Genomic DNA, 44,353 nt, shown 5'->3' on the forward strand with positions numbered 1-44,353 from the left:
CTGTATTCATATCTGACTTTGTAATTGCCTCTGTTAATTCGTCGAAATCTAAGCTAATCTTAAGTTGGGTCATATCATTTTCTCCTGTTCAATTTTTGTGTCTGCGAAACCACATTGATTGTATCATGGAAATGATATGATCTTTCTTTTTACACAATTATAAGGGCACAACTGATACTTAGGTCCAAAAAAAATAACACCAAATTTTTCAAAAATTTGGTGTTATCCCGTCGGGTCAGGGAACATATTGTCCCAGCCCCGCTATCCATTATTTATTTGCGATCATCGTATCCGAGTGGATGAGTTGAGTGCCATTTCCAAGCCGTTGCGATGATTTTTTCGATATCATCATATTGCGGCTTCCAGCCCAAGACTGAACGTGCTTTGTCGGAAGCTGCGATCAAAGTATCCGGATCCCCGCCACGACGCGGTGCCTTTTCTGCCGGGATCTCTTTGCCAGTCACTTTGCGGGCTGCTTGCAAGATCTCCAAATTGGAAAAGCCGGTTGATGAGCCCAAGTTAAAGGCATCTGAATCATTGCCTTCCAGTAGGTATTTGACCGCCAAAATGTGGGCATCAGCCAGGTCAGTCGGGTGAACATAATCCCGGACATTGGTGCCATCCGGAGTATTGTAATCATCGCCGAATATCATCAGTTTATCGCGCTTGCCCATCGCCACTTGCAGCACGATCGGCAACAGATGACTTTCTGGATGATGATCTTCACCGATCGAACCATCATCTTTAGCCCCGGCCACATTGAAGTAACGCAACGCTACGAACTTGATGCCGTATGCTTCATCAGACCAACGCATGATTTTTTCCATCATCAGCTTGCTTTCGCCGTACGGATTGATCGGCTTTTGCGGATCAGTTTCCTTGATTGGCATCGTTTCTGGGATCCCATAGGTGGCCGCTGTTGAAGAGAAGACGATCTTGTTGACGCCAACTTCGTGCATCACTTCGAGCAGCTTAACCATGCCGGCCGTATTATTATCAAAGTACTTTAACGGATCCTTCATCGATTCAGCCACCAATGAGAAGGCAGCGAAATGGATCACAGCTTTGATCTCTGGGTTTTCAGCAAAAACTTTGCGCATAAAGTCCTGATCAGACAAGTCTCCTTGGTAAAACTTGGCCTGTGAATTGACCGCAGCACGATGACCAGTCACTAAACTGTCAACGACCACGACGTCTTCGCCTTTTTGGATCAAACGATCAACGGTGTGTGAGCCGATATAGCCCGCTCCGCCTAAAACTAAATATGACATGAAATAATCCCTCCTACATCAATTCTATGTGGATCAAGATTTGGCTTTTGTTAGCACTACCAACTTTGATTTTACCAGTTTTTCTGCCAAATGAACAAATTAGTTTGCATTTTATCTTTTTTTAAAAACATTTGCTTACTTTTAGTAAGCGTGCTATAGTAAATTTAAAGAAAACAAGTTGGAGGTACGCAATGGAATATTTATATCGCTTAAATTACCCGGCTGAATGGAAGCAAAATACCCCCATCACCATCGCCTTGCATGGGATGGGGACTGACTATCATGACCTCCAGCCGGTTTTAGATCAGATTGCACCGGATGCGATCCAGCTTTCCTTGCAAGGAGACTTGCCCTTCCAAACCGGCTATGAATTTTTCGCGCCGGATTTTGAACGCGGCAGTCAGCAAGAAGAAGCCGTGATCGGCAAAGTTATTGATCATGTGTACGACTTTATTTCGCATCTTTTAGATGACAAACAGCTGACTGGCCATCCGCTCCATTACCTTGGTTTCAGTCAAGGAGCGATCATCGGCAGCGGGCTGGTCATCGCGCACCCCGAGCTGTTTACCCAAGTCGAGTTATTTAGCGGGCGCTTGCCGGCATTTGTCGAGATGAAAAGCAAGCAGCTGCCTAAAAAACTGGAGCTGCCCCAGATCTTTATTTCTCAAGGCGCGCTGGACCCGCTTTTTGAACCAGCGCTCGGCAAGCATTTGGCAGCTGTTTTCCAAGAACATTTCACTAACGTACATTATCACGAATATCAGGTCGGTCACGGCATTGTTGCGCAGACCCTCAAGGATGTTTTGCACGAAAATCAACCACATTAATAGGAGGGATCTCAGATGACAAACGCAATTATTCCAGAATTTCAATTAAGCGCCCAGACTCACGCGGGCAACGTAGCTTTAAAAGTCCTCGATTTGCCCAAAATGGTCCAGTTCTACACCCAAGTTATTGGTTTAGAGCTCTTAGTCAACGATGAGACTACAGCAGCTTTAGGGACCGGCACTACCCCGCTGCTTTATCTCTACCAGATCAATGGCGCGCGGGCTTTGGGACAACGGACCGGCCTCTACCACACCGCATTTCTGCTGCCCAGCAGAAAAGACCTTGGCAATGCCTTGTTCCACTACATCACAACGAATGCGCCATTAAGCGGCGCGGCCGACCATATCTACAGCGAGGCTTTGTATTTAACAGATCCGGAAGGCAACGGGATCGAAGTTTACCGCGATAAACCACGCTCCGAATGGATCATTAAAGAAGACGGTGAGATCGTTAGCGACACCCTAGAGATCGATGCCGAGGGTGTTTTACAGACCGCAGATCAGCAGTGGTCCGGTTTTCCGGCCGGCACGCAGGTGGGGCATATCCATTTAAGTGTCGCCGATACCAGCGCGACCCAAGATTTCTACACTCAGATACTTGGTCTCTCGCTCAAGACCAGCTTTGGCCCGGCAGCGCGCTTCTTTGCGACAGGCGGTTACCACCATCACATTGGAGCCAACACTTGGGAAAGCCTCAATGCCAAGGCCTTAGCGGACAACGAAAGCGGTCTGAAGTACTACTCGTATTATGTTCCTGACCAAAACGAATTAGACCGGATCGCCCAGCACATGGATCAGGTCAAATTAAACTACCGCCAAACAGAAGACAGTAAGTTGTGGTTCATTGATCCAAGCGGGATCGTTGGTCGCTTTGAGCTCCAACCCTGAGCAGCAATTTAACTGCGGAGGTCCGACAAGTTTATCTTGTTCGACCTCCGTTTTTGATGAGACAGTTGTAAGAGGATTTACTCCAATGTCTCTTCAACCTAAAATTCCGACTAGCCTAAGCAAATACTTGTTCAAAGCGCGACCTTGTGGTTAACTAGAATTTAGAGAAGCTTCAACTTGTAAGTTGGGGCAGCTACTGATTCATTTGAAGGAGATAATTATGGCCGAACTTGTATACCAACAGATCATCGCTGATTTAAAGAAAAAAATTTTTGCAGGAGAGTTTTCCAACATGCGTCTGCCTGACGAACGTTCGCTCGCGGAAAGTTATGCCGTTAGCCGCAGCTCGATCAAGCGTGCGCTAACACGGATGGCTAGCGACGGGATCATCTTTAAAAAGCGCGGTTCAGGCACCTTTGTCAATCCTTTGTACCTGAAAAACGAATCCGTTTTTAACTATGAAGAAAGCTCTAATCTCGGTGTTTCTGACAACTTCCAAATGAATGGCGAAAAGCCGCAGATCAAGGTTTTGAACTTTGAGGTGATCCGCCCGACCGCGGAGATCCAGCGAGACTTATTCCTGAAAGCTGATGATTTCGTCTATAAGATCGACCGGCTGCGTTCATTTGACGACAAACCCTTCATGATCGAAACCGGCTATATTCCGATCAAGATCTTGCCGAGCCTCTCGCTCAAGAAAATCGAGAGTTCGATCTTTACTTACGTTGAACAAGCTTTCGGGCAGACCGTCTCCAAATCATTCCTGTCGATTTTTGCCGAGCCCTCGACTAAAAATGACCAGGATCTGCTCAAATTAAAGCCCAATGAACCTGTGGGGGTCATGGAAGGGATCTTCTTTTTAAATAACGGCACCCCCTTCGAGTTCTCCCGGATGCGGCTCCATTATCAATATATGAAGTACAACACCTTCGTTTCAACCAACAGCTAAAGCTTGATATAACAACGTTTATCAAAGAATCTACTAACAAAATAATCTGCTGGCTGGCAAGTGAGCGCTATTCTTAATTGGATAGCGTTTTTTGTAGGCTAGATTTTCGGATAAAGTAGGCATTGATCGTGTCGCTCAGCAATCAGAAAGAGGCTGCTTACAAAAATTTTCTGCTGTATCAAAAAAGACACCAGCTGTCAAAAGCCAGTGCCTTAATTATGTAGGTCCCCTATCAGATAAGCTGATAGAGAACGCGAACAAACGCAGCAGAGCGGTCAACTCCGCAACAAATGAACATCAATATCAAGTTTACATGGTGGGGGTTCTTATTAGTCTTAGTGCTAATCTATCTCTTACTTAAATAAACGGAGAAACAGCCTTGAAATAGCGGCGACAAGCAGCCCAACTATCAACGGGCTTTTTCTTGACCTTCATCCTAGCATAATTGGAAAAATAAGCAAATTGTCAGCATATGACAATTAAAACCCAGATTGATAAATCCATGAAGTCCACCACTTTCTTTTCAACGAATGGCAAAAAAAGACAGGACCAGCAATTTTTCAACAGCTGCTCCTGTCTTTTTATTATTTAAGCTTGTTTCTGGTCTGCATCGTAGATATACTGGCGCGTCATCGGGGTACCAGTGCCGCTTGTCCCGTTGACTAACAGATACTGGACGACATCGATATTTCCGGCTTCAAATGAAGCTGCACACGCCTGCAAATATAAGTCCCACATGCGAGCGAATCTTTGTCCGTAGCGTCCTTGAACTAAGGAGTAGTTGTGTCCAAAGTTGGCTTGCCAGGTTTCCAACGTTTTTTGGTAATGCCGCCGTAACGGTTCTAAGTCAGTCAGCTGCAAATCTGCGTCCATGATATGCTGCATATTTTCCACCAAATTAGGAATGTAGCCGCCTGGGAAAATATATTTGATAATGAACGGATCAACGCCGGCACCTTGATGCTGGCCAGTGATCCCATGAATCAAGGCACGACCGTCTTTTTTAAGCAGCCTGGCAACCGTTTGGAAGTATTCTCCCAAGTTCTCCTTGCCAACGTGCTCGAACATCCCGACCGAAGTGACATAATCGTACTGACCTTCAACGTCCCGGTAGTCTTTCAAGTAAACTTCAACTTGGTCTTCTAAGTGACGCTCCTTGATCTGCTGCTTCGTGTAATTATACTGTTCTTGACTCAAGGTGATCCCGGTCGCATGAACGCCGTATTCTTCAGCCGCACAGTATAGGACCGTGCCCCAACCGGACCCGATATCCAGTAAACTGCCGCCTTCTGCTAAATTCAATTTGTTCAAAATATGATGAACCTTGTTGATCTGTGCTTGTTCCAAGGTATCGTCTTCGTGTTCAAAATAAGCACACGAGTAAGTCATAGTCTTGTCGAGCCACATGCCATAAAAGTCATTGCCCAAGTCATAGTGACTTTGAATGTCCGCTTTGGAATCTTCCTTTGAGTGCGAGATCTTCGGGAAATGTTTCAAGAAAGAATTTTTCTTCATGAAGCTGCCCGATTGCCTGAAAGCAGAGGCAACCAGTCTTTGAATTGCATGGTCTCCTTCAATTTCTAAGTCCTGGTTCATGTAGGCTTCCCCCAAGACCAGAGTCGGATTAGCAGTCAATTCCTTTAAAGGGAATGCCTGGTGCAGTGTGACCTTGATCTCCGGTTCACCTGGGCCGTAATCCTCTGTTCGCCCGTCCCAGTAAGTCACTGAAACCGGAATATCAAATGCATTACTCAAAAGTTTGCGGTAAATTGTCTTCTCTAACATGTAAAAATTTCCTCCAAGTCTTTAACTCTTAATGACTATGGTTGAGTCTGTCTATTCTTTCATATTTGAGACTTGAACCATAAGGACGCCCGAAAGCTGCTTCATCTCCAGCAAAAAACGATTCCTGTCGAGTCGGTTGCTGACCAGTGCGTCTGATTCCAATACGATCATCTTATCATCAATTTCCATTAAATTAAATGTTACATCATCGATCTCATTGGCGGTAAAAAAATCCTTGAGCTCTTTGACCGCATCTGAGTTAGGCAGCAGTTCGATTTGAAGCCTCAGCCGGACACTGCGCATCAATGAATTGATCAAACTATCATCATGAAAATACTTCTGGACCAAAACGATCAGGAGGGTCGCGATGATCCCGATCAGATACATGCCTGCACCTTCGGCCATCCCGATCGCCGCGGTCGCCCAGACCCCAGCGGCAGTAGTCAAACCGCTGATCTGCGAGCGTCGGACTAAAATCGTCCCGGCGCCAATAAAACTGATCCCGCTGACGATCTGAGCAGCGATCCGCGAAGGATCAAGGACCACATTGTGCATCGATAATACATCATAAAAGCCATATTTTGACACCAACATGATCAACGTGGCAGCGACCGCCACAACCATATGCGTTCTGATCCCGGCGCTTTTTTTCAACTTCGAACGTTCAAAACCGATCAAAGCACCACAGAGTGCCGCCACCAGCAACCGCATCGTCCAATCAACACTTTGCCACATTGGATTTAACTTCACCCTCTTTTTAGCTCGATACAAAAAAAGCTATTTCACCGCCCAAAGACGGTGAAATTATTAAATTATCCTACCAAACTCCCATTTGCTTACGTTCACGCAGCATTTCCAGCAACCGGACCCATTGTTCAACGATCCGCTCTCCGCTAAATTCAGCGGAACGTTCTAACGCTGTTTTCCCCCAGAACCTGCGCTGCTCAACGTCTGCCATTAATGGTTCTAACGCTTGGTAAACAGACTCTGCTTCGAACTTCGCTAATTTGCCAAAGCGGCTTTCCTGCAAGTATTCTTCGGTTCCTGTGTTAAAAGTTGCCACGATCGGCAAACCAAAGGTCATCGCTTCGCCGACCACCAACGGCAGGCCTTCCCAACGCGAGGTCAACATAAAGATGGATGATTGGCGGTAATGTTCTCGAAGCTGTGTATCATCTAATGCTCCTCGCAAGATCACCTTGTTTTCCAAGCCTTTGTCAGCGATCAGCTGCTTAACTTTCTCCTCGTCCGGCCCAGTGCCGGCAACTCTGATCTGCCATGGGTCAGGCAAGAGCGCGCCAACATCGGTCATGAGGTCAAGGCCCTTATGCGCGATATCTAAGCGGCACACCATCGAGATCACCGGTTCTGCCAAAACCGATTGTTTTTCCGCCTCCAAAGTCAGCGGATTATATAAACGAACGGTATTGGCATTGTAGCGGACAAACTGATCGGCGTCGGATTGGGTCAAAGCAATGATCGTGTCGACCGCACGCAAGCCAGCTTGAAACTCATGCTGCATGCCTTTGTAATACTGATTCATATAAGTCTTGAAGTTGTTATGCATCCAAGCGATTTGTACTACGTTAGGACACTCTTGTCTGATAAAGGGTGCAAAACTGGTCAGTGTTCCCGCCGTCAAGACGACAGCGTCAAAGCGGTCCTCTTTTAAGACCTGGATCAGATCCTCGATCTGAACCTCAAAATCAGTCCAAGGCTGGTCATCTCGGTAACTTTTACCGGTATCATACGGATGAGCAGCCGTGATCAGTGGTGCCTCTAAGTCAAAATATGATTTGATCGTTGAGAGTGAATAAAAGGAAACATCATAAATATGCGATAAATAGTTTCCGACAACGATCGTTGCGCGGTGCGCGCCATCCATTTTCAAATTCTCCAAACAAAATAAGATCTTCATGCGGCCACCTCCGTTTGAATCAACACTCGATCAGGGCGTTTTCACCTTGATCTAGCTGTTTTACATTCCAACTACACATAGTGCCAAAGCAAGAATTTTTGGCTCAACAGAGCAGCTCTGGGCGACTTGCAGCCATACTGGCACAGCACATTATTGTTCTGCCTTAGAACACACGCTAATTTTGATCAGCAAAAAATTTTTGAAAAAAGAGGCGCGCTTCCGCTTGCCCCTAGCCTTCCAAATATATCCGCTGCAAATCTGTCTTTTGCTGCTTAGTTACCCCTAATTCTGTCTCAATGTAATGCTCAAGTGTGCCATATTCACGTTGCATCGTTCCTAGTGCACAATCCAGATACTCGGTTGAAACAGAGCTTAATGCTTTCATGTTTTCCAAATAAGTGGCTGTCTGTAATTTGGCAGGCAGACGATCAGAAAAAGGTTTAAATTCGCGCCGCTGTTCCAAGAAAACATTGGAAGCTAAATAATCTGACCGAATCGTTTCTTGATCGACCCCTAAGATCGTCAAAGCGTAAACCGCACCCATACCAGTGCGATCCTTACCGGCAGAACAGTGAAAGATCACTGATTCATCGGTGCCGGAATTGGCTAACATCAAGTCGATAAACTTCCGATAGGCCTTTTTGGCGTTGTCCGATAAAACAATATCATTATAAGCGTTGAGCATCTGTTTAAAACCAGCATTCGGCTGCTTCAAAAACATTTCATTTTCAGCACGATCGGCATCTTGGCTCTTGGTTTCATCCACAGTGAAGACCGGTGCAAAATGATAGGCTGCCTGGGCAGGCAGACGATCGGGCTGTCTTTTCTGTTCTTCCGGCGAGCGAAAATCGATATCGTACCGCAGTCCATACTCATCTAGATATTGGAGATCCTTTTCTGATAGATTATTTAAAGCAGCTGAACGGAGCAGCTTGTGTTTTTTGATCCGTTTGCCCGTGGTTGTCTGATAACCGCCGAGCTCCCTAAAATTAAAACCATTTTCAATCTGTAATAATTCTGGCAACATGGTTGTGTAACTCCCCTTCGATCATGTCTTGCTCTGGTACTTGACCCCTATTTTTAAAGCTAGCAAACGCAAAAATTAATTGCATGTTTCTTATTAATCTAACAGAATTTTTAAAAAATAGCTAGTTGAACGCCTTCAAAGAGTGTTTCAATCTCGCTTAATTTGATCAGATCCACTTGAAGCTGCGGCTGCTTAGTTCTACTATTGTAGAAGAATCTGTTCTGAAAGGAATTACAAGATGACTACATTTATCATTGTCCGCCATGGGCAGAGTCAGGCTAATGCCGCGCGGATCCTCCAAGGTGCCAAGATCAACACACCCTTAACTGCGCTGGGTGTTAAACAGGCTCAGAAAACCGCCAGCAAATTAAGTGCAGACGAATTTGAACACGTCTTTGCCAGTCCCCTAAAAAGAGCAGCCCAAACCGCGGCCATAATTGCTCCTGAGCAAGCGACGACTTTTGATAGCCGACTGCGCGAATTTGACTATGGCAGCTGGGACGGCCAGCCGTTGACTGAAATTTGGGAAAAGTACCCGCAATTTTTTACCGCGACGCATAACCTTCTCCCCGGTTCACAGAACATTTCTCACGGCGAAACCCACACCCAGGCCAAGCAGCGGCTAGCAGCCTTTTTTGCGGAGGTCAGCCAAAAATTTCCGATGACGACTGTTTTAGTGGTCAGTCACGGTTACACCATCAAACTGATGGCCGACCTGGCCTTAGGTATCAGTGATCTCGCCGCCCTCTCGGAGCCGGAGAATGCGGGTGTTACTATTATGGAAGGAACAGCTCACAGCCTGAACTTATTAGCTTATGGGGGCTAGCGTTGAACCACTTTCTCTTGTTTCTGACTGAGTACTATTTTGCTTTAGTGAGCCTAGGTAGAGATAGTCCTCGACTAGGTTGAGATGGACGGCTCGGACATTACTTTGAGAAACTTATGGCCGACCTCGCCAGCTCGGACATTACTTTGGCGAACTTACGGCCGACCTCGCCAGCTCGGACGTTACTTTGAAAAACTTACGTCAGAGCCAGCCTCAAGAACGCAAAAAATCCAAAAGCAGCTATTTAACTAGCCTACTTTTGGATTTTTTAGCATTCTGTTTAAGTCACGCGAACAAATTAGTTGTTCATGCCTTCGTCGTAGATCTTCATCTTACCTTTGACGATACTTTCAACCAGCTCGCCGTACGGCACACCGTCATTTTCTGCTTCTTGCGGCAGCAAGGATAGCGGTGTCATGCCTGGCAAGTTGTTACCCTCAATGACCCAGACACCCTGCTCATTGGTAAAGAAGTCGATCCGACCGTAGTTTTGCAAGCCCATCGCGTTCATCGATTGAACTGCCACCCGCCGCATTTCTTCGTGGACTGCTGGATCCAAGTCTTCTGGCGGAGTAATGAAGTCGGTATAACCTTCTTGGAATTTATGTTCAAAATCATACCAGCCGTCATGGACCTTGATTTCAACTGCTGGAAAGGCGTAACCATTAACTACACCCAGAGAAAATTCACGACCGCCGATAAATTCTTCGATGATCGCACTGTTATCAAAGCGGAAAACATCTTCCAGACTGCTTTCCAGTTCAGCATCATCATGAACAATATGCGTCCCGACGGAAGAACCGCCAGAAGTTGGTTTGACCACAACTGGATAGTCAAATGGCAATGTATGCCCCTTTGGCCCTTGGTCGCGCTTGATCTCAACAAATGCAGCAGTTTGAATGTTGTTATACAACAAAAGTTCCTTGCTGTAGACTTTGTTCATGCAAATGCCGCTGGCAGTAGACCCACTGCCTGTGTAGCGCACATTATTAAGATCGAGTACAGCTTGCACCTTACCATTTTCTCCATCGCCGCCATGCAATGCCAAGAAAACAATATCTGCAGCTTTACAGATCTCTAAAACATTTGGCCCGAATAACTCAGTTGAACCGTCTGTACGCAGGGCATTAATGTCGTCATCAGTGAGGATTGCGTCTGAGATCTCCAGGTCCTTGCTCGTATTGGCATCCTCAAAAACTGATTCGGCACTCGCGCCTGCTGGCAGTTCATAACCAAGAAACAGGTCGATAAAAGTTGATTGGTAGCCCCGCTCACGCAAAGCATTTGTAATGCGGTAACCACTTGAAATTGAAACGTTCCGTTCGGTACTTCGTCCACCGGCTAAAACGGCAATTTTCATAGGTGTCACACCTCCAGGTTTATTTAGAATCTTAAGTATAGCACATTTGACTACTAAATGGCCACAATTTTTTGTATCCGTTTTCAAAATTTAGAATATCGATCCCTTTAATCGGCCAAAAGCCTAGCAGTTCGCGATGACTGCAGGCTTGGGGGAACAAAATTTTCTGAAGGGCTATCCAATGAAATTCTCTTCACCTCAATGTGGTCCTTCCTCGATTTGTAAGTAAACTACAGTTTGGACATCGATTCTCGGGCCCCTTCTTCTTTAAACTTGGGGCTCGACTTCTAATCTCAGGCCCCTTCTTCTCTAAACTTGGGGCTCGACTTCTGTTCTTGAGCCCCTTCTAAAAAAATAGTGTTGACGATTTTACTCATCAACACTAGCATATTCATTTTATAAATCATTGGCCGCTAAAAAATCAAAGAGTGCTTCATTGAAAGCGCGCGGCTGTTCAGCCATCACGATATGGCCGCTGTTTTTAATGACCTGAAAACTGCCGTGCCGCGCCGAATTGGCCATTTTGGGAGCGAAGTCGTGATCGAAATACGGTGATTTTTCACCCGCAATGATCAAAAACGGGCATTCCAGCGTGGTGATCACGCCACGCCAATCTTTAAGAGCATGATCAAATAAAAACGGCTGGTTTAGTGCGGCATCATAAGGATGCTCTTTGAGCGCTGCCTTATTTGCCAGATAAGTCTCGTCTGCCAAACGCTGGTAGGTTGCCCGTCCCAACGGCTGCTCAAGTACCGTATGAAAGTTTTCCCAAGTCAATTGCTGATATCCATAAGACCAGTCAGCATCATTGATCATCTTTGGGCTTTGGTCGACGTCGATCAGTGCCCCGATCTGGCGGGAACCATAGAGGGAAACGTAGGAAAACATTGTCGCGGCTCCCATGGAATTGCCCAACAAGATCGGTGATTCGAGCTTAAATTTAGCGATGAACTCCGCCAGATCCAAGGCATGGCGCGCGATGCTGCGGCCTTTAGTCGTGTGCTGGGAAGCACCCTGATTGCGCGCGTCAATATTTAAAACGCGGTAACCTGCTGTAGTCAGCGCTTTGACCTGATCCAGCCAGATTGCGCGGCTTCCGCCCAAACCAGTCAGGATCACCACCGGCCGCCCAGTTCCAACATCATCGTACTCTAACCTCACACCATCGCTCGTAATAAAATCCAACTGCTTATCCTCCTCATTTTCTGGCAAGATCGGCTGCGGGGTTATTTGACCAGCTCAAAAACCTCACAGACACACTTTGATTCTGGGGTGAATGTCATCTTGTTTTCAGCGTATTCCTTGGTGAAAAAGTCCACGTGGACCTTGTGCCAGTATTCATAGGAGCGGTCGCCTTCTCCTTCATGGTAAGCGTGCTCAGCCGAGATATACTTGAACGGCACGACTTCCACGACCTTGGTCTGTGTCACACAGACTGGCTGGTCCTTAGCATCTAAAATGATGTTGTATTCTCCGACACGCGGAACAGGTTCGTCGTCAAAGACATATGATTCATAGCCCGACGTCGTGGCGGTCTTGATCCCTTTTTGGACCAAATCAGCTAAGCCGTCCGGATCTCCCCCGAAGGCCCACGCCGGCGGGACCGGTTTTTCTGCCAAATCATGTGCCTCAGCAAATTCTTGCCAAAACTTTTCAATTTTACTTTCCATTTCAATCTCCTTGTACCAGGGCAGAAAGCCCTTACCTAATTATTATACTGGATTCACAGCCATAAAAACACCACAAAATGGATCCCAAGTTTTGAGCTGCTTGAGATCCATCTCTTTATGCCAAAGGCTGCTCGTTTCTTTGCCCTGTCTGCAAGACATGCTCCTGGCAAAGCGTCACGACAGTCTCAGCCACCACCTGCATACCTTCAACCGTCACATATTCATATTTACCGTGAAAGTTGCTGCCGGCATTAAACAAGTTTGGCGCAGGTATTCCCTTAGCTGTCAAAAAGTTGCCGTCCGTACCGCCCCGAAACGGCGTGATATTCGGCGTTAAGCCCAGTTTGCGGTAAGTATCCAAGGCTAAGTTGACAATATAAGGGTTCTGCTTGATCGCAGTCCCGATATTGGCATACTGCTCTTTCAAGGTCAGTTTGACCCGCGGCTGGTCGAACCTGGCGTTAAATTTGGCGGTTAAATCAGTCAAGAACTGCTTTTTCTGGGCAAAAAGCTGCTCGTCAAAATCACGGATGATGAATTGTAATTCGGCCTGGTCAACTGTCCCTGACTGTTTGACCAGCATGATAAAGCCTTCTTTACCCTGGCTTTTTTCCGGGACTTCATCTCTAGGCAAGGCAGCTGCGAATTCATTGGCTAAGCTGGCAGCGTTGACCATCAAACCATAGGCATCGCCGGGATGGACCGCGGTGCCCGTAAACTCAACGACAGCCTGCGCGGCGTTGAAAGTCTCATATTCGATATCCCCCGGCTGGCCGTTGTCCAAGGTGTAGGCGAACTCGACCGGAAACTCGCCGGCATCAAAGCGCTTGGCCCCCTGCCCGATCTCTTCGTCCGGTCCAAAAGCAACGTAGATCGGACCATGTTTGAGCTCAGGCTGGTCAACCAATGCTTTCAGCGCGCCGAACAAGCCAGCGACACCGGCTTTGTCGTCTGCCCCCAACAAAGTCGTCCCATCCGTTGTGATCAGCCTTTGCCCCTGCAGTTTGCGCAGTTCAGGAAATTCGGCGGTCCGTAAGACGATCTCTTTTGCAGCGTTCAAAACTACGTCTTGCCCGTCATAATCTGGGTGGACCTGGGGCGCAACACCTTCAGCCGGATAATCTGCCGTATCCAAATGCGCAAAAAAACCAATGGCAGACACGTCTGCAGAGCTATTGCCCGCTAAAAAGCCTAAGGCATAGCCGTTTGCAGCGTTATACCAGGACTTAAGGCCCAGCTTTGCCAAGTCTTGAACAACTTGTTTAGCTAATTTGACCTGCCCGGGTGTGGACGGAACTTCCTGACTGCTAGCGTCAGAGCGGGTATTATACCTGCAATATTCAATAAATTTGGTTTCAATAAAATCAGGATCGATCTCAGTCATCTGCTTGCCCCCGTCTTATTTGTCAGCACTGATGTATGCTTCTTTCCAGTCGTAAGGAACTCCGGCAGGATTGTAGATCACGTTCTTGACGTTTGGCCGCAAGAGCTGTGATTTAGCCACCTGATAGAGCGGGATCGTTCCTTGGTCGTTCATCAAGATCTTCTCGGCTTGCACTAAGTTTTGCCAACGTTTTGCCGGCTGATTGCCGTATTGGTTTTCGGACTGGTCGAGTAATTTGTCAAATTCAGTGTTTTTGTAGCCGGCAGTATTGTAGCTGGAATCTGCTTCGTAGACATCTAAGAAGTTGATCGGATCAGCGAAGACCGACTGCCAAGTCTTGATGGTCATGTCATAGTCGGATTTGGTCTGCCGTGCAAGCATCTGGACAAACGGGATCGTAGAGACGGTCACACGCACGCCAGGGAGGCTTTCCAACTTGCTTTGCAGGAATTCAGCTGTCTGCTTGCTGCTGTCGGTATCAGAAGTCAATAAGTTAACGTGCAAGGAATTAATTCCTTCCTCGCTATAGCCTTCCTTCAGTAATGTCTTGGCTTTTTTGACGTTGGCGGTCACAGCACTTTTAACGTAGGCTTCTTTTTCAAAAGCTTCGCCAGTCTTAGGGTTTTGGCCCATTTGGCTTGGCACAAAGCCCTTCAATGGTTCCGAACCGTCTTGCAAAACTTTGTCGGTCAGCTGCTTGCGGTCGATTGCCAGTGAGATAGCCTGCCGGATCTTCTTATTCTTGAAAGCAGGGACCTTTTTCTGGTTTAACTCTAAGCGCGTGGTAGCTGTCGGCAAGCGTTTGACGAAGGCTGCACTGTTCTTGTTCGCCTTGACCTGCTGGCCGTTGAGCAGCGTTTCGTCCACCTTTTTAGCACTGTACATGTTGTAGCTGGTCGTCGTGCTTTCGGTCACTAATTCGCTGATCTTATCCAAATGAACGTGTTTTTGATCCCAGTAAGTCTTGTTTTTGGCCAGAGTCCAGGATTTGCCGGTGCCATCCCACTTGGTCAGCTTGAAGGCGCCATTTGAGACCAGATACTTAGACTGGGTCCCGTACTTAGAGCCGTACTTTTCGACCACCTTCTGGTTGAGCGGGTAAAAGAGCGGCCAGGCAAGCAATTGGTCAAAATAACTGACCGGCTTGGCTAACTCAACGCGCAGGTGATGGTCATCGACAGCTTTGATCCCCAGCGTTTGCGGTGCTTGTTTGCCATTGTAGATCGCGGTCGCGTTTTTAACACCGTCAAAGTAAAAGGCATCCTGCGAGGCGGTCTTCGGGTCGACGGTTCGCCGCCAGGAATAAACGAAGTCTTTGGCTGTGACCGGATCGCCGTTAGACCACTTGGCATTTTTGCGCAGGGTGAAGTCATAGGTCTTGACGCCGTTAGACTTCTTGGTTTTGACGGCTAAGGCCGGCTGGGGCTTGCCGTTTTTGTCCAAACGGTACAAGCCTTCCTGCGTGTTCATTAATGTGTTAAAGCTCAATGTATCGGTTGCTTTAGACAGGTCCGCCGTTGCCAGCGTGCTAGCTTCGGTCCAGCGCAGTTCCTGCTTAGCGGCATATTTGCCAGAGTGACCAGGATCCTGACTGTTCTTTTGGTTGCCGCAGCCTGCTAAAAGCAAGGCGGCACCCGCCGCGAATGTATACCAAATTTTTTTACCCATGATACCCTCCAAAATATGCAGTTAAATGAGAAAAGTTTAACAAATGAAAAACGCCCCTTCAGAAAAAATTCTGAAAGGACGCTGCCGCGCGGTACCACCTTTATTCAACTGGGATCTCCCAGTTGTCTCTAAGCTTCTGCTTGCTGCCAAAAGCCGCAGGTCGTAACGGTCCTGTTCCGGGGGCGTTGCTTGCACAACGCTCCAACTCTGAGCTCATCTTCACCCAAACTTCCAACGCGTGCTCCCACCTTTTCACGCTCTCTGTCAGCTGGTCACTTAGGCTACTCTTCTCTTCTGCGTTTTTTAATAATGATTTAATCATAACAGTATTTGCTTTAATGTCAATGTAATTTTTCAACAAATCGGGCAGTGATCTCCTGCGGCCGGGTGATGGCGCCTCCGACCACCAGTGCTGTCACGCCCATCTGCTGGATCTTGCGTGCCTGGGCGGGCGTGTGGATCTTGCCTTCCGCGATGACATCCAGCCCGTTTAGACACAGCTCCTTGATCAGCTGGTAGTCAGGATGATCCAAATGGCGGCTGTAATCGGTGTAACCGGCCAGAGTCGTCCCGACAAAATCAATCCCCAAGCGGCGGGCTGCCAGTCCTTCAGCTAAGTTGGAAATATCTGCCATCAACAGCTGCTTGGGATATTTTTCTTTGACCTGCCCGATAAATTCTGCCAAGGTCAGCCCATCGTGGCGTTGGCGCGCCGTGCAGTCCAGGGCAATCACCTCCGGCTTAACAGCCGCCAGCTCATCGATTTCCTGCATCGTGGGCGTGATATAGGGCGCTTCAGGCGGATAATCCCGTTTGATCAGGCCGATCACCGGCAGGTCCACGGCAGCTTTGATCTGGGCAATATCTCGCGCGGAATTCGCCCGGATCCCCACAGCACCGCCCTGCTTGGCGGCAAGCGCCAGCAAGGGCATAACTTGGCCTTGCTCCTGGTAAAGCGGCTCGCCTGGCAAAGCCTGACATGAAACGATCAAACCGCCTTGGACTTGGCGGATAAATTCATCTTTTTGCATGAAAAACGTCCTCCCATTTTCTGGTCCTTGACTCAGTAGTTATCATCTTGGTTAATATCGGTTGGAATCCCGGCATCTTTTTGCGCCAAAGCCAGTGACTGCGAGCGATAATAATGCATCTGGACCCAGATTCCAGCACCGCCAGCTTCAGTCAAGACGGGCATTTGCTGGCCGTTGACTTGGACTTGCGTCACGTAGTAAGAGGTTCCAGCGCCGGCGCTTTGATACCAACCTAGCAGATTGATAACTTGGACTGGTGCACCATCCTGGCTGATCGGCTTTTCGGTCAACGAAGAACCTGACAAAGCAACCCACTTGTCTTGTTTTTCTTGGTCCATCTTTTGACTTGGATCATTCAAAGCTGCCTGATCTTCAGAAGTCCGGACCGAGCCGTCGTAAGCATATTTAACTTCACCGTCCAGAGTAAATTTGTTGCCGGAAAAACTGATCGTCTTCAGCTTATTTTCATACTGATCCCAGCCATACCAAGTGCCCTGCATTTTTTGCGGAAACGGACTCTGTTTAAAGCCGCGATCGTCGCTGCCAGACTTATTAGCGCTGGAACTGGAGCTGGAACTGGAGCTGGAACTGGAACTGGAGCTGCTCGCCGAACTTGCGGCTTTGGCAGTTTTTTTGCTGGCAGAAGCGGCTTTTTTGGCAGAGTGAGGCTGCTCAGCTTTCTTTTGCTCCTGCCCCTGTTGCGAGCTGCAGCCAAATAATAGGACTGCCAAGCCCAAGATTCCCAGCGATCGAACCCAATTTTTCTTCATGAATGAACTCCCCCAAGTCACAATTTTGTTAACGTTTTAATCATAGTAATTAGACTAGTATCATGTCAAATTAACTAAATCTAGAATACTCTCTGAGCGGCTGAATGTTTGCCAAAACACCGGCAAATTCTCTGGTCTAAAGCGAACCTTTTTATGAGGTCAAGGCTGCTTTCAGCTTAGCTTTCAAATCAAAAAGGGCCAGCCATCGTTTGCCGATCGCCAGACCCTTTCAATTATTTATTTTTTCGTTTTCTTATGCAGCTGCATGTGCGGGTGCAAGTTCTTGCCGGTCGGCTGATCATCATCTGCGCCAAACAGGCTGTCCAAGAGGAACAAAAGATGCTTGTCCTCTTCTTCCAACTCCCCTTGCTGCTCTAAAATGTGCATTTCAGCGCGGGTCTGTTTCATATCTTCGAGTTCTTCAGGCGAGGCCCCTTCCAAAAATTCTTGTGCCGCGCCGCCTTCAGTCATTTTTTCGATTTTTTTGTCACTCCAAGCGTCAGGATTCAGTTGGCTGTCAACCAAATACAGATTAGCTTCAAATGCCCCTTTAATCAACGCTGCACTATTAGAGATCTGATTTTTCTCATGGTCAAGGAACGTGAAATAGTTAACCAAGATCGGGACGATCTGCCCCAAGAGAACATCATCCATGACAATATAAGCTGGGAAATAGCCCGCCAAAATATTTCGTGTCATTTCCCTCGTCCAGCGTTTAGGCATTCGGCCTTCTGCGACATATGCTCCGTTGACAAATGAGGAGATCACATACCCGATTTCTTCCAATTCAACTGTTTTTGCAAAAGGCAAGCCCAATTCAGATTCTGTGAAGTCTACGATATTCTTACTTGTTTCTTCCAACAAACGCTGCGCTGTTTTTTCGTTTGGCTGTTTCAACGATCCACACTTCCTTTAATTTCTTCTACTCTTAGAATAGCAGAATTATCACAGAGTTAATAGGTCTATTTTACTGAAAGATCGGCAACGTAGAGAGACCCTTTCTGAGCCGCAGCGCGTCCCAAGGCATGTGCTCGGCAATCGTCAGACCGACCAGATCGCTAAACCTGGAAACGTCCTCCAGTAATGCCAAGACCTGACTTAATTTCAAAGAGCCAATCGCTGCACCGAATTTAGCTATGTTCAACCCAGGCTCAGCGGGCAGGATCGCCCGGAAATCAGCTGGATCCAAGACATCCAAGTCAAAATGAACCGCGATATGTTTAAAACCGCTTTGCCTGATCCATTCCTTGACTGCGTTTCTATCCTCTTGCAGCTGTTTGGGTGTCAGATACTTTAAGTCCAACTCGCCGACCGCGGCATCCATTGGCCTCAATTGATCAGCACGCAATCCCGCTAAGAGTACCTCTGATGGCTTGAACGGATTTTCTATAGTCTGATTGAATTCAGGGGCCCCATGCTGCAACAGATTAGCCAAGACCATCTCATGCACATGATGCGAGTTGGCGGGCGCAGAAACATCTGGGTGGGCGTCCAGCCAGATCAAGCCCAGATCTTTTGGATATTTGCCATGCAAATAATCAAACGGGACCTCAGAAACTGAGCAGTCGCCACCCAGGGTGATGATCCGGGCAGGATCTTTAGCCGTTAAAACAGCTTTCGTTGCCGCAAACTGTTCTAAAAGCGTTTCTTGCGCGTCGACCTGACCATTGGAATGCGCTTCTTCGCTGATCGGGACGAAGATCGTCTCTGTGTCGGCCGAATAGCTCGGCGGAACGATGTGCGATAACAAACGTGCCCCAAAGCTGTAATCTTTATTCATGCCGCCTTGCCACTGCTGATTTACTATCCGGATCGTCTTTTCAGTCATAATCTTCCTCCATACTAACGGTTCTGTTTTATTTATATTAATGCGAAACGCTGCCACTGACAAGGATTTAACCACTGCCACTCAATAACAATAACTAAATTGTTATTGCAAAATAGTATAAATACTATTTCACAAAGAGTCGGCAACCCTTTATAATCAATTATGTTCAAAGATTCACAACTGATTTACGCGTATATCAGACCCTAGATAGTTTATTTGACGCAATTTAAATTTTTTAACTGTCGTAAACAAACTTGATAAATAACAATTATATTATTAAATTCACAGCTCTTAAACTGGAGGAATTATTTATGTTGCCTAAAAATTCATTTGCCTTTTTTGTCGATCAAGTGATCATCAATTTTCTCGTTTCTCTCAATATTTCAATGGCGATCAACATCTTACATGATGCCCCGTAGAACTTTGAGACACTCTTTAAGCCGACATTATACGGCTGGCTGATTGCCTTAGCGATGGCCTACATCTTGCCTTTGCCCAAAGCAGGGACCGCGCTGGCTAATTTTCTGCTGGGGAAGGACACCGCTTACGGAACCATGGTTGGGATCGTCACCATCAATGTTGTCACGATCGTTTTCATTTTGACGATGGTTTTCGGCGGCGTTTCACTGGCCTCCGTCATGGGCTGGCTTTCAGCACTGCCATTCACACTTTTGACCGGCATCGTAGTGGTCGGTTTGCTCAGCGGTCCAGTAACGCGTTTTGCATCAATTTTCAGACCAGCAGGTTCAGCCAAGCTTGACTGATCCATTAAAAAAGCCAGAAGAAATTTTTCTTCTGGCTTTTTTTGTTGAGTTTTAATCGACAAAAACTGCTTTTTCGCTGATAGTAATTTTTGGATCCAGCGACTGAACGACTGGACAATTTCGGTTGATCAGCCGCAGACAGCTCGTGGCCTTTTTTTGAAGGTCAGCTGGAACTTGCAAGTAAAAAGTCAGCTCGATCTCCTTTAACGGGTGTGCTTTGTTGTCAACTTCATCCCTGGTATATGCGACTTCAGCCTTCTTCATTTCAAAGGGGACCTTGGAATTTTCAAGGACCTCCTGGTAAACATATCCACCGCACGCAGCTGCCGCTGACGCCAACATTTGGACGGGCGAGTACCCTTGGTCCGCGCGTAAGGTCCAGTTAGCCGTTTCCTGCTGCAGTTCAAAATTACCGTCGTTAGCTGTTAAGGTGATAGTTTTTACATTCTCTGTCATAGTTCTTTACTCCTTACAAATCAAGCTCTAGGTAGATCGGGGTGTGATCTTGTCTAGTGCCGGAATCAACCATCTCAGACTTCACGACCTGATCTTTGATCCGTTCACTGACTAAATAATAGTCGATCCTCCAGCCTGAATTGTTGATCTTGCTGGTTTTGACCCGCTGGGCCCACCAAGAATAAGCTCCTTTGACGTCGCCGTGGATCAAACGGAAGCTGTCGCTAAAACCGCTAGCCAATAGTTTGGTAAAATCAGCCCGTTCTTCGTCAGTAAAACCTGCAGAGTGGTGGTTAGTTGCCGGATGCTTCAGGTCGATTTCAGTATGAGCGACATTAAAATCCCCCGAAGAAATGACTGGCTTCTTTTGGTCCAAAGACAGCAGGTATTCTTGGTACTTCTGATCCCAGATCTGCCGGTCGGATAACCGGACAAGCTCGTTCCCGGAATTAGGTGTGTAGACCTCGGTGACATAGCAGTTATCAAATTCCAAGGTCAAGATCCTGCCTTCTTGATCCATCGGAGCAGGAGCACCGATCTCAGGTGCAGTCACAACTGGCGTCAGCTCTTTTTTGTACAAAAACATGGTGCCGGCATACGATTTGCGCGCTGGTTCCTCTGAAGAACGCCACGCCAGCGCGTATTCCGGAAACAGCTCGTCCAGTGCAGCCAGGTGCTTCTTAGTCGGACCCTTGGCAGATAACTTTGTTTCTTGGATCGCGATCACGTCGGGCTCATAAGAATGAATGGTCTTAAGTACCTCCCGCGTCAGCTGCGCGCGGGCAGAATCGCTCGTTAAAGCGGCGTTTACAGAATCAATATTCCACGAAATTAATTTCACAGTCCTTCTCCTCTATCCAATAATTATTTTACTGCTTCAACTATACCATGAATTAACTGGAATGGACCTGGTTCCAGTCTCAAAAACTACAACGCCAGTTGCTTGCTTTGGCTGCTTCTGGCTAGCTGTGTCAAAGACCAGTTTTTTGTATCAAAGTTCGGTGGCGCTACCTTGGATTCTACTCTTCCATTTCTTGGTCCAAGAAGTACTGCCTTGGACCTTACTCTTCCATTTCTTGGTCCAAGAAGCACTGCCTTGGACCTTACTTTTTCATTTCTTGGTCCAAGAAGCACTGCCTTGGACCCTCGCCGAGATAGAAGCAGAGCTATCTAAGCGCACCAGTACCTCTTTTTTAAAACAACTGTAAGACTTGTCTTGAGCCCCACATCTACCAAAGTTGGGGCGCGAGTTGGAATCTCAAGCCCCACATCTGCCAAAGTTGGGGCTCGAGTTGAGATCTTGAGCCCCACATCTGCCAAAGTTGGGGCTCGAGTTGAGATCTTGAGCCCCACATCTGCCAAAGATGGGGCGCGAGTTGGAATCTTGAGCCCCACATCTGCCGAAGTTAGGGCTCGAGATTAGAAATAGGAAAAACAAAAGAACTGGGATATGTCGTTCACAGTTTGTCCATAGCATTTTTTCCAAACCATGTATGAGCGCACGATAGTTGCTTTCACTACTATAACCAACGTCAGCCGCGACTTCTTTACGATAAACAGGTTAGAGGCACTGTGCTGCATAAAAAAATGGATGCAGATATCAATCATCAATCTTCTGCATCCATTTTTTATGAAGACTATTTCGTCCCAGTCCCCTATTTTTTATTTGACGATCAGGACATCTGAATCCGAACGCCGGATCACGTAACTACTGTGTGAGCCGACCATGATATCCCGCAAGCCATTTAAACCTGTATTTCCGAGGATGATCAAGTCAATTTTGTGCTCTAGCGGATAATCCTTAGCCAGCACCGTTTTCGCGTTGCCAACCGGAGCTGCAGCTTCAACTTCGAGACCTAACTCCTTAGCCTGCGCAACATAATCTTGCAGCTGCTTAGCAGCCGTCTGTGCCATATCATTATAAAAATCCTGATTGACACCAAAACTTGAATCCATGCCGGCATCACGGTTAACCACGGAAACTAGATACAGTTTCGCGCTCAATGCCTTAGCCAGCTGCGAACCGATCTCAAAGGCTCTTTTTGAAGGGGATGACCCATCGATTCCGACCATGATCTTCTGATAGACACTCATCTGCTCAACCTCCCTTTACGCTTTGTTCATGACCGAATGTTTTCTACTATAACCAAAGTATACGCACAAGCCTAGCACCAGCCAAATGGCAAATCTGACCCAAGTCTCCCAATTGAGCCCAGCAATCAAAACTAGGCAGAAGACAATCGACAAAAGCGGGGTAAACGGAACGCCAGGTGCTTTAAAGCCGCGGTGCAAGTCCGGCTGTGTATGTCTCATCCACATTATACCAGCCGAAACTAATGTAAAGGCAGTTAAAGTCCCAATGTTGACCAGCTCGGACAAAATGTTCAAGTTGATCAAGCCGCCGGCGATCGCGGTGATAATCCCAAAGAACCAAGTTCCTTTATAGGGTGTTTGATATTTAGGATTGACTTCACCGAAGAATTTTGGAAACAAACCGTCACGCGACATCGAATAACTGATCCGCGACTGACCGTAAAGCTGCACCAAGATCACGGTGGTCATCCCCAGGATAGCCCCGACACTGACGATGATCGACAGCCATGTCTGGCCGGTTGCGTGCAAAATAGCTTGAATTGGCGCATTTAAGTATTTGTTAAAGACGGGATACTTGACAACACCGGTCATGATCAAAGTCATGCCAATGTAGAGCACTGTTGAAATCAGCAGTGAATATAAGATCCCCTTAGGCAAAGTCTTGCTTGGGTTGATCGTTTCTTCGGCACTGGACGAAACGGAATCAAAACCGATAAAGGAGAAGAACACGATCGAAGCTGCTGGAATGATCCCTGTGGCAGAACCATTGTGATGTGAATACCAGCCAAACGGTGAAAATGGGGTCCAGTTAGACTTATTAACGAACCAGACCGTGCAGACGATAAATAAAATAACAACGCCGAGCTTGACGATCACCATTGTATCATTCACACGCTTCGTCTGATTGATACCGACCGAGATCAGCCAAGTGATCAATAAGACGATCAAAAATGCCGGCAAATTAAAGACGGTCGAGACACCCGGAGTCGTTCCGGCAGCAGCTGTCAACGCCGTCGGAATATGGAGTCCAACACTGTTCAAGAGATCAACTAAGTAGCCTGACCACCCTACAGAAACCGTTGCGGCCGCCAATGCATATTCAAGGATCAAGTCCCAGCCAATGATAAAGGCGATCAATTCTCCAAATGCGATATACGAATATGTATAAGCTGATCCGGCAACAGGTGCCATTGAAGCAAATTCAGCGTAACATAAACCGGCAAACCCGCAACAGATCGCTGCGATCAGAAACGAGACCGACAAGGCGGGACCCGCTGTTAGGGCGCCTTTACCTGTTAAAACGAAGATCCCGGTCCCGATGATCGCGCCGATCCCCAAGAAAGTCAGATCCCAAGTTTTCAGAGTTCGTTTCAAGGGAGTGGCATTTTCAGTCAGCTTATTAATATCCTTTTTTCTAAATAAATCCATCTCTTTCACCTCACACCTTAGTATGAAATCAGATGTTAAAACAATTTTAACTAAATGTAAAGGAAAAACCATGGCTAAATTTCACCAATTTTTAATTCATCTATAATCAAGCCCTATTAAATCGGGCTTCAGCCCATGTAAAATAAAATAACATGTTTTTCAAAAAATCAACATTTGACAGGTTATTTACAACACCAGACATTATTTTCACTGGCTGGCTGCAAAAAAGCATTTTTTAGTGTCACTTTACTTAACACTAGTTGAATTTTAGCAAGAAAAAAACTGTCCTCCCAAAAAGAAAGAACAGTCAGTAAACTAGACCAATATCATTATTTGATATTTTTCGTCCACGGCAAATTGGCAGTCCCGCCAGTTGTCGCCCCGATCATCTGGAGAAATGTCGGCGTGATCCCCAGCTCATCTAATTCAGCTGAGGAAACATGGTAACGCAGTGCGCTTTCCTCACCCGCTTCGACCTTTTGGACCCATTTTGGCTCCCAGAGCAGCTCGTGTCCGAGTGCGACCAGATCATAACTCTCTGCCGCCTGCTGGGCTTGCTGCGGTGTCTTGATCCCGCCAACTACGATCTGCGGCAAAGCACCATTCAATTCATCTTTGATCTGCTCATTGATGAATTCAGCTTTTTGAGGCTCTCTCTGGGATTTTTGCCAGACATCGCCTTGTGAGACATGAAGGTAATCCAACTTAGTTTGTTTTAGTTCATGTACCAAAGCCAAGGTATCAGCAACCGTGATCCCCGGCTCTTCCAGTTCCTCCGGTGAGATCCGGTAGCCTAACAAGAATGGGTGCTTGCTGTATTTTTCGATCGTCTGAGCCGCTTCGTTGACCACGGCTAACGGAAATTTCATCCGTTTTTGCAGCGAACCGCCCCATTCATCATCGCGCCGGTTAGAATGTGGGGAAAAGAACTGCTGGATCAGGTAGGTATTTGCCCCATGGAGCTCGACACCATCGAAACCAGCGGCGATCGCGCGCCGTGTTGCAGCTCCGAAGTCTTTGATCGTCTGTAAAATCTCTTCAGCACTCAAAGCCCTGGGCGTTTCATAGCCTGGACGTGGGGCTGCCACCGTGCTGGCATTGACCGGCTGGCGTCCGCGCAAGATTTTAGAATTGGTCATCCTTCCTGCACTAAAGATCTGCAAAATCGCCTTAGTCCCGCCTTGTTTCATGGCGGCAGCCAATTTCTCCAGCTGCGGCAGGCACTTGTCATCTGCAACACTCAGCTCGCCTTCAAAGCCCTTGCCCAGAGCATTGACGTTAGCGACACCGGTGATAAACATGCCGACCCCGCCGGCACGCTTGGCGTAATAGGCGATCTCGTCGCTGGTAACGACCCCGTCTTCAAAGGACATCCGCTCTGTCATTGGCGGGATCACGACCCGATTCTTGAGAGTGACAGCTTTATTTGCAAAAGTAAAAGGTTCTAAAAATTTGTAGTTAGGCAATTGAATAGCGCTCCTTTTTAGTAGTTAAATTGGCTTCACGGTACGACTGAATATCCGCTTTGTCAAACATAACAATCGCGCCTGATCTGAAAGAAGCTGCTAGACCAATTAAAAAAAGCCGTTCCATTCAGTCTCAATAATGACTGCTGTAACGACTTTCTTGCCTATGACAAAAACGGCAAAGGTCATTTCTTGCTTATGCATTTTCCATCTTGTCTTTGACCGTCAATCCCAGATAAATGAATTCATAGATCATCTCACCTTTTCTGGAAATGGCAGTTTGACCATCTTGATATTCCATCTGCCCAAGCGCAAAGTTGCGTGTGGTCGACGGATGAAGGCCCTTCAATTTCAGAAATAAGCTAATGAGCTTAGGAACACCAGCTGCGGCATCCCGAGCTTCCAGTTCATTTTGTTGACTGAGAGTGTACTTCAGCTGCTTATCTCCCTGGCTAAACTCATATTCGATCACTTTCGGGTAAATCTTGCCCGACAATTTTTCTTGGTATTCTTGGATGAAGCGGCACTTCGGCGCGTGCAGATCTTCCATCAGTAATTTGCCGGTGTTATCCTGCAAGAACATCATCGGCAGCCGCTGGTAACCGAATTTTTTTGCGCGCCAATATCGAAGATCACCAGCGTATAATCGCCAAAATCCTGCCGTCCCCACAACCAGTGATCCCAAGATGTATTATGAGCCATGTTGCCCCACTGATGATCATGATAGCCGGCGCCGGTCACACTGTGCTCCTCTCCAGCATAAAACAAAGTACCCGTCACTTTGCCGCGCGGGACTGCACAGAGCCAAGTAAAATAACCAGCCTCGTCAGCGCCAAATGTGAAGCCGCCCGCACCCGGCCGCCACGGCTGCGAAGTACTGGTCAAGGTCAAGTCTGCTCCAACATTAGAAGCTGACCCACTTCCGCCAGCACCGTCTGATCCATTAACCCCGCCGGTCGGCGCCACGTGGATCTGATATTCTTTCAGATTGCCCTCGACAAAATGCGGTCCGAAGTGGACATCACAGCGGTCAGACCCAAAGCGTGCGTCTGCTTTGGTCAAGATCACATTATCCTTGTAAGTTTGCCCGTCCGGTGCGGTAATTTTGATCACGACCGAGGGAATGGTCCCATCCTTGCTGATCGTCCGGTTATCTTTGGTATTAAAATGGATCACGGCTTTACTCCCATCATCCAAAATCATATCAAAGTACCACCATTCATACACACCAGCACGATCATCATCGCGCTTGCCATCTTCCCAGGCTGAAATTTTCCCTTTAGTCGTCCCCATTCTAGTGTAATCTTTAGGCTGATCCATGACCCGCGCCGGAATTGTTTTTGCCATCACTCTCACTCCGCTTCCAAGTTTTACCCCTATTTTATCTGCCGGTCGCTTGTGATACAATATGTTTCACTGAAACAAAAAAGGCACATTCGTTGCACTAGGAGGTTGCCCATGAATCACGGACAGTTAGAAAATAAAAGGGTCAAAGAACAAATCATCACAGCCTACTTTGACTTGCTCGCACAAAAATCACCAGGATCGATCACTGTGACTGAGATCATCAAGAAAGCCGGGGTCGCGCGCACATCATACTACCGTAATTTTTATCAGCAAGACGACATCGTCGAATACTATCTCAAATTGCTGACAGAACGTTTGCCGCAACCGACCGATGATATCATGACCTATCAAAACGCACTGCAAGGCTTTACCAACACGCTGCATGCCGTCCGCAGCGAGAAAAAACAATTTCTGCTGCTCTATCAGACCGGATATTCCCAGCTGCTGCAAGCTTTCCTCTTGGATAATATTTTTGCCATTGCTGGAGATATGACAGTCGCTGATCCAGAGATCTACCGGCTTTATTTTGTCACTGGCGCTGTCTATAACCTGTTAATTGCCTGGCTGGAACGCGACACCCGTGAAACTCCGGAAAAACTGGCAGCCATCGCTGCGGATTACCTGACCAACGGAGTTTTGGAAAAATAAGTAAACTTGCAAATTTTAGAAATTCAAAACTAAAAACCCCTTATAATTAAGAACGAGTTTTGATTAATATGCTTAAATGTTTAATAATACTCTGACTAGGCTAAGAGAGTATAAATGTCCCTTTTTTTCAAATTGCATTGAGAACCTCAAGCAAAATATGTTTCAAGTAGCGCAATTCAATCCTATAAAGAAAAGCGCCAGTTTCAAAAATTCCGAAACTAACGCTCTCGACGTTGGAACATCTCTATACCTTAAGTGAATTCAACTTTGAGTTTTTTCCCAAGTGCAAAGGCAATCTTACTCATGGTATCGAAACTAGTATTCTGGCCGTTTTCAATCCGTGCAATTGTTGACTGTGGAACATTTGCCCGCTCTGCCAGGTCACGTTGTGTCAAACCAGCGCGTTCACGCTCGTTCATCAGCGCAACCGCACTCTCAAGTTTGGCAGATTCAGCATTAAAGCCTGCCTTGAATTCAGGGTCTTTAAGTTGCTCAGTGAGATAATTGTCAAAAGGAATGTTTTTTGCCATCTTACTTACCTCCCAAATTATCGTAGTATTCTGTCCTGAGTGCTTTAGCATGATTAAGCTCAGACACCGGTGTCTTCTGGGTCTTCTTCGTAAAACCATGCGTGATCACATAATGCGGACCATCAACATGAAAATACAAACCGCGTTGGATATTCGAGCCTGTTGTTCGGAGCTCAAAAATACCATCTGAGATTTTTTTGACCCACATTTGGCGTATCGCCACTTGCAACCCAAACTTCTGCGTCTTAGCGATCACAGCAACCATTCTCTGCTTCTCCACCAGCTTCAAACTGTCTAAAAATTCTTGGAATTCATTGTGTCCGCTTGGACGTGTATAAAACTCGAACTTAGGATTTTCCATAAAGTAAGTATACACCTAGTTAGCCAAAATATCAATATATGCTATCAAGATGCCTAAAAATCGTGTAATTACATTTCAGAACTGAAAGACATACTACTTTGCAGTAACACCCCCCTTTGTTACCACTTTTTACTTTGCATGATCACCTAGACGAGAATAGAACAACTCCGGCGGGCAGCCTTGTAGCCCTGAAACCTGACCATCCCCGATCTCCATAATAGTCAGTGTACCATCGACCAGCCTGGCAAAATCAATAGTAATAAATGGAGAATCTATGCCACCTGCTTGTTGCGCAATAAACTCCTGGTCAACATCAGACAATAAAACTGGGTCATCCGTCCAGTAGTTATAAATCGAAAAAAGCTTGTTTCGCCAATAATAGACGCGGTATTCTTCATAAATTGGTTCAGAATGAAAATACCCAATTTTCTTAAACTGAACAAAATCACGTAAGACAACGCCTCCAACTAAAAAGTCACCCTGACGCTCAATAAAGTTATGGATCACTGCTAGTGCCTTTTCTTGGTCACGCGTATCGGGGATAAAGAAAGCGGAATCCCATTCATTTTTCCTGCTCTTCACAAAATCCTTGACAGTGACCGGACCATTAAATTTGCCTAACAAATTCAACAATGATTTATCGTCCAGCTTTGTAGTCCAGCGGGCTGTGAGAGTATGTGGATGATCTGCCCAATTTGGCAACAGGTGTGCCGCGGTATATGCAGCAAAGTCAGTAATCATAGCTCCGCCTCTGGCCCCGATACCATCAGCCAAGCATTTATACTGCTCTGGTCGCAACATCCAGCCTCGATATATGACTTGACCTAATTTACCCAGAAAATCAGTTATGGTGACCTTACCTTTTTCAATTAAAGTATCCAAATCAATAATAGCAGTTTGAAAATACGCTTTGGCAGCCCGCCGCTCAGCTGCGTAATCAGGATCAACTCGCTGCCGATCAAGCGGATCCGCTGGAAACAATATTGTGACAGACATTTAAGACCCCCCTATTCGTATCATCGGATATTGACCCGATTTTTTACACAGAAAAACCCGCGAATAACTAGACTTCACGTCCAATTATCGGCGGGATTTTTGGCGAGAAGCAACATATCTTCTCGCAAACCATATTCCATTGTATCTTCCGAACATGCTGTCAAATCAGTGTTGCTGTTTTAACTTGCTATTCCCACTCGAGCGTATCTTCAGCGGCGCTATCCCGCGTCATCACTAGGTTTCTATGCCTCAGCCACTGTTTTGGCGGGGAGTTTGGCGGGGCTTAGTTGATCGTACTTTACCGCCTGATTCCCCACGAACCGCACCTGATTCTGACCCGCCGTCTTGATCGTGATGTTACCCGAAATCTGTTCGGCGATATCTGCATCCAGTCCGCCCCATAAGTGCGAATAGTGCTTCAGCGTGATCTCAGGTGACGAATGGCCTAAGCGCTTGGACAACACCAGTACGGAGACGTTGAACTCATTGATGAGATACGACGCATGACTGTGGCGCAGCCCTTTGCCTTCGACTGGGTGCACCTGCGCCAACTTGGCGTAGCGGTGGATAATCCTCGAGATCGTGGACTTGGTCATCGGCAAGCCATCGTAGGTCATGATGAAGTCATCAACCCCGCCCAGCCCGAAACTCTTCTGCACCTCGCGCCAGCGCCGTAGAATTGCCACGGTGTCATCATCAAGCGTCAAGATGCGCTTGCCGCTGTCTGTCTTCGTGTAGTCGTGGCGCTCCCAGTCATGCCGGTTCTTCATCACCAGCATGTGGTCAACGTGCAGCTGCTTCTTGGCGAGATCAACATCTCGCCACCACAGCGCCGTGCCTTCGTTGACGCGCACGCCAGTCAGGAAGTACAGCCACAACATCACGAAGTTCAGGTGACCGTAAATGTCATCAATGCAGATTTGCGCGATGACTTGTTCAAACTCAGCTTTCGTCCAAAACGGCACGCTGCTTTTGGCCTTAGGGATCGCCTTGACCCGCTTCGACACATTGCTGGACAGGTACTGCATCTGCACCGCATGGTCAAGGGACTTGCGGAAGCAGCCGAACACCAAACCAGCATAGCCTTGCGAGTAGCCCGCACCGCCGTCTTTTTCATCCGTGAGCAGCCACGTGCGGAAGTTCTGCACGTCGGTGATATCGATATCGCGCAACAGCTGGTCGCCAAAGCGGGCGATACAGATATCAAAGCTGCGATTACGGACAGCGAAGGTGCTTTCCTCCACGTCGGTTTTGTACGCTGGGATATACGCGTCTTTCATGAACTGGCGGTAGGTCATGCGAAAGTTCGTAAACCCATGCGCCTCATGATATTCACGCTTCACCCGCGTAAGTTCCTTGTTCGCCGCAAACGCAGTGTTGAATGGCATTCCTTGACTGTCCTTCCGCCCTTTCTTGCGGACGCGCTTGCCACTCATCTTATCGGTGCCCAACTCGGTTTCATAGTAGAAGTTACCTTTGGCGTCTATGAATACGCCTGGATATTTGGTTTTACTCATTCTCAACAGCTCCATTCATCGGTGACCCGAGAATGGACTCAACGACAGAACGCGGCACGCGCCCTAAGTTTCGGTTGAGATACAAGGGATAACCTTTTTGTACCATCCTTTGCTTCGCTTGTCTAATAATATTGCGCGCGGTGTGCTGCTTAAAACCTAATGCCATCAGATCTTGATAGCAGACAAAACTCTTATCCAATTACGTCACTTCCTTCTCATTGATTGAAGTGAGATAATCAAACCAGATAGGACCCAAATCTTATCTGTGAAGGGTGACTACTTGCTTTGGTCGGCATAGTCGCTCTTTTTTGATGTCTCACTCGGTTCTGAATCCGTCAAAACGCCGTTGCGGTGATGCTGATAGTGGTGAATCAAGTCCCAGTGGCGTTGCGTCAACTTGCCGCCGTCAATAATCGCCTTCAGCTCAGTAGTGCCATTGTACTGATCAATCAGCTGCAACATCTTCAGCGACGGCGCGACCTGCTTCTTGAGCCAACGGGTAATGTGCGCGTAACTCAATGGTTCAGGATTGGTAGAAAGTCGCAGCTTGTCGCGATAATTGCCGATGAAAGCATCCCAGCGCGGATCTGTCGCCCACTGACTCTTCGCTTTGTGACTCGGCGTCAAAAAACGCAGGTAGCGATTGATGATGCCGAACACAACTTTCTCTGGATCATGCTCTGCCAACAAATTCTTAATTGCCGCAGCGGCGCGTTTGCGACGTAACCGGACTTCAAAGCGTGTCCGTATCGGCTGATCTTCAATCGCAATCTCAGGGTGCTTCTGGTGTTGCTCAAAAGCCTTGTCGTAAATACAGAAGTACACTTCACTTTGCGGCGACCCCAGATACAAGGTTCTGCCCGATACCTTCCACTGCTTGGTGCGATTATCTCGGAAACCATGAAAACGTGAGGTGAATTCATCACGGTCACACTTCTCAATCAAGGTTGGTACGTCAAGCAAGCCATTGCGATCATTGATGGCGAGGTCAACTCGGGTGAAATGACCGTCAAGCGCAATGCACGTCTCTAGGAAGTCGTACCAGGTGCGATTCTGCTGGCGCAAATACGATTCAACATAGCGGCAGCCTTGGCCCTTCAGTTCAATCATTGTGCCACTGTCTTCGCTTGGATCATAACCGTCTGCATTCACATCTTGATATGGCGACAGCAACACATCGATTTCACCACATTTGAAGGTCGCCGCGTACCCGTATCGCGCCCCTTCTTTGAGATTAAAGTGATTCAGGTTAATCTGGAACAGTTCGGTCACCAGTTCTTCATAGTCGTGCGACTTGAAGGTAACGCCCAAGTAATCAATACAGACGTCAACGTTGTTCTGGCCGGTCAACGACCGCAGTGCCAACGTCAATCGCAACCGCGCTTGTTGGTTAATCGGCTTGTTTCCCGTCAGCAGCTGGTTCAAATGCGATCGACTGTAATCAGCCGTCTTCGCTAATTGGCCCTGAGTGATCTTGTGCGTGCGCATCTCATTATGAAACTGGTTTAGCCAGTCGGTATTCGTCATCCCGCCGACTAAGTTCAAATCTTTCAGCATGTTAGCTCCTTTCGAAGCGACCTGACAGCAAAGCCTTCTTTCTGCTTACGCAAAGTGGCTTGCCACCGGCGCTTTCGTCCTACTTACGTGTATTTTGTCTCTAATATTTGCCCCCCTATTAGAGACCGGGGGCTTGTGGCGGCCGGCTAACGCCGACCGCCGCCGCTCGCGCTAGCGGCTTTCGCGCTGCACGCCGCGCACGGCGGCGATGCATTGCCAGACACTTCCGGAAGGTCTGTGAGAACTTTTGCTCTCAACATATACAGACGGTTTGTAGGACGCGATTTGAAACTGAAAGTTAAACTGTAACACGATCTTAATGTTAACAATCGATTGGAAATCAAAAAATCACAATTTCACACACTGTCAGCCACATAATTCGAACTATTGCTCCAGAAATTTCCGAGACTAAACAAAAACCGTATCGTCGACAAGAGCTGTCGTGATACGGAGTTGTTTAGCTACACGTTTAATTTTCTGCCCATCTGAATAAAAAATCGCAGTAGCACGGCACGCTAGCAACAAAGTCAGCAGAATCCGATGAACACAATGACAAATTTGCATACAAAAGGAAGCAACAATATGCTAACAAGGAAAAAACGGGCCCCTTCAATAATCAGTGTTATTCAATCCAAGCCACGACTACAAGAATCATTCTGTTAGGATTATATTAAATTGGTTTGTTGTCCAAAATAATCCCCAAACTTGGCCTGTAACTGGCGAAGAAACTGACCATGCTCCGCCGTGTTGATATAGATTGCCAAGTTGCTTTTCGCCCGGGTAATTCCAACATAGAACAGATATGACATAATATCTGAATTCACATTGCGAGTATCTCGTTCATTATGTTCAAATTGAATATAGTTCCAGTTTCGGTCTCGATACAGACCATAATCAATGTTGAGAATAACATCATCAAACTCCAAACCCTTCGAAGCAAAAATAGTCATACTTTGACTGTTAATTGTGCTAAGCGAATTGTAAAACTCAACGACTTGTTGCAATCGATCGAAGTCTATCTCATCCAGCCAAGTCCGAATTCCGAAGATTTCTTTAGAGAATTCTAATCCGGCGTCCAAAAACGCTTGAGTATCAGCCACTCGGCTATTCTTCAGATTTTTCAGTAACTCTTGAATCGACACCATGCTGACTGACTGAATAGAATTCAAGGTGAAAATTTGGAAGAGTGCTTGCACTGAACAATAGTTGCTGCCAAAATACAGATTTCCGTATTTAATCAATAAGCTGACGTATGGGTTTAATTGATCGGTTCTTAAAACTTCTGACCAGTCAATACCTGGTCGAGTATTTCTCGAGGCCCAGCTTCGTATCTGCTTAGCAAGCCGCCCAAATCCTGCTGCGGTCATCCTCACTGCATTAGTTAAAGAAAGTACGATTGAACCTTCGACCTTCAGCTTTGAGTTGATGATGTTCACAAGATCAGGTGTAAGGCTTCCTTTGTGCAAAAATATTTTTGGTTTAATGACTCCGGCATATACAGCTTCTTGCTGTAAATCATCATAGTTACAACGCGACTTGTTGAAGAACGCAACCAACTCAGACTGTGAGCGATAGTTATTGGGTAAATAGTATGTCTGAATATCATAGGTTTCGCGCTCAACAATCGACTGAAACGATTGCGAATTTAGGTAGATTGATTGAAAAGGATCGCCGTATAAACCAATGGTTACGTAATCCGCCACTTGGTGAAGAAGTGCTTTCAAGAACGGGCCATTTGTATCCTGATATTCATCAATAAGAATATAATCATAAGCACTGGATAGAAGTTTGGTAAACCCAGGGACGACATTTAGCGCTTGAACGAATAGTGAGATGACGTCATCGTGAGACAGCCAAAGCAGTCCACTTTCGCATTCAAATTGCGGTATGCCCAGTTCTCCGTATCGTACCGCTTTGACATCGTTTAGCGAATATTCACTGTTAAGCAAAGCTTTTGGCTCAAAGTCGGTGAGTAATTCTGTATATTCCAATATTCGTCTTGATATGCTACCAAGCACTTTCCAGCAAAAAGAATGAATCGTTGCAAGAGTTACCGGCAAACTGCCCAGCCTAGATCTGAGTTCATCAACCGCAGCATTAGAAAAACTAATTGTAGCCACGTTCCTGTGTTCTTTTACAATTGTGCGAATATCCTCGGCCAGTTGATAAGTCTTGCCAGCGCCAGCAGCGCCTCGGATCTCATAAACACCATTACCCATAGATAAATATCGATTGTCAGTCCATTTCTGCAAGCCAATTCAGTCCTTTCGAGATATATTCTGGCACTGTAAATTTGTCACTAGCAATCAAGTCTAAACTTTCAAGTGCAAAGTCGGCCTTCCCAGTCCTAAGTAACTTTCCTGGAATATCATTGACGTCGAATGGATTATTGGTGACGGTATTGTCAACGTTAGCTTGAAGCAGTCCAGCTGTTTTGTATAAATTAAAGTTCTCACGGCTGGCAAAAACCAATGCACTCTCCAACGTTCTCGGCCAAAAATGAAATTCTCCATTATATCCCTGAGTGACAATCATAAAATTCTCAAAACCTTTTTCCGGAAATCCCGATGTTGTGCTAACAAGTGGGTACCTGTTGGTGATTGAACTATTTTTCTGTTCTACACTCTCTGAAAAGTTAATATCTTTAACATGGCTCGTAGGTGCTTCAGATAGATAACGAAGATTCCCATTGGTCGTAGTCAGATCACTGCCAGCTAACAAATCATTCGATCCTGGACTTCGCTGATAATCGAGATCAGTGATGAGCAATATTTTTTCAAACCGAAGATCGCTAAGTGCGTCTCTCAATCCTGAAAATGCTGTCCCAACAGGAATAAAAGCAATTTTTTCAGCTAGTAATGACGGTGCCTGCTTACGCATAAGTGCAGTAAGTATTAAGCGTTCAGCATTGCCTTCATATGCAATTAGCTTGTCAGCAAAAAGTAACTCAGCATTATAATTTAAAAGTATTTTTTTCAACTTATCACGAGAATTACTATTTGATCCACCAATCGAGTCCCAATTGATAAAGTAGCTTGTATCTCCTTGGCGGCGACCGATAACAATTTCAAAATTCGATTCAAATGCTGAGACAGCAACCTCGGAAGAATGAGATATTATCAATAACTGACATGAAACACCTAATTTGTTTGCCTCATCCTTGATGAAATCACGAATCTGTTGCACAAAAATATGTTGAAGCTGGGGGTGAGTGAACGCTTCCGGTTCCTCAATCACAAAGAAAACTGGATTTGTTAATCCCAGTCTATTCATTTTTGCAAATTGTGCGGATATTCGTGCCAAAATATTATATATATTTTGGTATCCCAGCCCCTGCGCACTCAGGGGTAACTCGAAGCCCGCGAGCTCTCCAAAACTTTGCGCAATACGAACCTTAGGACTTGATAACCACTCATCAATAGTGAGAATTGCCCGTAAGGGATTTTTGGGGTCACGTGGATAAGCGAACGCTTTTAATCGTTGCTGAAAAGGCTCTAATTTATCGGCAACAACTGCATCAATATCATCCTGCGTTTTCATGAAGGTTTCTTTTACATCAACACTATCGTCAAGAATCTTAGCAACACTTTCAGAAAACTGATTTGCAGTAGCTTCTTCACTACCCGTTCTTCCAGAGTTAAGATAACGAAATGCAGCAATCGGACAAAGCAAAATATCTCCTGGTCTTAAGTTATCCAGACCGTGCGTCAGTGGTAAATACTTTTGTAATCGTACCATTGATGGTAATGCCGTCTGCCGCCCCTTGGTAAAATCCTCAGGCGACCCAATCCAAACCTCACGAATCAATAAATCCGGTAGTTCCTTAACGCTCTTAACCGACTGATATTTGGGGTAATTAGCATCCGGGATTGAATATCTAACAACAATTCTCGTACATCCGTTATCTGAAATATCTGAGAGCAAGGACCAGTAGTCACTGTTTAGATCACTCCATTGATACGTCACAGACATTTCAATAGAGTCTGACTCCGAAAGATTAGCCGGCGTGTCGCGATTCTTCATCATCTTAATCAACAATTGCATGTTGATGTCAGAGAGTTTCAATCCTCTGTCAAAAACCTCGAATGCCTCAAATAGACTACTTTTTCCTATGTTGTTCTTACCGAGCAAGATTGTCCATTTTCCAAGGCAGATACTACTACTCTTAATTGAACGAAAATTTTTAATCTTCAATTCTGAAATTTCAAGTTCCATCATTTAACCCCGATTGAAGAATCCTACGAACATTCCTATCGCTGGTGCTGATACGCGTGTTATTAGTATTCCTGCTTTCCAAAGCTAGTGTTTACTCCGCTAATTTCCCACAACAGCTTGAACACTTCACATTATTTTGAGATGATTCTCAATCGATTTACAAAAGTATTTGCAAACTAAATCATCAACGTTTCCGTCGTAAGTAAACGATTCTCCCGTGGCATCGGAAATTGCGGTAATGAACATCCCGAGATAATCCAAGTCAGTTCGATAATCTTCACATGGAGTATTAAACTCTGGAGCGATATAAATAAACAACTTTTCACCTTCTAGGTACTGTTTCATTTCAAAGTACGGTAAATACGATTTGAATATTTGCCTAATATCTAAACTGACTATATCATTGAACGGAATATCGTCATTTGGATATTCTTTCCAGAATAATGTCAAAACTTCCACAAACCTTTCAAAAATCACCGTCTTCACTTGAACAGAAACTTCGTTATTCAAATTCACATACTCTAGTAGTTTCTGCATCCCAAAGCCATACCAGTGAACTTCACCTCGTTCAACAAGTACACCACTACGTCGATCTTTTTTGGTTAGTGTAAACACTTTGCTGAAATCAATTCTATAATTATCAAAATCGATGATGTGTTCGAGAATTTCCTTGTTGAGTTGGTGCGATGGGCCATCTGGTAAGCTAACCCCTTCAAGCGCATCCAGAAAATGTTCCACCTCACACAGAACAATATTTCGAATCGAACTTGCCCATAGGTATATCCACTGATCTAAGTTGTCATCATTATTAGCTTTGTAATCAACCTCTGCACGATGCTGAACAGCTTGTCGATCGTGTTTATCACTTGACATAATGATGCAATAATCTGCATCGGAAGCGCTATTATCAAAGTACCAAGAATGAGATCTTTCCGTATTTTGCAGAATTCGCCACAACTGATTATCTCTATATTCATTCGTATTCGGTAGACTTATCGGATTTATGTTCTCACCCGAATGAACGATCAGCGTTCTGATATCATTTAGCCATTTAAATTCCGTTGATATTTTGTATGTTGATCCCCAAAGTTGACTCAATGTCTGCATTGAGTTTGCAAGTCGATAAAACGTGTTTGCAAAGTGATCTGCCTCGGGCGTCGCATTGTCTTCAGGAGTAGACGCGCCTAAGAAATCACTAGGTAACTCTTCAAAGTATTCAATTGATCCTCTAATAAAATTTATCATCGGTGCCTGCGTATTCGTATACGCTTCTGGAATGGCAATGCGAACAGCCTGAACTTCCAACCGTTCAACCAAGTTTTCGGATTTTCCTAAAAAAGGACTTTGCTCCTTTAAGAAAAGTTCGTTCAAAAAAAGCCCTCCGTCTCTGAAATCTGTTCGTCAACTCATTAGCTTCTTCAGCAATCACGACTGCTTGATCCACTGTTAGAACAAGAATATCATGATTTCTGAAGTTGGCAGCGGTACTGGCAACTCTTCGGTGCTGATTAGGTTACTGCGCTGTAAAGCCTCTGGCACCGTTGGGAATGGTAGTTGTCCCTCTTACGGTCATAGCTGTGAAGCCGATACAATCCGCATATCTCTCAAGTTCTGATTCGTACCATGTTGCTACGAATTAGAACCACTTTCATTGAACGCCATCTTCTCAGCCTGCTCAACAACAGTCTCCACCGCAGACTTTGTAAAATCAGGCGGATACCCATACTTGCGCAACAATCTCTTAACAGCGATTCGCATGCTTGCCCGAGCCGACTCGCGCTGTACCCAGTCAGTCCGCTGTGCAGAATCACGCACTTCTTTAACTAGAGCTTTGGCAATCTCTTGTAGCTTATCAGCTCCGAGTTCTTCAGCTGCACGTTTTTCATCGGCTAGTACATCATAGAATGCTTTTTCCTCAATGGATAGCCCCAAATCTTGGCCGTCAGTCTCCGCAGCCTGCATGGTCTTAGCGAGCTCAATAAGCTTACGAATCACTAATTCAGTGGTCACGCCACGTTGGTTGTACGCGTCTAATGATGCCTCCAACATATCGCCGAACTTACGCGACTGAACTAAGTTTACCTTGGTCATCGCTTTGATTTTGCCTTTAAGTAACCGTTCAAGCAACTTCATCGCTAGACTCTTCTCTGGCATCTGCCCAACGCTGTCCAGAAAATCTTCAGATAGTAAACTTAACTCCGGTCGCTCTAATCCGAGCTCTTCGTACAAATCAATAGGTTTCTCTGCCAAAACAGACTGATTAACCAGTTGATCTAGCTTCAGGTTTAACTGACTGTTGCCAATCTTACGTCGCGAATCACTGGCGGTTTGCATCAGCTTAACCAACGCATTCTTAACAGCAACAAAGAAGCCTACCTCACCGGCAATGGCAACTGCTTGATCCGTCGTAACGACCAACGCATGTGCTTTCTGAAGTTGAACAACGGTATCGGCAAACTTGCGCTGCTGATCAGGTTGCAACATTGCGACAGCATTTAGCACCGTGCGGAACGCCTTTTGGCTCTTCTTACGATCATCGCTGATGAAGTCACTGTAATCAACATGATACAAGTAGTCGTTCGTGATGATGTCGTATTTCTCCTTCATCAACATGACAGCCTTGTCCACGTTAATTCCAGTCTGTTCTTGGTCCGAATCAGAGTATTGTTGCAACGCTGCCTTCAGACTGTCAGCAATACCGATGTAGTCAACGATTAAGCCTCCGTCTTTATCTTTGAAGACGCGGTTAACACGGGCGATGGCTTGCATCAGGTTGTGACCATGCATTGGCTTATCGATGTACATTGTATTAACTGCTGGCGCATCAAATCCAGTCAGCCACATGTCTACCACAATGACTACTTGAAGCTCATCTTGGTCGTCTTTCATTCGCTGTTGCAATTTACGACGATCAGCAGCATTCGTATGATGCTTAGCAAGTTCCGGCCCATCAGAAGCAGCGTCGGAGGTCATTATGACCTTGATTTTGCCCTTCATCAAATCATCAGAATGCCAATCTGGACGCAACTTGATAATCTCATCGTAAAGCTTCACCGCGTTCCGCCGTGACATTTCAACGATAATTGACTTACCGAACTCCTGCGCTCGACGCGCCTCAAAATGCTTTACAAAGTGCTTCGCCAGAACTTCTAAGCGACCCTTCGTACCAGCCAGTCGCTCCAGCTTGGTAAACTCAGCGCGGCGTTTCTGTTCTTCGGTTTGCTCGCCAGCATTGTAGACCCCTGCTTCTTCCATCACCATTTCGTACTTATGCTGTACCTGTGGATCGAGATCTAGCGGGATGATGTGGTTCTCGTAGTAAATCCGTACGGTTGCGTGGTCACGCACCGCGGCAGACATATCGTATACATCGATGTAGTCACCAAATACACCACGCGTCGACTTGTCACTGAAGTCAATCGGCGTGCCGGTAAACCCGATAAACGACGCGTTAGGTAATGCTTCTCGCATGTACTGCGCATAACCATACTTCACCCCATTTTTGGTGAATTTCGCCTTCAACCCATACTGCGAACGGTGCGCTTCGTCAGAGATCACAATGATGTCAGACCGTGTATTGAGAACCGGCATTCTATCCTCGTTTTCTTCAGGTGCGAACTTCTGAATAGTGGAAAAGACAATGCCACCACCCTTACGCTCCAATAAGTCACGAACTTCCGTGCGCGATTTTGCCTGCGTTGGCGTCTGCCGCAGATAATCATGCGCCGCGGCAAAAGTCTGCCCTAATTGGTCATCGAGATCATTGCGGTCATTCACAACCAGAATCGTTGGATTGCCCAGCTTGCGACTGACAATCCCCGAGAAGAACACCATTGATAGGGACTTGCCAGAACCCTGTGTATGCCAAACCACCCCAATACGATTGCTATCAGGATCTTGAAGTGTCTTAGCCGCAGCTTCAACCGCCTTGTTGACCATGTAGTATTGATGGTAGGCAGCGAGAATCTTGAAAGTCTTCGCCCCATCAGTCTCAAAGATGATGAAGTTTTGAATCAGGTCTAATACAACGTCACGCTTCATCATGTTATTGATTAACGTCTCCATTGCATAGACATCCAACTGCTTGTCATCGCGCTGCTCAGGTGAACGCCATTGCATGAAGCGATCGAAACCCGCAGACAGGGAACCCGTTTGCGCATTCACCCCGTCGCTAATGACAAGAATTTCGTTGTAGGCCATGTAGTCAGAAATATCTTGCTTGTAGGTCTGTAACTGGTTAAACGCGTCTTCAATTCCTACATTAGCATTGGCCTGGTTCTTAAGTTCAAACGTCACAAGTGGCAAGCCATTGATAAATATCGTAATATCTGGCCGCCTCTTACGCTCACCTTGCTCCATCGTAAACTGGTTGGTCACTACAAAATCATTGGCATCCACATTATCGAAATCGATTGGTTTAAGCACATAGGTGTGGTCTTGCCCACCTTCAGTAACCTTAACCTTCGCACCCTCAATGATTAGCTTGTGTAGTTGATGGTTGTTTGCCATCAAGTCAGGGCCATCCGTCACCAAATAAAACTGGCGGACTGCCTCCTTATAGATAGCATTCTTCAGTCCTGGTGTATTGTGTTCCAACGCGTCACGTAAACGCTGGTGCAAAATCACCTGCTTGTGGTCATTATCACGCTCGGCATCAATGACATTATTGGGGTCTTTATAGCTTTCACTGCGGTAATCTTGATACCCTAAGGATACCAGCGCATCAATTGCCTCAAGCTCAACATCCTGTTCGTTTGTAAATGATTTGGTGTTAGGCATTATTCATCACCGTTTCGATATTTGAGAGATCGATGTCACCAGCCAGTAGCCTAGGTAGTAAAAGCTCACGCAGTTGAGTCAATTCCTCATTCTGTTTCTGATTTTGGTATATCTGCTGCATGAGTGGTGACGCAAATTCATGGAACTTCTTTATTGTGATATTGCTGAAATCCGGTGCAGCATAAGTTTCAAACTCTCTCCGTGAAATATTTAGATAAACGCTTCCTGTAGAAGCACGAGCAAAATAACTAAATGCATCTTCCATAATAAAATAAAGCAGCTCATCTGACTTATAACTCAGAGCACGGGCCAACCCAGTACCTCTTCCTATTGCATATCGATTGAAGACCTTTGTAGTTAGACCGATTGTCGCACGAACGCCAAATACATAATCACCCGGTTCAGTAACCTTTTTAGGGTCTGAGGTGTATTTAGATGGGTTGATGCCACCACGAAAATCAGCCGCACCATTCAACAATGGTGTTCCTTCCCCGTTTTGATTATATGTATCCCCCTTTGGGGATTGTCCCATAATCAATGTAGCAATATTAGAAAGCTCAGTTGTTGCACTGCATGCCTGCTTAAACTTATCGAATTGAAGACGGCATACCTTCAGCAAATTATCGTTAATCTGCAGATTAAGCGCAATTTTGGCGTCTATGGAATTAAGGAAAAACACTACTTGTTTTTGAACATCAAGTGGTGGTAACTTAAATTCGTAGCTACTAACGGCTTCATTCTGAACACGCTGACGCCCAGACGTACCAGTCATTGACTGAATAGCAACCTGCCGGAAATCATCGGACGTAGCAATATAGTACAGATATTCTTCATCCAATACATTTTTGTCGGCTCGCAATACGATAAACTCTGTTGAACCAAAGGCAACTTCATTCGATTCTAGTATGTCAACGTATGATGTTTTTCCATTTTCAAGTGATGGAGTAATACGAGCCACTAACGTATCACCATTTTGAAACTTCACTCCCCCAGAATACTTTTCAAAGCTATAACTATCAATCTTCTTTTGGAAAGGTGTCAGAGCCTCCATTGGAATTTTTCGTGCCACTTCATTTTTTTCAAGTCGTAGCCGTGGGTTAATTACAGCAACGTCGCCAAGTTTTACTAATTTAGTCCCCATATCCAATACCCCGCAGCGTTTTCAGAATTCTTTCTTGAAGCCTGTCGCTCTGCGCAAACTGATCCTTTAACACAGAATTTAATTTATTCATCTCAGCATCAAATTCCGCATCACTCATCTGTTCCTCGTCGGCCAACCCAACATATCGTCCAGGTGTCAGTACATAATCATTAGCGATAATTTCGTCCAGTTTTGCAGCTTTACAAAAACCCGGTACATCTTTATACACTTCGCCAGAAGTTCCTGTGTATGCATGATAAATGCCAGCGATTTCATCAATATCCTTCCGGCTAAATTCACGATGTGTACGGTCAGTCATGGTTCCCATCTCCCGCGCATCAATAAAGAGCGTCTCGCCAGTTCGGTCACGTTCATTTGCACTAGCTTGATTCATATCAAAAATCCAAACGGCGACAGGAATCGAAACTGAATAGAACATCTGAGATGGCATTGCCACGATGGCATCCACCTTATGATCTTCAAGCAGAGCCTTACGGATAGCAAGCTCATCCTTGCTTGACGTAGACAGTGCACCGTTAGCAAGGACAATCCCCGCTTTACCATCAGGCGCCAGCTTACTCAAAATATGTTCAATCCAAGCATAGTTGGCATTGCTGTTTCCCGGCATACCCCATCTCCAACGGGCGTCGTCAGTAACCTTATCCGCACCCCAATCCTTGACGTTGAATGGTGGGTTTGCCAGCGCATAATCAAACCGTTCACCACGATGCTGATCATCTAGCAGCGTGTTTGCATTACGTGGACCAAGATTGTTGTCAATACCATGAATTGCCAAGTTCATCTTTGCCAAGCGCCAAGTCGTTGGATTCCATTCTTGGCCATATACAGAAAGGTCAAGGATATTCCCCTGATGTTCACTCACAAACTCTTCAGACTGAACAAACATGCCTCCTGATCCGCAGCACGGATCATAGATCTTGCCACTGAACGGTTGAATCATATCTACCAGAGTTCGAACAATCGAGCGCGGTGTATAGAACTCACCATCACCATTGGTTGCAAACTTACGCAAGAAGAACTCGTAGACGCGCCCTAGCACGTCATTCTTCCGCGATTCTTCATTCCCTACCTGCACGTCGGTAAACAGATCAATAACTTCACCGAGTCGTTCCTTAGATAGGTCATCAGAAGCATAGTTCTTAGGCAACACACCTTTGATGCTGTCATTCTCGTTTTCAATCGAGGTCATGGCAGCATCAATGATGGTGCCGACATCTGGCGTTTTGGCAGCCGCAGCAACGACAGACCAACGTGCATTCTCAGGCAACCAGAAGATATTTTCGGCATCGTAAAAATCACGATCTTCCGCATCCTCTGGATATTCAGTTGCCACAAGCTCAGCGTGCCGTTCTTCGAATGCATCGGACACATACTTCAGAAAAATCAGCCCTAACACAACGTTTCGGTAAGTAGACTGATCCATCGACCCCCGTAACTTATCACAGGCTTCCCAGAGCTTATCCTCGATTTTCAGTTCATTGCTTTTAGCTGGCATCAGCTTATCCTCCAATGGATTCTTATTAGTTTCATTTTACTCGATTTGGTTAGTGAATATTCATCTTTGCGTAATCTTTCCTTCAACACATATTTGAGTACGGCCACACTCTATGTTTTCACCAAGTGTTTAACTTCCGACTTCTTGTCAAAGGACATTTCCGGCCCGCTGCTAATGACAGTTCAAATCGGGTAGGAGATAGTTCACACTATCGACCTCCCACACCACCGTACGTACGGAACCGTATACGGCGGTTCAACAACTTAAGCTTTTGCTTGAATTGACTGATACAACTGGGACATGTTTAATAGTCCTCGCTGTTTCAGTCTTTTGTTT

Annotated in this window: 42 protein-coding genes; 6 read left to right on the forward strand and 36 right to left on the reverse strand. The window is 46.1% G+C overall.

The window, feature by feature from the left end:
• Positions 1 to 272: 272 nt before the first annotated feature.
• Positions 273 to 1,271 carry a UDP-glucose 4-epimerase GalE gene (gene galE, locus LFYK43_RS06360; protein ID WP_124976560.1) on the reverse strand — a complete coding sequence of 333 codons (999 nt, stop codon included), beginning with the start codon at positions 1,269 to 1,271 and terminating at the stop codon, positions 273 to 275.
• Positions 1,272 to 1,462: 191 nt separating this feature from the next.
• On the opposite strand from galE, the gene LFYK43_RS06365 reads away from it, so the two are divergent.
• The 3 genes from LFYK43_RS06365 (at position 1,463) to LFYK43_RS06375 (ending at position 3,935) form a co-directional block, all read left to right on the forward strand.
• On the forward strand, positions 1,463 to 2,098 hold the full coding sequence (locus LFYK43_RS06365; protein ID WP_124976562.1) for an alpha/beta hydrolase: 636 nt from the start codon (positions 1,463 to 1,465) through the stop codon (positions 2,096 to 2,098).
• Positions 2,099 to 2,113: 15 nt separating this feature from the next.
• A complete protein-coding gene (locus LFYK43_RS06370; RefSeq protein ID WP_124976564.1) occupies positions 2,114 to 2,986 on the forward strand; it encodes a VOC family protein in 873 nt (290 codons plus the stop codon).
• A 220-nt stretch (positions 2,987 to 3,206) separates the two neighbouring features.
• A complete protein-coding gene (locus LFYK43_RS06375) occupies positions 3,207 to 3,935 on the forward strand; it encodes a GntR family transcriptional regulator (RefSeq protein ID WP_124976566.1) in 729 nt (242 codons plus the stop codon).
• 588 nt (positions 3,936 to 4,523) lie between these two features.
• On the opposite strand, the gene LFYK43_RS06380 is transcribed toward LFYK43_RS06375, so the two are convergent.
• From LFYK43_RS06380 to LFYK43_RS06395, 4 genes are all read right to left on the reverse strand, one after another.
• Complete coding sequence (locus LFYK43_RS06380; RefSeq protein WP_124976568.1) at positions 4,524 to 5,720, reverse strand: SAM-dependent methyltransferase; 1,197 nt, start codon at positions 5,718 to 5,720, stop codon at positions 4,524 to 4,526.
• Positions 5,721 to 5,771: 51 nt separating this feature from the next.
• Positions 5,772 to 6,455: an MgtC/SapB family protein gene (locus tag LFYK43_RS06385; protein ID WP_124976637.1), complete on the reverse strand. Its 684-nt coding sequence runs from the start codon at positions 6,453 to 6,455 to the stop codon at positions 5,772 to 5,774.
• A gap of 82 nt (positions 6,456 to 6,537) precedes the next feature.
• Positions 6,538 to 7,638: a glycosyltransferase gene (locus tag LFYK43_RS06390; protein ID WP_124976570.1), complete on the reverse strand. Its 1,101-nt coding sequence runs from the start codon at positions 7,636 to 7,638 to the stop codon at positions 6,538 to 6,540.
• A 229-nt stretch (positions 7,639 to 7,867) separates the two neighbouring features.
• Positions 7,868 to 8,665 (reverse strand): tyrosine-protein phosphatase, encoded by a 798-nt coding sequence (locus tag LFYK43_RS06395; protein WP_124976572.1) that lies wholly within the window; start codon positions 8,663 to 8,665, stop codon positions 7,868 to 7,870.
• 238 nt (positions 8,666 to 8,903) lie between these two features.
• Here LFYK43_RS06395 and LFYK43_RS06400 point away from each other — a divergent pair, with 238 nt between their 5' ends.
• Positions 8,904 to 9,491 (forward strand): histidine phosphatase family protein, encoded by a 588-nt coding sequence (locus LFYK43_RS06400; protein ID WP_124976574.1) that lies wholly within the window; start codon positions 8,904 to 8,906, stop codon positions 9,489 to 9,491.
• A 298-nt stretch (positions 9,492 to 9,789) separates the two neighbouring features.
• Here LFYK43_RS06400 and LFYK43_RS06405 read toward each other — a convergent pair whose 3' ends face one another.
• From LFYK43_RS06405 to LFYK43_RS06445, 10 genes are all read right to left on the reverse strand, one after another.
• Positions 9,790 to 10,851: a D-alanine--D-alanine ligase family protein gene (locus LFYK43_RS06405; protein ID WP_124976576.1), complete on the reverse strand. Its 1,062-nt coding sequence runs from the start codon at positions 10,849 to 10,851 to the stop codon at positions 9,790 to 9,792.
• Positions 10,852 to 11,247: 396 nt separating this feature from the next.
• Positions 11,248 to 12,036 (reverse strand): alpha/beta fold hydrolase, encoded by a 789-nt coding sequence (locus LFYK43_RS06410; RefSeq protein ID WP_124976578.1) that lies wholly within the window; start codon positions 12,034 to 12,036, stop codon positions 11,248 to 11,250.
• Between the two features lie 41 nt (positions 12,037 to 12,077).
• A complete protein-coding gene (locus tag LFYK43_RS06415; protein ID WP_124976580.1) occupies positions 12,078 to 12,521 on the reverse strand; it encodes an ASCH domain-containing protein in 444 nt (147 codons plus the stop codon).
• A gap of 115 nt (positions 12,522 to 12,636) precedes the next feature.
• The gene (gene pepT / locus LFYK43_RS06420; RefSeq protein ID WP_124976582.1) at positions 12,637 to 13,905 is read right to left on the reverse strand and encodes a peptidase T; all 1,269 of its coding nucleotides are present in this window, start codon (positions 13,903 to 13,905) and stop codon (positions 12,637 to 12,639) included.
• Between the two features lie 15 nt (positions 13,906 to 13,920).
• Positions 13,921 to 15,573: a peptide ABC transporter substrate-binding protein gene (locus LFYK43_RS06425; protein ID WP_124976584.1), complete on the reverse strand. Its 1,653-nt coding sequence runs from the start codon at positions 15,571 to 15,573 to the stop codon at positions 13,921 to 13,923.
• Positions 15,574 to 15,673: 100 nt separating this feature from the next.
• Positions 15,674 to 15,808, reverse strand: coding sequence for a hypothetical protein (locus LFYK43_RS12975; protein ID WP_268226940.1), 135 nt, complete (start codon positions 15,806 to 15,808; stop codon positions 15,674 to 15,676).
• 106 nt (positions 15,809 to 15,914) lie between these two features.
• The gene (locus LFYK43_RS06430; protein WP_124976586.1) at positions 15,915 to 16,604 is read right to left on the reverse strand and encodes an N-acetylmannosamine-6-phosphate 2-epimerase; all 690 of its coding nucleotides are present in this window, start codon (positions 16,602 to 16,604) and stop codon (positions 15,915 to 15,917) included.
• A 32-nt stretch (positions 16,605 to 16,636) separates the two neighbouring features.
• Positions 16,637 to 17,374: a hypothetical protein gene (locus LFYK43_RS12555; protein WP_158609202.1), complete on the reverse strand. Its 738-nt coding sequence runs from the start codon at positions 17,372 to 17,374 to the stop codon at positions 16,637 to 16,639.
• 237 nt (positions 17,375 to 17,611) lie between these two features.
• The gene (locus LFYK43_RS06440; protein WP_124976590.1) at positions 17,612 to 18,271 is read right to left on the reverse strand and encodes a hypothetical protein; all 660 of its coding nucleotides are present in this window, start codon (positions 18,269 to 18,271) and stop codon (positions 17,612 to 17,614) included.
• A 70-nt stretch (positions 18,272 to 18,341) separates the two neighbouring features.
• Positions 18,342 to 19,202, reverse strand: coding sequence for an arginase family protein (locus tag LFYK43_RS06445; protein WP_124976592.1), 861 nt, complete (start codon positions 19,200 to 19,202; stop codon positions 18,342 to 18,344).
• 473 nt (positions 19,203 to 19,675) lie between these two features.
• On the opposite strand from LFYK43_RS06445, the gene LFYK43_RS06450 reads away from it, so the two are divergent.
• Complete coding sequence (locus LFYK43_RS06450) at positions 19,676 to 19,966, forward strand: hypothetical protein (protein WP_124976594.1); 291 nt, start codon at positions 19,676 to 19,678, stop codon at positions 19,964 to 19,966.
• A 51-nt stretch (positions 19,967 to 20,017) separates the two neighbouring features.
• Here the strand turns inward: LFYK43_RS06450 and LFYK43_RS06455 are convergent, their stop codons facing one another.
• The 9 genes from LFYK43_RS06455 to LFYK43_RS06490 form a co-directional block, all read right to left on the reverse strand.
• Positions 20,018 to 20,422: an OsmC family protein gene (locus LFYK43_RS06455; protein ID WP_124976596.1), complete on the reverse strand. Its 405-nt coding sequence runs from the start codon at positions 20,420 to 20,422 to the stop codon at positions 20,018 to 20,020.
• Between the two features lie 13 nt (positions 20,423 to 20,435).
• A complete protein-coding gene (locus LFYK43_RS06460) occupies positions 20,436 to 21,263 on the reverse strand; it encodes an exodeoxyribonuclease III (protein ID WP_124976598.1) in 828 nt (275 codons plus the stop codon).
• Between the two features lie 329 nt (positions 21,264 to 21,592).
• Positions 21,593 to 21,817 (reverse strand): hypothetical protein, encoded by a 225-nt coding sequence (locus LFYK43_RS06465; protein ID WP_124976600.1) that lies wholly within the window; start codon positions 21,815 to 21,817, stop codon positions 21,593 to 21,595.
• Between the two features lie 267 nt (positions 21,818 to 22,084).
• Entirely contained in the window at positions 22,085 to 22,516 is a 432-nt protein-coding gene (locus LFYK43_RS06470; protein ID WP_124976602.1) for a universal stress protein, read from the reverse strand.
• 15 nt (positions 22,517 to 22,531) lie between these two features.
• Complete coding sequence (locus LFYK43_RS06475) at positions 22,532 to 23,944, reverse strand: amino acid permease (protein WP_124976604.1); 1,413 nt, start codon at positions 23,942 to 23,944, stop codon at positions 22,532 to 22,534.
• 329 nt (positions 23,945 to 24,273) lie between these two features.
• Positions 24,274 to 25,410, reverse strand: coding sequence for an NADH-dependent flavin oxidoreductase (locus tag LFYK43_RS06480; RefSeq protein WP_124976606.1), 1,137 nt, complete (start codon positions 25,408 to 25,410; stop codon positions 24,274 to 24,276).
• Positions 25,403 to 25,537: a hypothetical protein gene (locus LFYK43_RS12980; RefSeq protein WP_268226941.1), complete on the reverse strand. Its 135-nt coding sequence runs from the start codon at positions 25,535 to 25,537 to the stop codon at positions 25,403 to 25,405. Before LFYK43_RS12980 ends, LFYK43_RS06480 begins: the two co-directional genes overlap by 8 nt.
• A 69-nt stretch (positions 25,538 to 25,606) precedes the next feature.
• On the reverse strand, positions 25,607 to 25,996 hold the full coding sequence (locus LFYK43_RS06485; protein WP_229717984.1) for a hypothetical protein: 390 nt from the start codon (positions 25,994 to 25,996) through the stop codon (positions 25,607 to 25,609).
• Positions 25,993 to 26,757, reverse strand: coding sequence for a lipocalin-like domain-containing protein (locus LFYK43_RS06490; RefSeq protein ID WP_124976610.1), 765 nt, complete (start codon positions 26,755 to 26,757; stop codon positions 25,993 to 25,995). Before LFYK43_RS06490 ends, LFYK43_RS06485 begins: the two co-directional genes overlap by 4 nt.
• A gap of 111 nt (positions 26,758 to 26,868) precedes the next feature.
• Between LFYK43_RS06490 and LFYK43_RS06495 the strand changes: the two genes are divergently transcribed.
• Positions 26,869 to 27,405 carry a TetR/AcrR family transcriptional regulator gene (locus tag LFYK43_RS06495; protein ID WP_124976612.1) on the forward strand — a complete coding sequence of 179 codons (537 nt, stop codon included), beginning with the start codon at positions 26,869 to 26,871 and terminating at the stop codon, positions 27,403 to 27,405.
• 251 nt (positions 27,406 to 27,656) lie between these two features.
• Here the strand turns inward: LFYK43_RS06495 and LFYK43_RS06500 are convergent, their stop codons facing one another.
• From LFYK43_RS06500 to LFYK43_RS06555, 12 genes are all read right to left on the reverse strand, one after another.
• Positions 27,657 to 27,935, reverse strand: a complete 279-nt coding sequence (locus tag LFYK43_RS06500) for a helix-turn-helix domain-containing protein (RefSeq protein WP_124976614.1) — start codon at positions 27,933 to 27,935, stop codon at positions 27,657 to 27,659.
• A 1-nt stretch (position 27,936) separates the two neighbouring features.
• Positions 27,937 to 28,296 (reverse strand): type II toxin-antitoxin system RelE/ParE family toxin, encoded by a 360-nt coding sequence (locus LFYK43_RS06505; RefSeq protein ID WP_124976616.1) that lies wholly within the window; start codon positions 28,294 to 28,296, stop codon positions 27,937 to 27,939.
• A 129-nt stretch (positions 28,297 to 28,425) separates the two neighbouring features.
• Positions 28,426 to 29,292: an ATP-grasp domain-containing protein gene (locus LFYK43_RS06510; RefSeq protein WP_229717985.1), complete on the reverse strand. Its 867-nt coding sequence runs from the start codon at positions 29,290 to 29,292 to the stop codon at positions 28,426 to 28,428.
• A 242-nt stretch (positions 29,293 to 29,534) separates the two neighbouring features.
• Positions 29,535 to 30,809, reverse strand: coding sequence for a tyrosine-type recombinase/integrase (locus LFYK43_RS06515; protein ID WP_124976618.1), 1,275 nt, complete (start codon positions 30,807 to 30,809; stop codon positions 29,535 to 29,537).
• A complete protein-coding gene (locus tag LFYK43_RS06520) occupies positions 30,802 to 31,008 on the reverse strand; it encodes a DUF3173 domain-containing protein (protein WP_033572650.1) in 207 nt (68 codons plus the stop codon). The genes LFYK43_RS06515 and LFYK43_RS06520 overlap by 8 nt, the downstream gene beginning before the upstream one ends.
• Positions 31,009 to 31,085: 77 nt before the next feature.
• The gene (locus tag LFYK43_RS06525; protein ID WP_124976623.1) at positions 31,086 to 32,366 is read right to left on the reverse strand and encodes a replication initiation factor domain-containing protein; all 1,281 of its coding nucleotides are present in this window, start codon (positions 32,364 to 32,366) and stop codon (positions 31,086 to 31,088) included.
• Positions 32,367 to 33,031: 665 nt separating this feature from the next.
• Positions 33,032 to 34,618: a UvrD-helicase domain-containing protein gene (locus LFYK43_RS06530; RefSeq protein ID WP_124976625.1), complete on the reverse strand. Its 1,587-nt coding sequence runs from the start codon at positions 34,616 to 34,618 to the stop codon at positions 33,032 to 33,034.
• Positions 34,602 to 36,584 carry an ATP-dependent nuclease gene (locus tag LFYK43_RS06535; protein WP_124976627.1) on the reverse strand — a complete coding sequence of 661 codons (1,983 nt, stop codon included), beginning with the start codon at positions 36,582 to 36,584 and terminating at the stop codon, positions 34,602 to 34,604. Before LFYK43_RS06535 ends, LFYK43_RS06530 begins: the two co-directional genes overlap by 17 nt.
• A 123-nt stretch (positions 36,585 to 36,707) precedes the next feature.
• Positions 36,708 to 37,952, reverse strand: a complete 1,245-nt coding sequence (locus tag LFYK43_RS06540; protein ID WP_124976629.1) for a hypothetical protein — start codon at positions 37,950 to 37,952, stop codon at positions 36,708 to 36,710.
• Between the two features lie 258 nt (positions 37,953 to 38,210).
• A complete protein-coding gene (locus LFYK43_RS06545) occupies positions 38,211 to 41,360 on the reverse strand; it encodes a type I restriction endonuclease subunit R (RefSeq protein WP_124976631.1) in 3,150 nt (1,049 codons plus the stop codon).
• Positions 41,353 to 42,501: a restriction endonuclease subunit S gene (locus LFYK43_RS06550; RefSeq protein ID WP_124976633.1), complete on the reverse strand. Its 1,149-nt coding sequence runs from the start codon at positions 42,499 to 42,501 to the stop codon at positions 41,353 to 41,355. The genes LFYK43_RS06545 and LFYK43_RS06550 overlap by 8 nt, the downstream gene beginning before the upstream one ends.
• On the reverse strand, positions 42,491 to 44,017 hold the full coding sequence (locus tag LFYK43_RS06555; protein ID WP_124976635.1) for a type I restriction-modification system subunit M: 1,527 nt from the start codon (positions 44,015 to 44,017) through the stop codon (positions 42,491 to 42,493). The genes LFYK43_RS06550 and LFYK43_RS06555 overlap by 11 nt, the downstream gene beginning before the upstream one ends.
• Positions 44,018 to 44,353 lie beyond the last annotated feature (336 nt).

This window comes from Ligilactobacillus salitolerans, from assembly GCF_003864415.1.
Lineage (GTDB): Bacteria > Bacillota > Bacilli > Lactobacillales > Lactobacillaceae > Ligilactobacillus > Ligilactobacillus salitolerans.

Bases quoted from the DNA above. Each gene is read 5' to 3' on its own strand.
- LFYK43_RS06525 (WP_124976623.1), bottom strand. From the start codon at position 32,366: ATGCTGAAAGATTTGAACTTAGTCGGCGGGATGACGAATACCGACTGG.
- LFYK43_RS12555 (WP_158609202.1), bottom strand. From the start codon at position 17,374: ATGAAGAAAAATTGGGTTCGATCGCTGGGAATCTTGGGCTTGGCAGTC.
- pepT (WP_124976582.1), bottom strand. From the start codon at position 13,905: ATGACTGAGATCGATCCTGATTTTATTGAAACCAAATTTATTGAATAT.
- LFYK43_RS06490 (WP_124976610.1), bottom strand. From the start codon at position 26,757: ATGGCAAAAACAATTCCGGCGCGGGTCATGGATCAGCCTAAAGATTAC.
- LFYK43_RS06400 (WP_124976574.1), top strand. From the start codon at position 8,904: ATGACTACATTTATCATTGTCCGCCATGGGCAGAGTCAGGCTAATGCC.
- LFYK43_RS06545 (WP_124976631.1), bottom strand. From the start codon at position 41,360: ATGCCTAACACCAAATCATTTACAAACGAACAGGATGTTGAGCTTGAG.
- LFYK43_RS06495 (WP_124976612.1), top strand. From the start codon at position 26,869: ATGAATCACGGACAGTTAGAAAATAAAAGGGTCAAAGAACAAATCATC.
- LFYK43_RS06380 (WP_124976568.1), bottom strand. From the start codon at position 5,720: ATGTTAGAGAAGACAATTTACCGCAAACTTTTGAGTAATGCATTTGAT.
- LFYK43_RS06445 (WP_124976592.1), bottom strand. From the start codon at position 19,202: ATGACTGAAAAGACGATCCGGATAGTAAATCAGCAGTGGCAAGGCGGC.
- LFYK43_RS06470 (WP_124976602.1), bottom strand. From the start codon at position 22,516: ATGAGTGTCTATCAGAAGATCATGGTCGGAATCGATGGGTCATCCCCT.
- LFYK43_RS06375 (WP_124976566.1), top strand. From the start codon at position 3,207: ATGGCCGAACTTGTATACCAACAGATCATCGCTGATTTAAAGAAAAAA.
- LFYK43_RS06455 (WP_124976596.1), bottom strand. From the start codon at position 20,422: ATGACAGAGAATGTAAAAACTATCACCTTAACAGCTAACGACGGTAAT.
- LFYK43_RS12980 (WP_268226941.1), bottom strand. From the start codon at position 25,537: ATGGAACGGCTTTTTTTAATTGGTCTAGCAGCTTCTTTCAGATCAGGC.
- LFYK43_RS06415 (WP_124976580.1), bottom strand. From the start codon at position 12,521: ATGGAAAGTAAAATTGAAAAGTTTTGGCAAGAATTTGCTGAGGCACAT.
- LFYK43_RS06370 (WP_124976564.1), top strand. From the start codon at position 2,114: ATGACAAACGCAATTATTCCAGAATTTCAATTAAGCGCCCAGACTCAC.
- LFYK43_RS06505 (WP_124976616.1), bottom strand. From the start codon at position 28,296: ATGGAAAATCCTAAGTTCGAGTTTTATACACGTCCAAGCGGACACAAT.
- LFYK43_RS06535 (WP_124976627.1), bottom strand. From the start codon at position 36,584: ATGATGGAACTTGAAATTTCAGAATTGAAGATTAAAAATTTTCGTTCA.
- LFYK43_RS06555 (WP_124976635.1), bottom strand. From the start codon at position 44,017: ATGCCAGCTAAAAGCAATGAACTGAAAATCGAGGATAAGCTCTGGGAA.
- galE (WP_124976560.1), bottom strand. From the start codon at position 1,271: ATGTCATATTTAGTTTTAGGCGGAGCGGGCTATATCGGCTCACACACC.
- LFYK43_RS06390 (WP_124976570.1), bottom strand. From the start codon at position 7,638: ATGAAGATCTTATTTTGTTTGGAGAATTTGAAAATGGATGGCGCGCAC.
- LFYK43_RS06485 (WP_229717984.1), bottom strand. From the start codon at position 25,996: ATGATGTTCTTGCAGGATAACACCGGCAAATTACTGATGGAAGATCTG.
- LFYK43_RS06430 (WP_124976586.1), bottom strand. From the start codon at position 16,604: ATGCAAAAAGATGAATTTATCCGCCAAGTCCAAGGCGGTTTGATCGTT.
- LFYK43_RS06385 (WP_124976637.1), bottom strand. From the start codon at position 6,455: ATGTGGCAAAGTGTTGATTGGACGATGCGGTTGCTGGTGGCGGCACTC.
- LFYK43_RS06510 (WP_229717985.1), bottom strand. From the start codon at position 29,292: ATGTCTGTCACAATATTGTTTCCAGCGGATCCGCTTGATCGGCAGCGA.
- LFYK43_RS06475 (WP_124976604.1), bottom strand. From the start codon at position 23,944: ATGGATTTATTTAGAAAAAAGGATATTAATAAGCTGACTGAAAATGCC.
- LFYK43_RS06395 (WP_124976572.1), bottom strand. From the start codon at position 8,665: ATGTTGCCAGAATTATTACAGATTGAAAATGGTTTTAATTTTAGGGAG.
- LFYK43_RS06515 (WP_124976618.1), bottom strand. From the start codon at position 30,809: ATGAGTAAAACCAAATATCCAGGCGTATTCATAGACGCCAAAGGTAAC.
- LFYK43_RS06425 (WP_124976584.1), bottom strand. From the start codon at position 15,573: ATGGGTAAAAAAATTTGGTATACATTCGCGGCGGGTGCCGCCTTGCTT.
- LFYK43_RS06405 (WP_124976576.1), bottom strand. From the start codon at position 10,851: ATGAAAATTGCCGTTTTAGCCGGTGGACGAAGTACCGAACGGAACGTT.
- LFYK43_RS06450 (WP_124976594.1), top strand. From the start codon at position 19,676: ATGGCCTACATCTTGCCTTTGCCCAAAGCAGGGACCGCGCTGGCTAAT.
- LFYK43_RS06500 (WP_124976614.1), bottom strand. From the start codon at position 27,935: ATGGCAAAAAACATTCCTTTTGACAATTATCTCACTGAGCAACTTAAA.
- LFYK43_RS06550 (WP_124976633.1), bottom strand. From the start codon at position 42,501: ATGGGGACTAAATTAGTAAAACTTGGCGACGTTGCTGTAATTAACCCA.
- LFYK43_RS06365 (WP_124976562.1), top strand. From the start codon at position 1,463: ATGGAATATTTATATCGCTTAAATTACCCGGCTGAATGGAAGCAAAAT.